Source organism: Streptomyces sp. NPDC037242 (assembly GCF_055604165.1).
In genome coordinates this window covers 176,438-234,108 of sequence record NZ_JBVJUY010000007.1, presented here as the reverse complement: position 1 = coordinate 234,108, position 57,671 = coordinate 176,438, and the positions used below count along the sequence as shown (strand labels likewise).

Here is a 57,671-nt window from a genome sequence, read left to right as displayed (position 1 = left end):
CGAGGTTGCGCACCCCGCCGACGTTCACCTTCGCCAGTTCCTCCGGCGGCGCCACCAGGCGTACGTCGGCGGCAGCGTTGACGACCGAGGTCAGCCCGTCCATGACGCCCCGGGCCGACAGCTCGCGCAGCAGGTCCCCGTCGGTCAGGTCGCCCTCGACGACCCGGACCCGGTCCGACGCCACGAGCCGCTCGCCCGCACTGCGCCCGGCTGCGCTGCGCACCAGGCACAGGACATGGGCGCCCTGCGCCACCAGCTGGTCCAGTACGTGCGCGCCGAGGAAGCCGGTCGCGCCGGTGAGCAGGACCCGCGGCGCCTCCGTGACGAGGGCGCGCGCCCGGTCCTCGGGCGGCAGACCGCCCGCGTAGGCGGGCAGGCCGGACGTGGTCCGGCGCAGCTCTTCGACTGGCGGCGCGCACTCCTCGGTCTCGGCAGCGCGCTGGACTTCGGCCACGAAGCGGTCGAAGGCCTGCCGGGCCGTTCCCCGGGCGTGCTCCCGCTCGGTGCACACGAGGTCCACCACGAACGCGTCGTCGACCAGCCGGGCCGTCAGCACCATGGGGTACATCGGGTCGTGCCGCTCGGCGCGTGCCGGGCCGCAGTACTCCGGCGCGAACGTCCAGGTGGCGTTCCTGCCCCGGGGCGGGCGGAATCGGCCCAGGTAGTTGACCGCGATCGCGGCCCCCGGCTCCGCCAGGTCCAAGCGCTCGACGGGGGCGTTCGCCACGTGTTCCTCGACCTCGGCGACGTTGCGAGCGACGTCGTCGCCGAGCGCGGTCACCAAGAGCGGCTTGACCGCGGTGAACCAACCGACGGTGTCCAGGTAGGCACTGGTGTGCTCGCCCTGGTCCCGGCCGTGGGTCTCGACGGTGACGCGGGTGCGGTCCGAGCCGGTGGCGCTCTGCAGCGCCCGCGCGATCGATGCGATGGTCAGGGCCTCCAGACGCAGGCCGTGGCCGAACCGCGCCAGCAGGGTCCGGGTCACCTCCGGTGCGGCGGTCCACGTGTACGTCGCACCGTGGGATTGCGACACGTCCTCGGCCGTCCCGCACGGTGCGCGCTCCTCGGCCTCCGGAACGGCGGCGGCCCAGTCGTAGTAGGACGGCGACGGTGCGAGGGCGGTGTCGGCGCCTTCGACGGCGGCCTCGTACGCCCTCAGCAGGTCGTCCATGACGATGCGCCAGGAGATGGTGTCGACCACCAGGTGGTGGCATACGAGCAGCAGCCGGTCCGGTACGCCCGGACCGCCGCGGAAGACGTGACAGCGCAGGAGACGGCCCGAGGCCAGGTCCAGGGAGCGGTTCAGCTCTGCGCTCGTACGCGCGATCGCTTCCGCCGCCAACGGCCCCTCCTGGACCGACGACCAGGTCACGGCGAGCGTACCGGTCACCGGGTAGAGGGCGTCGAGGGCGCCCGTCGCACTGACCGAGCCGCGCAGTGCCTCGTGGCGGTCGAGTACGGCCGCGAGGGCCGCGCTGAGCGAGGTGATGTCCAGGGCGGGCTCGCAAGCGAGCAGCATCGCCTGGTTCCAGTGCGCCGTGCCGCCCGGCACCGCGTCGAAGAACCAGCGCTGGGCGGGGCCCAGCGTGCCGCGCCTGCCGGGCGCCGCAGCCTCGGCCGGTGCACGGTCCGCCGCGCTCTCCCTCCGGGCGGCGGCCTCGGCGAGACGGGCCGCGCTGGGGTGGTCGTACACGTCGGTGACGACGACGTCGTGGCCGCGCTCCTTCAGGAAGACGACCGTGCGCATGGCGAGCAGGGAGTCCCCGCCCAGGGTGACGATGTCGGAGTCGGGCCCGACGTTCCTCAAGCCCAGGCTCGCACCCCAGAACTCTGCTATTTCGCAGGCCAGTTGACTGGCGCCTCCGCTCTCGTACGGTCGCGCCGACCCGGCCTCCAGCCACTCCTCGACCATCGCCTGGAGCCTGCGGTTGTCCCGCTTGCCGTTGGCGTCGACCGGGAACTGGGGGAAGGCGACGATGGGCGTGGGGATCGCGTACCGGGGCAGCTTGCGCGCCATGTGCTCCGGCAGTGCGGCGAGCGTCGCCTCGGCGAGCGCGCCGGCCTCGCCGGCTTCCAGGGTGACCACTGCGACCAGGCGCGTCTGACCGTCCACGATCCGGCCGATCACGGCGGCGCGGACGACACCGGGGCAGTCCGCGAGGACCTCCTCGACCTCCGCGAGATCCACGCGGTAGCCGTTCACCTTGGTCTGGCGGTCCGCCCTGCCGAGGAAGACGAGGTTGCCGTCGGGGAGCCTGCGGCAGCGGTCGCCGGTGCGGTAGACGGGGCCGTCCGGGGTGGAGCCGAAGCGGCTCGCGGCGTCCGGCCGGACGCCGACGTAGCCCAGGGTGACCCCGGGACCGCCCACGACCAGCTCGCCGACCGGGCGGTCCACCCGGTTGTCGGGTTCCGCACCGTGGTCCAGGCCGAGAGAGTTCTCGCCGATCGCAGTGCCGATGGGGACGGACGGCTCTCCCACGGGGAGGTCGGCGGCACGGGTCGCGACGAAGCAGGCCGTGCCGACCGTGGTCTCGGTCGGGCCGTAGTGGTTGACGATCCGGGATGCGACCCCGCCCTCCAGCAAGCCGGCCGCGAACTCCCGGGACAGCAGCTCACCGCCGATGATCACGGTGTCCAGCGCGGGCGATTGCTCCGGACGTCCGGGCAGCAGGGCCGCGAGGTGGGAGGGCGTGGTCTTCAGGCAGGTGACCCGGTGCTCCGTCAATTCACGCCACAGCGCGTACGGGTCGCGAGCCGCGGCGTCCGAGACGACATGGACGCGGCCCCCGGTCGCCAGAGCGAGCATCCACGACGTGTGACCGAGGTCGGCCGCAAGGGTCGTCATGTGCGCGAAGGAGGGCGGCGCGGCGGCAGCGAATCCCAGGCGCTCGGCCAGCGAGGCGGCGTAGTGGGCGGCGTTGCGCTGTGCCACCGCCACGGCCTTCGGCTCACCGGAAGACCCGGAGGTGAAGGAGAAGTACGCGACGTCGTCGGCCTCCGGCTGCCAGCCCCAGACGCTCGCGCCGTCCTCGGCGCGGTCCATGACGTCGTCCACGTCGACGAAGTGTGCGTCGGCGGCGGCCCGCGTCGACAGGACCACCCGCGCGCCGACCGTCCGCAGTCTGCGCTCACGGTCGCTCTCGCTCCAGTCCGGGCTGACGACGAGGACCGGGTTGCCGCAGCCGAGCACGCCGTACAGCAGAGCCATCAGCCGGGCGTCGCGCGGACCCGCGACCGCCACCGGCTCGCCGGGCGCGACGCCCATGTTCTTGAACTCCTCGACCAGGTGGCCGACAAAGGAACCGAGGGAGGAGTATTTCCACGATCTGTACGCGTCCGAAAGGGCGATCCGCCCGCCCGACTCGCGCACGTTCTCTTCGAGCATTTCCCCGAGAAATCGATACACGGGCTTCCTTTCCTTTCCAGCACATGACCAATGCCGAGAGGTCACCCGCGCGTTGTCGGCAGTTTCTGGATGAGTTCAGCCACCTTTGCTCCGTACGACTGGAGCCAGCCCGTCACCTCGGCCTCGTTGAACCGGCCGGGGTCGAAGGCGAAGTTGAGCGAGAGCGATCCGTCCAGCCGGTCGAAGGCGACCACCTCCAGCTCGCGCAGGACCCGGCTGCGCGGCATGGGCAGGCCGTGCGGACGCTCCAGGCCGGCGTCCTGGAAGTCGATCTGGTGGTAGCGCCTGCCGTGCGCGGCGCTCGGCTGCGGCTGGTTCTGGTAGATGAAGTGGATCGAGAAGACCTCGGCGAGCTGCTTGCCCGCGAACGGCTCCACCGATTCGATCAGGTCCGCAAAGGGGTACATCCGGTGCTTCGCGAGGTCCCGCATCCGCTCGCTGACCAGCGCGTGCAGCCCCTGCGCGGTACCGGCGTCGACGAGTGAGAGGCGCAGCGGCATCGGGCTGATGAAAACGCCCAGGCACTTGTCGTCCTCGCCGCCCTGACGGCCTGCGGTCGACGTGCCGATCAGCAGGTCGTCGCTCCCGGTGACCTCGGAAAGGAACTGGGCGAACGCGGTGAGCAGGACGTTGTAGACGGTGACGCGCTGGCCCTGCGCGTAAGTGCGCACCGCGTCGGCCTGCCCGGGGGCGAGCAGCAGGTTCACGTACCGGCTGGAGTCGCCGGTCCCGGCCGGCGAGCTCGGCGGCAGGGTCGCCGGGAGCCCCGTCGGGGCACCGGCGCCGCGGAAGACGGAGCGCCAGTGGTCCCGCGCTTCCTCGATCGCGCCGCCCGCGACGTACTCGCGCTGCTGGGTGGCGAACGCCTCGTACTGGGGAGCGGGCTCCAGTGTCGCGGGGTCCACGCCCTGCTCCAGCGCGTGGTAGACGCGCTCCAGGTCCTCGAACAGGAGCGAGATCGACCATCCGTCGGTGGCTATGTGGTGCAGGTGGCCGATGATCAGATGCTCGGTCGGCGACAGCGTGAGCAGTTCCAGCTCGAAGGGCACCTCGGACTCGAGGTCGAAGAACCGCATCGACCGCTCGACGGCGGCGTGGACCGCGGCGCGCACCTCGGCCTCGCTCAGGCCCTGCAGGTCCTGCGTACGCGTCGGGGGGCGCCAGTCGGTCAGGCTCCGCTGCAGGGGCGGGCTCCCCGGCTCGTACACGCTGCGGAGCACGGCGTGGCGGCGGCTCAGCTCCGTCAGCGCAGCCTCGAAGAGTCCGTGGTCGAGCTCGCCGGTCACCTCGAAGAACAGGTCTACGTTGCCCAATTGCTCCTTCGCCAGGCCGAACCAGCGCTCCTGGAGTCGGGAGGTGACGGTCACTCCGCTGCCGGTCCGCGCCGCGGGAGCGTGTTCGCGCTCCCGCTCCGGATCGCCGTGCTCGGCCTGGACCAGCTCCCGGAAGGCCCCGAAGTCCTCGGCCTCGAACAGCATGTGCGGAGCGAGCGAAATACCGAGCGCCGCATTGATCTGGGACACCAGGAGAATGGCCGAGATGGAATCCCCGCCCGCCTCGAAGAAGTTGGTGTCGTCGTCCACTTCGCAGCCGAGCATCGTGGCCCAGCCATCGCGTATGACCTTTTCGATCTGATCCACTGTTCCCACCCTAGGATTCGTTCGTGGTGTTGTGAACGGCGGCGCTTTCCTCACCGCACATGCGGGTCAGGGCCGCCAGGAATTCCCGGCCGAACCGGCGCATCGTGCTCTCCTCGAAGAGAGCCGTGGCGTATTCGATCCGGCAGTCGTAGCCGTCGTCCGACTCGTCCAGATAGAGCGTCAGGTCGAGCTTGGAGACCCGGCTCTCGACGTGCACGGGCGTGACGTCCGTGCCCCGCAGGGAGAACGCGGTGCCGTGCGCCTCGTCGTAGGCGAGCATCAGCTGCGGGGGCCGTCCGGCGACCTCGACGCGCGTGACGCTCGGCGCCGCGTACGCCCGCTCCAACGCCCCCCGGATCCCGTCGAGCAACTCCGGCACGGAAGCCCCCTGTGCCACCTCTACGTGCAGCGGGACCGTCCGCATGAAGCAGCCCATGACGTCGTCGGGCACTTCGTCGCCCCGGTTGGCGACGGGGATGGACACGGCGAACCTTCGCTGGCCCGTCCAGGAGGCGACGACGTCCGCGAAAGCGGCGCAGCACAGCGTGAACGGGGTCGTCCTCAGGCGCCGCGCCCGTCCCCTGGCACGTGCGGCCAGATCGTCCGGTACGGCGACCCGGAGCGTGGCACCGTGGCCGTCCGCCCGCTTGAGCCGCGGGCGGTCCGTGGGCAGTTGGGCGGGCGGGTACTGCTGTGAGGGAGTGGCGTGCGTAGCGGGCTCCGGCGCCGCCACCCGGGTCCGGCCCGCAGCGCCACGGGGCGCGGTAGCCTGCGAGCGGGTCGCGTACGCCGTGCTCAGCGAGGCAAGCAGGGGGCGCAGGGACTGCCCGTCGCAGACGGTGTGGTGGACCGTGAGGCTCAGTACGTGACCGGTGTCGCCGACGTCGAGGAGCAGGGCCCGCAGCAGCGGTCCGCTCGCCAGGTCGAAGGGCCGGGCGCCCTCGTCTCCGAGGTGGCGCTGGACGAGCTCCTCGCTCGTCCCGATGACATCGACCTTCACGGACCGGGCGGCGGGCCCGCTCTCGGTGAGCCGCAGCGCACCGCGCTTGTGCTCGAACCCGACCCGCAGGGCACGGTGTTCCCGGACCACTTCGTCGAGCGCGCGGGCCAGGCGTCCGATGTCCAGCGCGCCCCGGATCCGGAAGGCCAGCTGGATGTTGTAGAGCCCTGGGGCGGAGGTGCACTTCTCGTGCAGCCACATGGCCGCCTGAGTCTCGGATGCCAGGTCGATACCGACGCCGTCGGCAGCTGCCGGCCCCTGCTCCGCGGCCTCCGGCTCGGCCGCCGCCCGGCCCACCGCGCGCGCCAGCGACTCAATGGTGACGGCCCGTGCGAAGTCACCGCGCCGCAGCCGCACCCCGTATGCGGCGTTCACCCGGGCGATCACTCGCATCAACGCAAGGGAATGGCCGCCGAGTTCGTAGAAGTCGTCCAGAACGCCGAAGTCGCGCTCCCGCAGGACCTCGCGCCAGATCCCCTCGACCCGCTCCTCGACCCCGTCGCGCGGAGCCACCCCACCGGACCGCACGCCGTGCTCGCCGGGCTCGGGCAGCAGCCGGTGGTCGGTCTTCCCGCTGGCGGTGCGAGGGAACTCCGGCAGAACAGTGAACGTCGACGGCAAGGCGTGCGAGGGCAGGTCTCGCAGCATCCGGGTGCGCAGCTCACCGGCATGGGGCGGCGTGCCGGGCGCTTCGGGCACCACGTACGCGGCCAGCTCGCTCTCGCCTCCGCGCACCCACACCCGCACGGCGGCGTCCCGCACCCCGGCGCACTCCTTGAGCACGGCCTCCACGCCCTCGGGTTCGACGCGGAATCCCCGGATCTTGACCTGGCGGTCGCGTCGGCCCAGGTGGTGCAAGGTGCCGTCGGGGGCGACACGCACGAGGTCCCCGGTGCGGAAGACGGTGGTGCCCGTGGCCGGATGGCCGGGCAGGAAGCGGTCGGCCGTGAGCTCGGGCGCGTTCGCGTACCCATTGGCCAAGGACGGCCCGGCCAGCAGGAGTTCACCGCTCACCCCGTCGGGCACGGGCTTCAGGTCCTCGTCGACGACGAGGACTCGGGTGCCGCGAATGGGGCGCCCGATCGGAACGCGCGCCTCGCCCGCTGCGTTCTCGTCGTCGAGCAGCTCCCGGGTGTCGTACGTCGTCACGTCGGCGCAGGACTCGGTCAGCCCGTACTGGTTCAGCAGCGTCCGTCCGGGCAGGGCCGCGTGGAACAGGTGCGCGAGGTCACGGTCGAGGGTCTCCCCGCTGCACGTCCAGATCTCCAGGGCGGGCAGGCGGGCGCCCAGGTCCGCGAAGGTGGTCAGCAGCGCCCGCAGCAGCGACGGCACCAAGCAGATCCGGGTGACCCGGTGCTCGGCCAGAAGTTGGACGAGGAGGTCCAGGTCGAGCGAGGCGTGGGCGGGCGGCAGGACCACGGGTACGCCCTTCGCGAGCGAACCCCACACCTCCCAGAGGGAGTCGACGACCGACGGCGCCGTGTTCTGCACCGAGACGTCGCGATTGCCGAACGGCTGGGCCTCCCACATCCAGGTGCACCGGTTGAGGGTCGCGCCGTGCGAGCCGACCACGCCCTTCGGCCGCCCCGTCGACCCCGATGTGTACAGCACCCAGGCCGGGTCTTCGGGGGCCAGCGGCACCGAGACGAAGGCGTCGCCGTCCGCCGCTCCTTCCCCGGCGCCGTCCGCCCGCTGCCGCGCATCGCCGACGAGGCACCACGGCCGTCCCGTCGCACGCCCGGCCGCCTCGTCGGCGGTGACCACCGCTTTGACGTCGCTGTTGTCCAGGACGAAGGCCCGGTGGTGTTCCGGCGCGGTGGGGTCGACCGGGGTGTACGCGGCCCCGGCCTTCCACGCGGCGAAGGCAGCGACGACGAACTCGGCCGAGCGGGGCACCAGCAGCCCCACCACGTCGCCGGGTCCGACGCCCTGCGCGGCCAGTTCGCCGGCGAGCCGGCCCGCCGCCCGGTCCAACTGCCCGAGCGTCAGCCAGTGGGCGTCGTTCCGGCCCACCGCGAGCACGTCGGGGCTCGTGCGCGCGCGCTGTTCGACGAGATCCCGCAGCAGTGCGGCAGTCTCGCTCATGACTCAACCTCATTCCGGGCTACGTGTCGGTTCGTTGGACGGGCCGCGGGCCCGGTCAGTCGGTGTCGGCGACCTTGGCGACCAGGAGGGCGATCCGCCGTGCGTACACGTCGAGTTCGCTGACGGCCACGTACTCGCCGTCGGTGTGGGCGCCGTGGCTGTCCAAGCCGCCAGGGCCGCAGACGACCGTGTAGTCGGCCGCGTCCTGGCCCCAGATCGCGTCGCTGGTGAAGGCCTCGTCGAGCTGGTCGCCCGCGAGCCGATCCAGGCCGCACTCGGCGAGCAGTGCCTCGTGCTTCGGCGACCGGTTGCGCAGCGACGGCAGGCCCTGCTTCAGCCACCGCCAGTGCAGTACGTCACCGAGACCGCCCGCCCACTCACGTGCGAACCGGCTCGGTCCGTACTCCGCCTTCACCCGCTCCACGGATGCGGCGAGGATCGCCTGGACCCGTTCGTGGACCACCTCGGCGTAATGCGTGTCGCAGTAGGCGAAGTTGACGAGCAGGCGCCCGCTTCCGTACACGCGGTTGTGCTGAAGGCCGGTGTGCAGTCCGGCGACACAGCACTTGATGTCCCGGTTCTCCACCAGGTCCTTCAGACCTGAAGCGAGGTCCGTCGCAGCGGCGGCGAGGACGAGCGTGGCGTTGGCGTTCTCGTACGGGAAGTCGTCCGTGCTGTCCGGCGCGTCCATCGTGACTTCGAGCGTCATCGTCGCGAAAGACGTGTCGTGGACGAGCAGGCCGGTCGGCTCGGCGAACACCAGCAGCGTGGCCTTGTCCCGCTTCGCCAGCGCCGGCTTGGTGCCGTAGCACCCCATCGCTCCGCCCTCTTCGCCCGGTACGGAGAGAATGACCGTACGGACTTTTCGGGCGAGTTCCGGATTCTGTCGGTATGCGTACGCTACACCGCAGACCACGGCAATTCCAGGGCCTTTGTCGTCGACCGCGCCCCGCGCGTGAATGACGCCGTCCCGGTATTCGACGGGAAGGTGTGGGGACACCGTGTCCACGTGGAAATTGATGACGACCGTCTTCTCGGCGTCGGCGTCACCGATGCTCGCGGCGACGACCGGCTGGTCGCTCAGCCACCCCTCGGCCCCCGCATGCTCCCGCACCAGCACCGGGGTATGCGGGTCCGCGAGCAGCGCCGTCACGTCGGCGGTCTCCCAGGAAACATCGAATCCCCGGTCCCGGGTGAATTCCGCGAACATCTCCTGCGCGCGCCGCGTCTCGGCCGGGTCTCCACCCTCCAGAGGGCTCACGCTGGCGGTGTCGAGAAACCGCAGAAGGAACTCGATCGCGTCGTTGTCCATCATCACGTGGCCAGACTTTCTATGCATGCGGCGACGCTCTTGTACAGCGCTTCGCCGTCCTCGCACTGAATTCCCAGGTGCGGCTGCACCAAGAGGTGCGGTTCCAGGCTCAGCGTCATTTCGGGGTATTCGCTCAGGACGACCGCGAGCGTTTCCTCGACGCGGCCCCTTCCCTCGCCGGGCAGGCAGGGCACGGGCTCGCCCTCGCGCAGTCGCGCGTCCTTGATGTGCGCGTGCCTCACGTACGGGAGGACCGCCTCGGCCATCTCGACGGAGTCGTAGCCGTACCAGACGCCGTTGCCGGTATCCATGAGGAAGGCGAGGTGCTCGTCACCGGCTTCCCGCATGAGCAGTCCCGCCGAAGCCGCGTCCCGGCCGCCCCAGCCGACACAGTTCTCGTGCAGGAAGCGGCGGTCGTAGCTCTTGGCCAGGTCCCGCAGGGCGAGCAGCCGGTACACCGACTCGGCGTGCCACGCCTCCTCGGTCAGGTCCGCCTGCCCGTACGACATCACGCGCACCGACGGCGCACCGAGCAGGCAGGCCAGCTCCAGCCACCGCTCGGCCGTCGCCAGGTCCTCCTCCAGCGTGGTGGCGGCGATGCTCCCGGCGCCGACCGGGCTGTCCAGGGCGACGACCGAGAGCCCGGCGTCCTTCAGGGAGCGGGCCATGGCCTCGACCTCGGGCCACGCGTGCGCGCCCAGGGAGCGGCCTGCGACCGAGCGGAGCTCAATGCTCTTCAGGCCCAGGGCCTTGGTGTTGGCGATCTGCTGCTCCCAGGTGAAGCCGCACTCGTCGCCGATGACGGAGAGCCGGTCGCGCCAGCCTTCGTTCAGCACGCCGTGCCCTTCGCGCCTTCGTCGCCCTCGGCGGCGATCCGGCCGAGCAGCAGCCGGGCCTGTACCTCGTCCATCCGGTTGTTGAAGCCGACCTGGGCGTGCAGATAGGTACCCAGGCCGTCGCGCCCGTGGTTGCGCAGGACGCGCAACCTCTGGGCGGTCCGTTCCGAGCAGGCGACGATGCCGAAGTCACCGGCGCCGTATGCGTAGTCGTGCGCCGTGTGGACGACCACCGCGTCCGCCGCGGCGACCCGCTGGGCGGCCCACTCGAGACGTACGAGCGAGGTGAACTCCCGGATGTCCACGACCTCGACGGTGCCGGCCGTGCCGGGTCCCTGAGGAACCTCCGCGTTCACCGCCAAGTCCCGTACAAGAATTGCCTCTTGAGTCGGACTCTCCTCGGTCCACAGCGCGCTCGCCTGCTGGACCAGGCGGTCCTCGCCCTCGACGAGGGCCCGCACCGCGGCACCGGCGTCCGGGGTCACGGTCAGCGGCGCTCCCGCGAGCCCGGCACGGCGCACCAGCATCAGGCCCACCGGGCCGCTGCTCACACAGACCGCGCTCTTGCCCGTGACCCCGCTGACGTACTCCTCCAGCGCACGCACGTGCGGGCCGACGATGAACGACTCGTCGCGCACCGCGGCGTCCATGTACGCGACGACCGTTCGGGCCAGGTCACGCCCCGCGGTAGAAGTCGACGATGCTGTCGCAGACATGTGCTGCCTCCTCTTCCAAGAGATCCGAATACAGCGGGAGGGCCAGTACACGGGTGGACGCGGCCTCGGCGACCGGCACGGGCTGCGCGCAGTCCGCCACGTCCGCCAGGCAGCCCTGCCGGGACAGCGGCAGCGGGTAGAAGATCTCCGTCGTGATGCCACGGGCCTTCAGGTGGGCCTGAAGCCCGTCGCGGCGGTCGAACTCTCCGACGTAGACGTAGCCGACGTCCTCGGGCGACAGCCGCGGCAGTTGCCGTACGCCCTCGATGCCGCGCAGGCGCCCGTCGTAGTACGCGAACAGCTCCCGGCGCCTGTCCTTGAAGCCGTCGAGGAGCGGCAGGCAGGCCTGGACGACTGCCGCCTGGATCTCGTCGCACCCGTACACGCTCGCCGATCCGTCGCGGCGCCCCAGAATCGTGTCGAACTCGGCGAGTTGGTCCGGATCCGTGGCGATGACCGCCCCGGCGTCGCCGAGCGCGCCGATGGTCTTGCTGGGGAAGAACGAGAGCACTCCGCCGCGCGCGGCCGTGCCCGCCACGCGCCCGGCCCGGCTCATGCCGATGCCCTGCGCGCTGTCCTCGATGAGGAGCAGACCGCGGTCCTCGCAGAGGGCGGCGAGGCGCTCCATGTCCGCCATGGTCGTGAACAGGTGGACGGCGAGGACGGCCTTGGTACGCTCGGTGACCGCCTTCTCGACCGCCTCCGCGGACACCGTGTAGGAGTCCGGCCGGATGTCGACGATGACGGGGCGGGCGCCCACGTGGATCACCGCGGCGACCGAGGCGAAGAAGGTGTACGCCGGGACGATCACCTCGTCGCCGGGGCCGACGCCCTGCTGTCGGAGCAGTACGAGGAGCGCGTCCGAACCGCTGGCGGTCATACGGACCCCGGCGCAGCCGAGCCGCCGGGCCAGCTCCTGTTCGACCTCGCGCACCAGGACGCCGTCGACGGGGAGGCCCTTGTCGACGCTCCGGGCGATGTTGGTCTCGACGGTCTCGCGCACCTGCCGCCAGGTCGTCGAGTTCCTGAAGAACGGTACGTTCGTCACGGCGCACCCGCCCGGCGCCGTGCGGCTTCCAGTACGTCTATGCAATGCACGTGCATGTCCACGTTGAATCTGGCCTGACCTTCCGCCGGCCCCGCCGTGTAGGCGGAGACCAGGCACTCGGTGAGGGGGCGGTCCGGGATCTCGTGGATCCGCCCCGTGCTGTCCTGGTAAAAGCTCGACCTGTCTTCCTTGGAGCGCGGGAGGTCGACCCGCAGGTCGCCGCGGGAACAGGCGACGCGCAGGCGCCTGGTCCGCAGTTCCTTGTCGAGGTGGCCGACGAGGGTTCCCATCACGCCGCTGCGGTGTCTGACGACCACGTGCGCGCCGCCGGCATGGGGCAGTTCGCGGTCGCCGGCCCGCAACGGCCGTGACGAGGCGTGGACGACGTCCTCTATCTCGCCGAACATCCAGATCGCGGCGAGCACCTGGTGCGGCAGCTCCACTTCGAAGGCGCTGCTGTGGCTCGTGTTCGACAAGGTCCGCCCCACGCGGTCCTTGGACTGCTCGAACTCGTAGTGCAGGGGCTTCCCGGCCACGGTCAGGTCGTGGCGCAGACGGTCCACGCCCGACGAGAAGTTCCAGATACCCACCGGGTAGAGCGAGGCGCCCGCACCCGCGCACGCCTTCGCCATCCGGCGTGCGGTGTTGCCGTCCGTCGTCAGGGGCTTCTCGACGATGATCCGCTTGCCGCCCAGTTCGAGGATCTCCTCGACCACGGCCGCATGGTCGGCGGGCGGGACGGTCACGTGGAAGACGTCGGACGAGGTGGTCCTGGGGAGGTCCTGGAGGGTCGCGTAGACCGGCAGGTCAGGAGTCTCGGGGCCACGGGGGTCGACCGCTACGATCTCGTCTACCGCGTGCCTGAGGGCGGATTCCTCGATGGCCGTCCGGTGCAGGTTCCGCGCCGCGTGCCCGTAGCCGACGAGGACGGTCCTCATGGGCGCTCGCCGAGGGGCAGTGCGCAGAAGAAGCCCCCCACGTAGCGCTGACCGAGGTCGGCCGACAGGTCCCCGGAAGCCTTCGCCAGCATCTCCTCGGCGAACACCTCCGCGTCGTCCTGCGGTACGTATCCGATCTGCCTGCCCTCGTCGAGCGACCACCAGCGTCGGGTGTTGTCGGAGACGCCCCACACGACGTGGAAGCCCTCGGCCCGCAGCGACGCCTCGACCAGCCGCACGCAGTCCGCCGGGGAGAGCCAGGTGGACAGGGACCGGACGTCGAACGGTTTGTCATAGCAGGTCCCGACGCGCAGGCAGACCACGTTCATGCCGAACCGGTCGTGGTAGAGGGCGCCGAGCGACTCCAGAGCCGCCTTGCTGAACCCGTAGTAGGTGTCCGGCCGCGCGGCGATGTCGCCCGGCAGTTCACCCGCACCCCGCTCCTGGAACCCCGCGGCATGGTTGCTCGACGCCAGTACGACCTGCTGGACGCCCTCCAGGCGCGCGGCTTCCAGGACCGTACGCGTCCCGTCGATGTTGACGTCGACGATCCGCTCCCAGCTGTCCTCGTCGGTGATGCCCGCGAGGTGGACGACGGCGCTCGCGCCGCGCATCACGGCCCGCATCGCGTCCAGGTCGGTGACGGACGCCTGCTCGCAGCCCTCGTCCGGAGCGCTGTCCGTGAGCCGCAGCGGCTGCCGCAGGCCCTGTCGCAGCATCCGGCCCATGTTCCCGGCCGCCCCGGTGATGAGTACCGGTTGATCCATAGCTTTCCTCACCCGCTTGTCGGTCGGCTCAGCCCAGGACGACCTGGGAGCGGAACCACTCGTTGATCTCGTGAAGCCTCTTGACGACGTCGTCCTCTGTGGCGCCACGCACCACGACCTCGCCGATGTGCACGTCGGACGCGGCGGTCGGCGCATCGACCCGGTGGCCGGCGCCCACCATGGGGCGGCCCGAGACCACCCCGTCCTGCGCGAGGATCTCCGCGCGGTCGGGGATGGCGCGTACGGTGCCGGCGCCCGCGGCCATCAGCAGGGCGTAGCCGTGCACCTCGTCGGAGGGCGCGGCGGTGACGAGGCCCGAGCCTCCGAACATCGTCTTCGCCCACTCCAGGTGGAGGTCGACGCCGAAGTGTGCGGAGACCAACTGGTCGATGGGACCGCCGCCGACGCGTCCGGCGCACTCGCTGAAGGTCACTTCGTCGCCGTGTACGAAGACCTCCATGTGGAAGACCCCGTCCCGGTGGCCGAGAGCAGCCAGCGAGGCGCGCGCCAGCGAGCGGACCTTCTCGTACAGGGACGTGTACTGCGCGGGGCGCAGGGCGATGCTGCCGGACACGACGCCGGAGCGGAGCTCGATGACGTTCTGGAGGTACCGGCTGATGCCGAGGAAGAGCAGTTCGCCGTCGCGGACGATTCCGTCGACGTGGTGTTCGGCACCCCTGACGAACTCCTCCACCAAGAACGGCCCGCTGAATCCGGAGGTGCGGAACTCGTCGATCGCGTGGTCGAATTCCTGCTCGTCCCGTGCCACGTAGGTGTTCGCACACGAGGCGCCCAGAATGGGCTTGATGACCACCGGGCACTGGGCCCGCACGCTGTCCAGCGACACGAGGTCGGAATGAATGCGACAGCCCGCGACTGGAATACCTGCCTCCGCTATCCGATTCTTCTGCAGGTACTTGTCCCGCAGCAGAACAGCCGTCGACGGCTTTATCGGGCTCGATTCCGCACCGAGGAGCGCCGTGGCGACGAGGGAGAACTCCTGCTGGCTACAGACGGTGTCGAAATCGGAGGGGCTGAGGCCCTCTCGCTGAAGAGCGCACAGGATCTCTTCCACATCCGTGCAGTCGGAGACCAGAACGGCGCTCTCGACTTCGGCCTGGTCCCCGAACCGGGCATGGATGTCGGGGGTAGCCACACACCACACCCTGGCGCCGAGTTCGCGCAGCGCACTCAGGGTGGCGACCCTCCAGCCGATGAGGAGGACCTTCCGTGCTGGTACGGCTCGATGATCTTCACAGCCAACAGCTACCACGCTGAACTCCCAGAGAGTGGAAAACGACTACGGCCAGTCCGGGCCCGAATGGAGATTCCAGACGTACCGACGCACCTTCGAGCTCGCCCGGCCGGGCGGTGCGGAAATGCGGCGGACTGCGTCGAGGCGAGCGAACCGGCCGCCTCCATCAATCCTGGACTTCGCGAAGTGCGGCGTCACGCTTTCGGGCTGGCACCTCCCGGCCATGGCCTCCAGAGGCCATGGCCCACTGCCTGCCGGCTCCCCCGCGGCACCGGTGGCGCAGGGGATGGACTACCTCCCCGGCACCCCCGGCACCGGGGTTTGGCCTCTGGAGGCCATGACCTATAGGTGCCAGCCCGAAAGCGTGACGCGGCATCCCGCGGCAAACAGGATTGGGTCCACACAGCCCGATCATGCGAGGTCGAGAGTGAATCGATACATCAATAACGTCTTTCGAGTGACGTTCCTTTCCGCACTCTTCGCCATTCCGGCGGTCTACGTCACCCAGGCACCGGCCCAGGCGCCCGTCCAGGTCTCCGCCCAGACGCAGGCCGACGGCGCCACGGAGCCCGCTCCGCCTGGCAACTGGGCCTGGGACTGACGGTGTTCGCTGGGTCGTGTCGGAACGACCCAGCCTGCGCTCCCCGGGAACACGGCCCGGCGGCCTTCCCCGTCTCGATCCGAACCGCAGCAGCCCATCGCGGCTTCCGCGGTCACCGACCACTCCTTCTAGGACGCTTCGTGAGCAATGCCCTCGAACTCCAGCTCGCCCTGCGGGACTTCCCAGATCAAGCAGCGTTCTGGCAGCGACGCCGGACCACCTGGGCCGAGCCCACGGCACTGGTCCGCGACCACTTGCGCGAGCACGCCGGCGGCCGTCCCGCCGTCACCGCGGCGCTCCCGGACCACGCGGCCCTCGCCGCCCGGTCCCTGACCTCCGGCGATCCGCTGCTGCCCCGGGTGCTCGGCGGCTCGGTACTCGCCCTGCTCGCGGCGCGCGCCACCGACCGGGACGAGGTGACCGTATTCCTCCCGCTGCCCGACGCGGCGACGGGCGGCGACCTGGCGGTCCCCGTGACCGTTGCACTGATGGACAGCCTCACCGGGGAGGACCTGCTCGGCGCGGTCCACGGTGCCCTCGAGGAGGCGTCGGCTCACCTGGACATACCGCTGCACACGCTCCTGGACGCGGAAGAGACCCGCCCCACCGATCTGATGCTGGCTGTCGGCGGCGACCTCACCGAGGAGGACGCCGCCGCCCGCGGCTGCCCGCTCCTGCTCGACCTGCACCTTGAGCAGGAGGGCGGCTGCGCCGGGGTCGAACTGCGCTATGATGCGCGGCTGTTCTCGGGCGCCACCGCCCACCGCCTGGCCGAGTCCTTCGTCGAGCTCCTCGGCCTGCTGCTCAAGGACCCGACGCAACCCGTCGCCGCCCTCATCCCCGCAACTGACAACGAACGTGCCCTGATCAGCGGTGAGTTCAACGCGACGTCGGCGGCCTTTCCGGCGGACCGCACCCTGCACGGCTTCCTGGAGGAGCGGGCCGCCATCACGCCCGACGCCGTGGCCATCGCGGATGACGGCACGACCTACGCCCAGCTGAACGCGGCCGCCAACCGCCTCGCCCGCACCCTACGGTCCCAGGGGATCGGCGCGGGCGACGTGGTCGGCGTCTGCGTCCCGCGCTCGCCCCGCATGCTCGTGGCGGTGTACGCAGCACTCAAGGCGGGTGGCGCCTACCTGCCGGTGGACCCGACGCTGCCGGCGAACCGCATCGACTACATCCTCGACCACAGCGGCACCTCGGTGGTCGTGGTGACCGGCGAGACCGCGCACATCGCGACGGGCCGCACGGCGGTCCACGCGGACGACCCTGCACTGGACACCGCGGACCCCACCGACCTGGAGGCCGTGAGCGGCCCCGAGGACCTGGCGTACGTCATCTACACCTCGGGCTCCACCGGCCGACCCAAGGGCGTCATGGTGGAGCACCGGGCCATCGTCAACCGTCTGTGGTGGATGCAGCGCGCCTACCCGCTGAGCCCGGACGACGTCATCCTGCACAAGACGCCCTTCACCTTCGACGTCTCGGTGTGGGAGATCTTCTGGTGGTCGCTGGCGGGTGCCTCGGTCGCCACCCTGCCCGGCGGCGACGAGAGGGACCCGCAGCGGATCTCCCGGCGGATCGCCGATGCCGGGGTCACCACGATGCACTTCGTTCCCTCGATGCTGCACGCCTTCCTGCTGTACGCCACGGTCACGAGCGACATGCCCGACCTCTCCTCGCTGCGCAGGGTGTTCGCGAGCGGCGAGGCACTCGCGGTGAGCCACAGCGAGGCGTTCACGCGCCGGCTCGGCTCCTTCGCGCAACTGGTCAATCTGTACGGCCCGACGGAGGCCGCCGTGGACGTCACCTACCAGGCCTGCGCCGACATCGACACCACCCGCTCGGTCCCGATCGGCCGTCCGATCGACAACATCCGGCTCTACATCCGTACGAGAGCAGGCCGGTTGGCGCCCGTGGGCACCCCGGGCGAGCTCTGCATCGCCGGAACCGGCCTGGCCCGGGGATACCTCAACGCGCCCGAGCTGACCGAGGAGCGGTTCGTCCCGAACCCCTTCGAGGGCGCGGGCCGCCTGTACCGCACGGGCGACCTGGCGCGCTGGCTGGACGACGGCACGATCGAGTACCTCGGCCGGATCGACACGCAGGTGAAGGTCCGCGGCTACCGCATCGAGCTGGGCGAGATCGAGCACATCGCGGCAGCCTGCCCCGGAGTGGTCGACTGCGCGGTCACCACCTCGACGAACAAGGCCGGCGCCGTCTCCCTGGTCGCGTACGTGGTCCCGGGCCCGGACTACTCGCAAACCCGCCTGCGCGAGGCGCTGGCAGCGGACCTGCCCGCGTACATGGTTCCGCGCCAGGTGGTCGAGGTGGACGGGATCCCGACGAACCACAACGGCAAGCGAGACCTGAAGGCGCTGACGCGAGCCTGATCCGGAACATGGCTGTGTCCCGCACGTCGACGACGTGCGGGACACAGCCATGCCACGCCCCGGGAGCCCCGCAGGCCCACGGAGCCGTGACCCCGCCATCGGCGACGAACGGTTCCCAGCGCCTCAGAAACCCTCGGGGTCATCGACCTCGTCACCGGCGACGAACAGCTCGGCCACGGCAAGGACCCCGAGGTCGAGGTCCCCCGCGCAGGAGACGAGACGCCAGCCGTCCAGCCAGGACCGGCGGAGCCAGCGCTCCCAGGCCGCCAAGGCCACGCCCTCCGCGCCCAGCAGGTCCCTGGCCATCACGAAGGTCATGGCGACGACGTACGGCGGCGCCGGGACGAGCGTCACGTGCTCGACCCCGGGCTGCGCATCACACCGAAGCCACGAGGCCACCGCGTCACGGGGCCCCTGCCCAACGCGCGGTGCGCTCTCTTCCGGCTGCAGGACGACCTTGATGGCATACACACAGAGACCTTAGGTCTTCGCCCCCTCGACGGCGGTGAGCGGATCGGGGCCGCCTGGTGCCATGTCACGAGGCGGCCAGCGATCACCGCACGCATCCCGCACAGCAGGCGCCGCCGAGCAACGGGCAATCCCAACAACGGAATTGGCGGTGCCGAGGCAAATCGCCGCGCTTTGCCCGGCTCGTCCCCGTTCCGATTCTGCGGGCTTCCTCAGGGCACGTCCCGCCGCGTGGCAGCCCTCCACCTGAATGAAGGCCAGTTCCAGCTTCAGCGCATCCGGGCGATCGACAATGACATCGTTCAGTCGCAGCGTCGCGCGATCCTGCCACAAGATCAAATCGACCGGACCTGGGGATGGACCCCAGCCCTGCGGCCGCAGCGCGGGCAGCCGGATCAGGGCGCCGGGATCATCGGAGGGTTGAGGCGGGCGAAGGCCTCCTGCCGCTCGTAGGGGAAGTACGGGTACGGCGCCGGCCGGTGGCTCGCGGCGTCGAGGCGGGCCACCTGTTCGGGATCCAGGCTCCAGCCGATCGCGCCGATGTTCTGCCGCAGTTGTGCCTCGTCACGCGCGCCGATGATGACGGAGGACACCGTGGGCCGCTGCAGCAGCCAGTTGATGGCCACCTGCGGGATCGTCCTGCCGGTCTCCCGCGCGACCTCGTCGAGGGCGTCCACGACGTCGAAGAGGTGCGCTTCCTCCACCGGCGGGCCGTAGTCGGCGGTCTGGTGCAACCGGCTCTGCGCGGGCAGGGGTTGGCCGCGGCGCAGCTTGCCGGTGAGCCGGCCCCAGCCGAGGGGGCTCCAGACCATGGCGCCGACCCCTTGGTCGTGGCCGAGCGGCATCAGTTCCCACTCGTAGTCGCGGCCGACGAGCGAGTAGTAGACCTGGTGGGCCACGTAGCGGGGGAAGTCGTGGCGTTCGGATGCGGCAAGGGACTTCATCAGCTGCCAGCCCGCGAAGTTGGAGACGCCCACATGGCGGATCTTGCCGGCCCGCACCAGCTCGTCGAGCGTGGAGAGCACCTCTTCGACGGGGGTGGCGGCGTCGAAGGCGTGCATCTGGAAGAGGTCGATGCGGTCGGTGCCGAGCCGGCGCAGGGCATCCTCGGTCGCCCGGATCAGGCGCGCGCGGGAGGTGCCCGCGTCGTCGGGGCCGCCGCCCGTCGGCAGTCCGGTCTTGGTCGACAGGAGCACCTGGTCCCGGCGTCCCTTGATCGCCGCGCCGAGCACTTCCTCCGAGGCCCCGGCCGAGTAGACGTCGGCGGTGTCGAACATCGTGACGCCCGCCTCCAGGCAGATGTCCACGAGGCGGCGGGCCTCTTGGGCGTCCGTGGTGCCCCAGGCGCCGAACAGCGGGCCCTGGCCGCCGAAGGTGCCGGCACCGAAGCTCAGGGCGGGGACCTTGAGACCGGACGTGCCGAGCTGCCTGTATTCCATGACGAGACCCTCCAGAGAGCATTAATGGAACCGCAGAACCGTTAAGCTGGCCCCACCGTAGCAAGCGCGAGCCATTAATGGAACCGGAGTCCCGTTATGACTGTTGAGGGTGACGAGAGCACCTCGGAGCCGGGCACCGTCCGCCCCGGCGGCCGTACCGCCCGCGTGCGCGCGGCCGTCCTGGAAGCGGCCGGGGACCTGCTGGCCGACCACGGTTTCCACCAGCTGGACCTGGCCGAGGTGGCCCGGCGCTCCGGCGTGGGCAAGACCACGGTGTACCGGCGCTGGGGCACCGCCGCCGGCCTGGTCGCCGACCTCCTGGGCGACATGGCGGAACAGTCCCTGCCGCGGGTCGAGACGGGCTCGCTCCTGGAAGACCTGCGGGCCAATGCCGAACTGGTCCGGCGCACGCTGGCGGACCCGCGCCAGGGCGCGCTCTTCAAGGCGGTGCTGGCCGCTGCCACCACGGACGGGAGGACCGCCGAGGCCCTGCACCGCTTCTACGAGGTGCGCGTCGCGGAGTGGGCGCCCTGCGTCCACCAGGCCGTCGCGCGCGGCGAGCTCCCGGAGGGCACCGACGCCGCGGAGGTGATCCGCGCCGTCTCGGCTCCGCTGTACTACCGGCTCCTGACCACGGACGCCCCCCTCGACACCGCGGCCGCGCAGCGCGCCGCGGCCACCGCCGCGACCGCGGCCCGCGCAGGCGTGTTCGCCTGACGGCGCGAGCCGGTCGCCTCAGCGCATCTTGAGCGCCTGTCCGGGCGCGAGGGCCGCGGAGATCCGTTCGGCGATGACCTGGGCCGAGTTGCCCTCGGGACTCTTGGGGCCCTTCGTCACGGTGACGGAGATCGCGAGCTTCTCCGACGGCAGGTAGGCCTGTATGGCCGCGTAGCCCGAGAACGACGGGTTCGTCAGGATCCATCCGTTGACGACGATCACACCCAGCCCGAAGTGGTGGGCCGCCGTATTGGTCAGGAGGCACACACTGGCCGGGCAGGAGGACGTAGCGCGGCCCAGGCCGATGGTGCCCGGATCGAGCTGCGTCCGGAAGGACTTCGCGGACAGCAGCTCACCGGTCCCGATCGCACGCGCGGACCGGTCCAGGTCGCAGATGTTCTGTACGAGGACCGCTCCGGGAGCGGTGGTCCACGAGGGGTTCCAGAAGGTGGACTCCTCGTAGGTTCCGCGCTCGGAGCTGAAGGAGTGCAGGACCGGGTCCGGGATCTGCGGCGTGTACTGGTTGGTGGTCTGGCTGAGCCCGAGCGGTTTGATCACGCGCTCCGTGAGCAGCCGCTCCAGCGGGAGGCCGCTGATCTTCTCCAGCGCGGCGCCGAGGAGCGCGAAGTTGGCGTGCGAGTAGCTCCAGTTGGTCCCGGGCTCGTAGAGGAGCGGTTTGCCCGTCGCAATTCCGATGACCTCGGCCGGTGTCCATGGGCGGAACGGCGCCGCCTTGAGCTCGGCGAGGAAGGCGGGGTCCGTGACGTAATCGTGCAGACCCGACGTGGAGTTGCCGAGCATCCGCAGGGTGATCTCCGAGCCGTGCGGCAGGTCCGGAAGCCAGCGGGACACCGGGTCGTCGAGCGAGGCCCTGCCCTGCTCGACGAGTTGCAGCAGGACGACGCCCATGTAGACGATGGCCACGGATCCCGTGCGGAAATGCATCGACGGCTCGGCCGGGACGCCCGTCATCGATTGCCCGAGAGCCGTGGTGAGCACCTCGCGCTCGCCGGAGGAGACCCGCAGGATCACCGAGTTCAGACCGAACTCCCGCTGGGCCTGCTCGGCGATGGCGAGGACCTCCCGGGCCTCGCCCCGGGCGGGGCCGGGCGACCTGACGCAGTCCCCCGGCGCCGGCGCTGCCGATGCCGGGCCCGCAGCCGTTCCGGCCGGAAGGGCTGCGCCCATCAGGCCGGCGATGCACAGCAAGACCGTACGAGTACGCCTCACGCAGCCAGTATGGGCGGGCCCGGAGCGAAGCGCACTCGGTGGCCGACGCCGGCCGTACGTGGCGCATCGCGCATGCGGGAGGGGGTGTCCGTCCGGAGCGGACGAAAGGGCAACGAGGAATAACCACTCCTTGCCACTCTCAACTTATAGCGCACAGGGGGGCTTGCGGCAAGGCCCCGGTCGTGGCGCAGAATCGCGGTCCAAGGTCACAGCCTGCAGAAACGGGAGCTTCACCAAGTGCGTGTGTTGAACACCCTGTCCACCACCAGCGCGTTCGCCCTGCCCGACCACCTCGCCCCCAAGGCCGACCCGGCGTTGACCGGTGGCGACGAGCAGCACTTCGCGGCCATCTCGCAGAGCCTCCAGCAGTCGATCGCCGAACTGTCCGACCGCCTCGAAGCCGCGCGCAAGGCGCCCGGCGGCATCGGCCGGGAGGCGATGGAGCGGGACGCCGAGATCCACCGCCTGACCGGTCGCCTGCGCACGCTGCGCCGCTTCGGCCTGGACCTGTGTCTGGGGCACATCGTCGGTGCGGACAGCCCCGAGCCCGTGTACATCGGACGCCTCGGCCTCACCGACAGCACGGGGCGCCGGCTGCTGGTCGACTGGCGCTCCCCCGCGGCCGAGCCCTTCTTCGCGGCGACGCACGCCGACCCGATGGGGCTGGCGAGCCGCCGCAGGTACCGCTGGACCAGCGGCCGGATCAGCGACTACTGGGACGAGGTGTTCACCGCCGACGGGCTGGAGGGGCACGCCGCGCTCGACGACCAGTCCGCGTTCATCGCCAGCCTGGGCGGCAACCGGTCCGCGCGGATGCGCGACGTACTGGCCACCATCCAGTCCGACCAGGACGCCGTGATCCGGGCGGGCTCCCGCGGCGCCCTCGTCGTCGACGGCGGCCCGGGTACGGGCAAGACCGTCGTCGCCCTGCACCGCGCCGCCCACCTCCTCTACTCCGACCCGCGCCTCGGCCACCGCAAGGGCGGGGTCCTGTTCGTCGGTCCGAGCCGGCCCTACCTGGCCTACGTCGCCGATGTCCTGCCCAGCCTCGGCGAAGAGGGCGTACAGACCTGCATCCTGCGCGACCTGGTCGCCGAGGGGGCCGCGGCAGCGGTCGAGACCGACCCGGACGTGGCCCGGCTGAAGTCGTCCGCGGACCTGGTGAAGGCGATCGAGGCGGCCGTCGGCATCTATGAGGAACCGCCCACCGAGGGGATGACGGTCGAGACCCACTGGTCCGACATCTGGCTGAGCGCCGCCGATTGGGCGGCGGCGTTCAGAGCGGTGGAACCGGGTACTCCGCACAACGAGGCACGTGACCAGATCCGGGAGGAGCTGGTCACGATCCTGATGGACAAGGACGACAGCGATGTCGCGCCCGAGTTGCTCCGCAGGTCGCTGCTCCAGGACCGGGAGCTGATCAGGGCCCTCAACCGGGCGTGGCCGATGCTCGATGCGGCGGAACTCGTCGCAGACCTGTGGTCGGTGCCCGCTTACCTCCGCAAGTGCGCCCCCTGGCTCGGCCCCGATGACGTACGCCGGTTGCAGCGCGCGGACGCGCAGGCCTGGACGGTGTCCGACCTGCCACTCCTGGACGCGGCGCGCCAGCGGCTCGGCGACCCGGAGGCTTCGGTGCGCGAGCGTCGCCGCGACGCCGCCGTCGCCGCCGAACGTGCGCGCAGGGCCGACGTCATCGACGGCATCCTCGCGGCCGACGACGACGGTGAGGGCGCGGTGACGATGCTGCGCGGCCGGGACCTTCAGGACACGCTGATCGACGAGAGCGCGCTGCCCGGCAGCGAACCGGACCTGCTCGCCGGGCCGTTCGCCCACATCGTCGTGGACGAGGCGCAGGAACTGACCGAGGCCGAATGGCAGATGCTGCTGCTGCGCTGCCCGTCCCGGAGCTTCACCATCGTCGGTGACCGCGCCCAGGCCAGGCAGGGGTTCGCGGAGCCGTGGCAGGAGCGGCTGGAGCGGGCCGGGCTCGACCGGATCACGGTGGCCTCCCTGAGCGTCAACTACCGCACCCCGGAAGAGGTCATGGCGGAAGCCGAGCTGGTCATCCGCGCCGCGCTCCCGGACGCCAATGTGCCGACCTCGATCCGCAGCAGCGGCATTCCGGTCGTACGGGGATCCGTTGCGGACCTGGACTCGGTCCTCGACACCTGGCTCGCCGCGCACGCGGACGGAATCGCCTGCGTCATCGGCGACCCGGCCTTCCGGGCGACGTCGCGGGTCCGGTCGCTGACGCCGGAGCTGTCGAAGGGGCTCGAATTCGATCTGGTCGTGCTCGTCGACCCCGAGAAGTTCGGGCAGGGCGTCGAAGGAGCCGTCGACCGCTACGTCGCGATGACCCGCGCGACCCAGCAGCTCGTGGTCCTCACGAGCTGCTGACGTTCGGTCACCTGGGCCGGGCCGGCGGATACCAGTTGGGCCACACGATGGGCGGGGTGCGGCGTGCGCGGCGACTCTGGGCCTCGCGTACGAGGAAGATGACTCCCGTGCCGAGGGTCGCGGCGAACGACACCACCATGATGAACGGCCGCCACGAGTTGGCGGGGTCCACCAGGCCCAGCCACGCCACCGCGGAGCCCGTCGCCAGGACCGGCAGCATCAGGATCCTGGCGGCGAGCGGCAGCCTCCTGCTCACCGCGACGAAGCCGTAGCCCAGGGCGGCGCCCGGCGTGACGGACACGATCACACCAACGACAAGGAAGACGAAAAGGGCGATAATCACTGTGCGCTGACCTCCGGAGCTCATGGTGAACCCGCCACGAGGGCAAGCGGATTCACGCACTCCGCCGCTCCCGGGTTCCCCCGGAGGTAATACTGCCAGAGGGTTTGAACACGTTCAATGCCCTCGGGCACACAGCTGACCAGGGGTGGTGTCCAAGGCGGGAAACGCGCCCCGCATCATTCAGTGCATGACACATACTTCACGTCGCAATGTTCTGACAGCGTTCGCAGGCGCAGCCGTCTCCGTGCCACTCGGCACCATGACCGCCGCAGCCTCGCCCAGAACCTCCGCCCCGGCCAGCGCCTCCGCGCTCGCCGCGGCCCAGCCGGCCGCGGTCACGCTTCCCGCGGCGTCGCTCACGTCGCCCCGGTCCTCGGTCACCCTCGGCCCGCTGGACCCCGCGTACTACACCCAGGTCTCCCTCGGCCGCCTCACGGCGAGCGTGCTCCCGGGGACGCCCGAGCGCATGGAGGTGACCTCCGACGGCAAGCGGGTGGCGCTCCTGACCAAGGGCGCGCGCACCGTCGTCCTGACGGGCCCGGAGCGCACCTTCACGGAGAACAAGCAGCCCTTCGCCGACGCTTTCCAGCGCACGCTCCCCGACCTGACGCTGCCGGTCGCGGACCGGAAGTACTGGGGCACCTCGCCGGGTGGCGGCAGCTGGTCCACCCTCGGCCCCGTCGACAGCGACTATTCGGTTGTTCCGGGCAGCGCGACGATCGCGCTCACCACCGACTACGCGAGCCGTCACGCGAGCCTTCGGGACGACGAGATCACGGACGTCGACGTCCGCTCCGTGGCGAAGTTCGACAAGGTGCCCACCGGACAGGCCTGCTCGTACGCGCTGTCCTTCGGCTACCAGGACACGCACAACAACTACCGGGCACGGCTGTCCTTCCTGACCTCCGGCGCGGTCGAACTGCGCGTGGAGAAGGAGGTCGCGGACGCGGTCACCCAGCTGACCACGGCCATCACCCTCACCCCGGCAGCGCCGGCGGGCACGAACTGGACGATCCGGGTGCGCCGCGAGGGTTCCCGCATCCGGGTCAAGGCCTGGCGCACGGACTCCGCGGAGCCGTCGGCCTGGGCCGTGGACGTCACGGACTCCACCTTCACCAAGGGGCGCGTGGGCCTTCGCGCGCTGGCCAACCAGGGCTGCACCAACCTGCCGGTCAAGCTCGTGGTCAGCAGCTTCGAGGTGACCGAGGGGAACTGGCAGCAGCAGCCGACCGTCACCCACGACTCCTGGGTCCGCGTCCTGCCCGCCCCGTTCGACGGGACCTGGAACTCGGCCCTTGAGCAGACCGTGCGCGGCTGGGCCGGATCGCCGGCCCCCGACGTGCTGGCCTTCGCGGCCATGTTCCTCGCGGGGGCGCCGGCCGTGACGAGCGACGCCTCCCCCGTGACGGGCAAGCAGGTGCTGGGCGAAGCCGGCTACGGCTACATGGACCCGCAGGGCTACCTCTACGAGGGCGCGGACTTCCACGAGTACATGAACCTCGGCTGGACCTTCCCCGACGGCACCTACACCGGGCCCTCCACCAAGCAGGTGAAGAACCTCGACTGCTCGGGCTACACCCGCATGGTCTACGGCTACCACATGGGCATTCCGGTCGCCGCCGGCGAGGACACCTCGAAGACCCGGATCCCGCGCAAGTCCCGCCACATGGTGGATTACGCCCCCGGTGTGCGGATCGACCAGACGGACGGCACGAACCCGCCCGCCGCGCAGCAGCTCCAGCCCGGCGACCTGGTCCTGTTCAACGCCGACTCGGGCGACGACACGGTGACCGTCACCGTCGACCACGTGGGCATCTACCTCGGCCTGGACTCGGCCGGGCAGCGGCGCTTCCTGTCCAGCCGCAAGACCGGCAACGGGCCGACGATGTCGGACCTGGGCGGCGCCTCGCTGCTGGACGGCACCGGGACCTACGCGAAGAAGCTGCACACCGTCCACCGCATCTGACCGGCGGGCCCCCTGCACGGCCGCGCCGGCCCGCCGCCCCCGACCGGGTGGCGGGCCCGGCGCCGCCGCGCGACGGTATGCGGGGCACCCTCGACCCAGGCAGTTCAGGCGTCCAGGGGCCGCCAGGCCGGGGCGGCACCGTCGTACCGGACCTGCCCGAACACCACGTCGGCGAGGTGGACTCCGAAGCCGATCGTGTCGGGCTCCGCCAGCTCGGCGACCAGGCGGCGGCGGTGTTCGGCGGTCCGGACGCGGTCGTGGTCGAAGGCCGAGGACCACTCGGGGTGGTCGATCTGGATCGGCGCGTGCAGGGCGTCACCGAAGGCGATCAACCGCCGTCCGCCGCCGGTGATGACGTACTCGGCGTGCCCGACGGTGTGGCCGGGGGTGACCCGTACGCGCACCCCGGGGAAGATCTCCTGCCCGTCCGTGATCGTACGTACGCGCGGCGCGAGGGACGCGACCTGCTCGGCCATGCCCTGGGCCTCCAGGAGGTCGCGCCGCTCCCACTCGGGCTCCGGGACCAGGTACTCGGCACGGGTGAACACGGGCCGGTCACCGCCGGGGGCGGGATGGCAGGCCCAGCCCAGGTGGTCGGAGTGCAGGTGGGTGAAGGCCACCGCCTCGATGTCCTCGGGGCGGCGGCCGAGTTCGGCCAGACCCTGCGGGAGGGCGCCGCCCTGGATCGCCCGGACGGGGCCTTGCGGGCCCTCGTGCGCCTGCGGGCCGAAGCCCGCGTCGATCAGCAGCGCGCGGTCGCCGTGCTCCACCAGCAGACCGCCGACGCTCCCCACGAGGTGACCCGTGGCGTCCAGGTACTCCGGGTGCGCGGCCCAAACCTCGTCGGTTGTGTCCGCCAGCAGTTCCAGGGGCCGGAACCGCACGTCGCCGTCCGGCACGTACGACACCTTCGTGTCGCCCAGCCGTAGCGAACGGATCCCCGCCGGCCGGCGCAGTCGTCCGCCCTGATCCACCGTCAAGTCAGCCATGGGTTCTCTCCCGTGAGTCGTCGTCAGGCCATCACCGTGTTGCTCGCGGCGACGAGGCCCAACCATAAGCATCTAACTTGAATCATTCAAGCTAGAAATGTTTTGTCTTGACGGACTTGCTAAGGTGTCGGCATGACGACGTCCCCCGAGCAGCAGGCCATCGCCGAGCGACAGCTGTGCGGTCTGGTGAACGGACTGGCGCAGCGGATCGCCGAGCACGTACGGGAGCGTGCCGCCACCCTGGGCCTCACCGCGTCCCAGGCCACCGCCCTGCGGGAGATGAGCGGGCCGATGACCATGCGGGAGCTCGCCGAGCGCATGAGCTGCGAGCCCTCCAACACCACCTTCGTCGTCGACAAGTTGGAGAAGCAGAGCCTGATCGAGCGCCACCCGCACCCCACCGACCGCCGCGCCAAGCAGCTCGTCCTCACCGCCGAGGGCACCGCGCTGCGGGAGCGGCTCCTCGACCTGCTCCATGCGGACTCTCCCCTGGCCGCCCTCACGCAGCAGGATCAGCGCGTCCTCCACGGCCTGCTGGAGCGGGCCGTCACCTCTCCGTGAGCCCCCCAGCGGCGCTCACACGGCCAGGGCGCCGGGCACGGCCGCGAGAACGAACGCATGCCCTGCCGGATCGCTGAACCGACGCAGCGTCGTGCGGTTGTCCAGCCGGCTGCCGCCCTCTTCGGCCGCCAACGGGCGCGCGCCGAGTGCCACGGCCTCCCGCTCGGCTTCGTCCAGGTCCTCGGCCGCCACCAGGATCCGCAGATGGGCCTGCTGGGAGTCCTCCGGCGCCGGCCAGCTCGGCGGCACGTGGTTCGGATCGCGCCGGACCCCGAGGACCACCACGCCTGAGCCGCCGGTGACGAGGACCAGTTCCCCGTCCCCCGGCGCCGGACCGGCCGCGGCCCCGAGCAACTCCGCGTAGAACCTGGCCAGGGGTTCGGGCTCGGCGCAGTCCAGTACGAGAACGCCCGTCTTGAGTACGGTCATGACCCGCATGTGCCCTGGTTCTTCGGCCGTACGCGCACCGTACGGGCCCCGTCCGTCGGTGACAGCCGGTCGACGGCGCCGGCCGGTCCGCGGACCTCCGGGCACGCGGTCCGTGCATGGACCCGTCGAGCTCGGGTACCCGCCCCTCGAAACGTCCTGACGGACGACCCACACCTGCGGGTGCGGGCTGCGACGGGAAGGGGTGCGCATGTCGCACGTCCACCGGGTGACGAGCGCGGTCGCCGACAAGCTCGGCTCCGTCGAGCGCGGCGAGATCTGACCGCGATGGCAATCCGGGCGGCGCACGAGGGAGCCGGCGCAGCGTCCCACGGGGCCGGTACCGCCTCGCAGGGCGGCCGGGGCCGCGAGATCACCGCGCGCTGCGGGCTGTTGGCACGCGGAGTGCTGTACGTGCTGACCGGGGTGCTGGCCGTACGCATCGCCCTGGGACGCGGTGGCGAGGAGGCCGACCGGCAGGGGGCCCTCCAGGAGCTCTCGGGCACGCCCTTCGGCGGTGTCCTCGTATGGGCCGTGGGCCTCGGACTCGTGAGCATGGCACTGTGGCGTCTGGCGGAGGCTCTGTTCGGGGCCGCCGGACCGGACGGCGACAAGCCCGTGAAACGGCTGGCCTCGGCAGGCCGGTTCGTGTTCTACACCGCGGTGGCCTACTCCGTACTGACCTTCCCCGCGGGCGGCGGGCGATCCGGGGACGAACAGTCGCGCGACGCGACGGCGAAAGTCCTTGAACTGCCCGCCGGCCAGTGGCTGGTGGGCGCCGCCGGGATGGGGATCGGCATCGCGGGCGTGGTCATCGCGGTGCGGGCCGCACGCTGCTCCTTCCGCAAACACCTGGCGATGGAAGGCGCCTCCGCCCGGTGGCGCAAAGCCGTCGACTTCCTCGGGGTGACCGGCGGCGTAGCCCGGGGAACGGTGGGCATCGCGGCCGGCGGCTTCCTCGTGTACGCGGCGCTGCGCTACGACCCTGCGCAGGCGAAGGGGGTGGACGACACACTGCGGTCGTTCACCACCACCCCGGCGGGTCCGTGGCTGCTGGTGGCGGTCGCCGTGGGGCTGCTGCTCTTCGGACTGTTCTCCTGGGCGATGGCCCGGTGGCGCAAAGTCTGATCCCGGGTCGGGAGCCGGGGGGCGGGCCTACGAACGGCGCTCAGCTGTCCGAGTGTGAATCAGAGGGGTTCCAGGTCGAGGAAGGCCGCGAGGGACGGTTCGCCGGCGCCCGGGGTGTCGGGGAGGGCCAGTTCCGCCCAGATGACTTTGCCGTCGGGCGTGTAGCGGGTGCCCCAGTGATCGCTGAGCTGCGCCACCAGGAACAGGCCGCGCCCTCCCTCGTCCGTGGTGGCCGAGTACCGCGCGTGCGGGGCGGTGCTGCTACCGTCCCACACCTCGCAGGTCAGAGTGCGGGCGTGCAGCAGCCGGACCCGGACCGGCGCGCTACCGTGCCGCAAGGCGTTGGTGATCAGTTCGCTGAGGATCAGTTCGGTGGCGAAGCCGAGTTCTGACAGGCCCCATTCGTCGAGTTGCTTCACCGCGGCGCTCCGCATGGCGGCAACCGCACTCGGCTGGAACGGCATGTCCCACTCCCTGACCCGGTCCGCGCCGAGGGTCCGCGTCCGCGCGATGAGCAGCGCCACGTCGTCGGTCGGGCGGGCCGGCAGGAGGAGGTCGAGTACGGCCCGGCAGCTCTCCGCCGGGTCCCGGTCCGGGTGGCTCAGCGCCGCGCGGAGCAGTTCCAGCCCCTCGCCGATGTCCCGGGTCCGCTCCTCGATCAGTCCGTCCGTGTACAGGACGACCTGGCTGCCTTCCGCCAGGTACAGCTCCGCGGTTTCGAACGGCATGCCACCCAGCCCCAGCGGAGGCCCGGCCGGCAGGTCCACGATGTCCGTCGTGCCGTCGGGGGCGACCACGAGGGGCGGCAGATGCCCCGCCCGCGCCATGGTGCAGCGCCGGGACACCGGGTCGTAGACGGCGTACAGGCAGGTCGCGCCCAGTACTCCGCCGTCCAGGTCGTCGGCGGCCCCGTCGCGGTCGATGCGCTGCACGAGGTCGTCCAGGCGGGCGAGGATCTCGTCAGGCGGCAGGTCGAGGGTGGAGAAGTTGTGCACCGCCGTGCGCAGCCGCCCCATGGTGGCCGCGGCGTGCAGTCCGTGCCCGACGACGTCTCCGACGACCAGCGCGACCCTGCTGCCCGGCAGGGGGATCACGTCGAACCAGTCGCCGCCCACCCCGGACTGGGCGGGCAGGTAGAAGTGAGCCACGTCCACAGCGCCCTGCTCCGGCAGGGCGCGCGGCAGCAGGCTGCGTTGGAGGGTCTCGGCGAGGGCATGCTCACGGGTGTAGCGGCGGGCGTTGTCCATGCTGACCGCCGCACGGGCGACGAGTTCCTCGGCCAGTGACAGCTCGTCCTCGTCGAAAGGCTCCGGCTTCTGCGACCGCCAGAAGTTGACCACGCCGAGTACGACGCCCCGTGCCCTGAGCGGGGCCACGATGAGCGAGTGGATCCCGTAATCGACGATTTCCCGGGCTCGCGGGGGGTCCTGGGCGTGCCAGCCCGGCGCGTCGGCCAGGTCGGGCACCAGCTCCGCCTTTCCGGTGCCGTAGCCGCGCGCCTGAGGGGTGGACGGAAGGAAGTCGATCAGCCACCCGCACGGGTAGAGGGGATGGTCGGAGCGGATGCCGCTGACCGCCGTACGCCGCATGCCGGCGCCGGCACCGGGTTCGTCGCCTTCGAGCACCGAGTCGGCCAGGTCCACCGTGACGTAGTCCGCGAACCGGGGCACGACGACGGCGGCGAGTTCCTCGGCCGTCCGCACCACGTCGAGGCTCGTTCCGACGTCGCCCCCCGCGTCGTACAGCAGCTTGAGCCGTCGGCGGGCCGTCTCCGCCCGGCTCGTCAGGACCTGCATCTCGGTGGAGTCCCGAATGGTGACCACCGCACCCTCCTGCCGGCCCCCGGGGTGTGTGGGCCGCTGGTTGACCACGAGCAGCCGGTCGCCCGTTTCGAGCACCTCGTCGGTGGCCACACGTCCCGACAGCAGGAGGTCCGCCATCCGGCGGTCCAGGCCGGGCACGTCCCCGACGCTGCATCCCTCGGCGCCCTCCGGCAGGCCGAGCAGCCGTTTGGCCTCGTCGTTGGCCAGCCGTAGCCGGCCGTCGCCGTCGGTGATCAGAACCCCTTCGCGGACGGCGTGGAGCACCGCGTCATGGTGCTCGTACATCCGGGTCATCTCCTGCGTACCGAGCCCGTGGGTCTGCCGCCGCAGCCTCCGGCTGATCAGGGCCGTGCCGCCGGTGGCCAGGGCCAGGCCGGTCGCGATGACCAGGAGGATGACTGGGAGCTGCCGGTCGACGACACCGGTCACGTTCTTCACCGTGAGGCCCGCCGAGACCAGTGCGACGACTCGGCCGTCGGCCGCGGTAACCGGCACCACCGCCTGGATCTCCTTGCCGAGGGGACCCTGCACGCTCTCGGTGTGGACCTGTCCGGCGAGCGAGGGCTCGATCGTGCCGACGAACCGTTTTCCGATGCGGTCCGGCTGGGGGTGGCTGTACCGGATGCCGTTGGTGTCCATCACCACGAGGAAGTCCACGCCGGCGGCTTTACGCGTCGCCTCGGCCAGGGGTTGCAGGACGGCGGACGGGTCGGACGTCTTGAGTGCGTCCTGCAGGCCCAGGGAGTGGGCGAAGGTCTGCGCGACGGAAACCGACCGGTTGCGTGCCTCCCGGTCGCTGTCGTGCCGCGACTGGAGCAGCAGGGACAGCAGGGCGCCGACGGCGAGCAACACCACGATCGCCACCTGGAGGACGAACACCTGTCCGGCGACGCTTCGGAGTCTGTTGCCTAGGAGTGACCGCACGGATACGCCTGGCACGGGTGGCAAGGAAGGGTCACGCACCCAGTTGTAGCACCTCTGCGCCTTCGTGGCCCCCGGGCGCGAGTCTGTTGCGTCCCATCGCTCAGCGGACCTCGGGAACTCGCTCAGCAGCGCTGACCTGTACCGGGTGCGCGGCTGGGTTCCAGTGGTGGAAGTCCCCGCCGAGCCGGCCAGGACCGGCTGGACGGCCCCGACCCGCCGCGTCCGCTGTGCGGGGACCCGCGACTCACCCCGCGCCGGGCAACCATGCGCCTCGCGCCCAGAGCCGCGTCGGCGAGACCGGCGTCGATGTGGGCGACGCCATGAGGTCATCGGCGGGCTCCTCGCCGACGAGCCCGGCCTGGAGGCGGACGTCGCGTTCGGCTGCGCCTCGACGGGCGGTAGCGGACGGGCACCGCGGAGCAGGACGGGGTCCCGTGAGACGGTCACGCGGGACCGGATCCGTCCCGAGGGCTCACGCGGTGCGCGCGGCGGCGTCATCGGGAATCCTGGCCGTGGGGGCCTCGGGCACATCGTTCACGGAGTCCGCATGAGCAGCGATCCCGCTGGGGCATCCGCCCCGCCGCCGGCCGGTCCCGGCCATGGGCCCGCCGTGTCCCGTCAGGATTTCGACGCGCTCTTCGAGGCGGTCCGTACGTGGGGCCGATGGACCGCGGCCGAGCGCGGGGCCTGGAACCGGGTGACGCCGGGCCACGTGCAGCGGGCCGCCGCCGCGATCCGGTCCGGCACGGTCGTGCCGATGGGCCGGCCCTGGAACACCCGCCCGGGACCGGACAACGGAAAGCCCGCGTTGCACTACATGTCCGACCTCGGTGACGTGGAGGCCCCGGAGCCCTCCGCGTACAAGGATTTCCTCGCCGTGGACTACCACGGCAAGGGCGTGAGCCACCTCGACGCGCTGTCGCACATCGCCTACCGCGGGCAACTCTATGACGGCCGCATCGCCAGCGACGTGGTCGATGCCGCCGGTGCCCGCTTCGGTGCGGTGTCGGCCCTCGGGCCCCTGGTCACCCGGGGCGTGCTGCTCGACCTGCCCGCCGCCCGCGGGATCGCATGGCTGGAGCCCGGCACCGCCGTGCACGCGCGGGACGTCATCGCCGCGGAGGAAGCGCTGGACGTGACGATCGGGGACGGCGATGCGGTGCTGCTGCGCTCCGGCCACTTCCGCCGCCGCCGGGAGATCGGCCCCTGGAACCCGGACACGGCGAGCGCGGGCTGGCACGTGAACGCCATGGCGCTGCTGGCGGAGCGGGCCGTCGCCCTGCTCGGCGCCGACGGGGACAGCGACGTACGGCCTTCGCCGGTCGAGGGCCTGCACTCCCCCGTCCACGCGCTCGCCATCACCGCGATGGGGGTGCCGCTGCTGGACAACCTCGACCTCGAAGCGCTCTCCGCGGCCTGCGCCCAGGCGGGGCGCTACGAGTTCATGCTCGTCGTGACGCCGCTGAACGTCCCGGGCGGGACGGGCTCGCCCGTCAACCCGGTCGCGATCTTGTGATGCCCGGTCGCCGGGCGGATCCGCTGCCCGGCACACACCCCACACCTGTCCTTAAAATGTGAGGAATATACTCAAATCGGGCGATCGAGAGTGTTCCCGTGAGGGAAGTGGTGCAGATGGTGGTCGTGGGAGACCGCATCGGCCCCGTGCGTCCCCGTGACCGATTTCTGCACGGCGGGCCGGCCGAGTCGGTCGAGGGGAGCGTGAGAGGTCCGATCCTCAGCTCATGGCAGCGCTGTCAGCTGCTGGGGCTGTCGCCGGACCAGTCCGAGCTGCCCTTCACCCAGGACTTCGACCCGCAGGGCCCCCTCGTCCGCGCCGCCGGGCCCGTAATGGACCGGCTGGAGTCCATCTTCGCGGGCAGTCAGATGAACATCTGCCTCGCCGACGGACACGGCACGGTGCTCGAACGCCGCTTCGGGGAGAGGGCCATGGTCAGCCGTCTCGCCGCGATCCAGACCGTCCCCGGGTTCGTGTTCGCCGAGCAGGTCGCGGGGACGAACGGCATCGGTCTCACGCTCGCGGAGCGGCGACTCGTGCAGGTCTTCGGCGCCGAGCACTTCGCCGAGCGGTCGCAGTCGAGCGCCTGCACCGCCATACCCGTCCGCGACCAGCTCAGCGGGCGGATCGAGGGCGTGCTGTGCCTCGGCTATCCCTACACCGACGCGGACCCGGCGCTGGTTCCCGTGGTGCGCAGGGCGGCCGAAGCCATCGAGCGACGGCTCATGGAGCAGAGCTCGGCGCGGGAGCGCGGCCTGCTGCGGGCGTACCTCGACGCGGGGAGCCATGCCCGCGCCGGCGAGGGCGCCGTGAACGGCCATCCGCTCAGGATGGACGAACTGCTGCAGAGCGAGCTGGACCAGAGCGATCAGATGCTCCTCAAGCAGAAGGCTACCGAGCTGATGGCCTCGGCCCAACGGGCCGCCTCCGAGGTGCCCCTGTCCCACGGCCGGCGGATCACGCTCGTGAGCCGTCCCGTGACGAGCCCCTCCGGGGTGGAGGGCGTCGTCATCGAGGCCCTCCTCCCCGACGAGCAGGAACGGCACGCCCCCGCCCCCGCGCATACTCCCGCCCCCACGCACGCGAACGCCGCTCCGCCGCCCGCGGTCAGGGGACTGGTGCTGGTGGGCGAGCCGGAGGTGGGGAAGTACGCCGTCGCGGCACGGCGCCGCCTGGAGCTGCTGGCCGAGGCCAGCGCCCGTATCGGCACCACATTGGACGTGACCCGCACGGCCTGGGAACTGGCCGAGATGGCGGTCCCGCGCCTGGCCGACTTCGTCACCATCGACCTGCCCGAGGCCGTACTGCGCGGCGAGGAGGCCGCCAACCCCACCACCGAGCTGCACCGTACGGTCGTCCACGGCATCCGCGAGGACTGCCCGTTCTACCCGGTGGGCGAACGGGTCAGTCTCAGCCCGACCACGCCCCACATGCGCTGCCTGACGACCGGGGAGCCGGTGCTGGAACCCGACCTGAGGGCCGCCTTCGGCTGGATCGCCCAGGACCCGGAGCACACCGAGCTGCTCCTCGCCCACAGCGTCCACTCCCTCATCACCGTCCCACTGCTCGCCCGCGGCATCGTCCTGGGCGTGGCCAGCTTCTACCGTTCGCAGGACCCCGCGCCCTACGGCGACGACGACCGCTCGCTGGCCCAGGAACTCGCCACCCGCGCCGCCCTCTGCATCGACAACGCCCGCCGCTACACCCGCGAGCACACCCTGGCCCTGTCCCTCCAGCACAGCCTGCTCCCGCGCGGCCTCCCCGAGCAGGACGCCGTGGACGTCGCCCACCGCTACCTGCCCGCCGAGACCGGGGTGGGCGGCGACTGGTTCGACGTCATCCCGCTGTCCGGCACCCGCGTCGCCCTCCTCGTCGGCGACGTCGTCGGCCACGGACTGCACGCCGCCGCCACCATGGGCCGGCTGCGCACCGCCGCCCGCAACTTCGCGGAACTGGAACTCGCCCCCGACGAACTCCTCACGCACCTGGACAACCTGATGGTGCGCCTCGACCGGGAGGAAGGCGGGGAGGACCCCGCGCTCGGCAACGCCGGCATCGTCGGCGCCACCTGCCTGTACGCCGTCTACGACCCCACCTCCCAGCAGTGCACCCTGGCCCGCGCCGGCCACCCGCCGCCCGCGGTGGTCCTGCCCGACGGCACCGTGTCCTTCCCCGAGGTCCCCGTCGGCCCCCCTCTGGGCCTGGGCGGCCTGCCCTTCGAGTCGGCCGAGATCCACCTTCCCGAGCACAGCCAGCTGGTCCTCTACACAGACGGACTCATCGAGGACCGCCACCGCGACATCGACGTGGCCCTCGCGGAGCTGCGCCGCGCCCTGACCCACCCGGACCGCACCCCCGAGGACACCTGCCGGGCGGTCATCGACGCCCTGGCGCCCGAACACCCCGGCGACGACATCGCGCTGCTCGTCGCACGCACCAACGCCGTGTCCCCCGACAACATCGCCACCTGGGACCTGCCCGCCGACCCGGCCCGCGTCTGCGACCTCCGCGCCACCGCAATGGACCAGCTGAGCCGCTGGGGGCTGGAGGAGTCGGCCTTCGCCGCGGAACTGCTGCTCAGCGAGCTGGTCACGAACGCCATCCGCTACGGCAGCGAGCCCATCCAGGTACGCCTCATCCACGACCGCAACCTGATCTGCGAGGTGCACGACACCAGCAGCAGCGCCCCCCGCATGCGCATTGCGGCCAGCACCGATGAGGGCGGCCGCGGCCTGTTCCTCGTCGCGCAGCTCGCCCAGGCCTGGGGCACCCGCTACACCACCAGCGGCAAGGTCATCTGGGCGGAGTGCGCGTGAACGCGGCCCGACCGGTGACCGGCGCGTCCCGATGGACGAAATGCCGGATTTGGCAGACATCGTCCGCATAGAATCGCCCATGCAGTCGGGAAGATCTCGGAGGCCGACCCCCGGAGAAGTCTGTGCATGACGCTCCCGACACCCCAACGAGCCCGCCCTCCCGCCCCTGCGCGGAGCCGCTGGTCCGCATCCGCGGTCTCGGCAAGCGGTTCGGCGGCACCGTCGCGTTGTCCGCAGTCGACCTCGACATCCACAGGGGCCGGATCCTCGCCCTGCTCGGCCCCAACGGGGCCGGGAAGTCCACCCTCATCAAGGTGCTGGCCGGGGTCCACCACGCCGACGAGGGCGAGGTGACGGTGGCGGGGCACCCGCTCGGCTCCCACTCCGCAGCCCGGAACATGTCCTTCATCCACCAGGACCTCGGTCTCGTCGAGTGGATGACGATCGCCGAGAACATCGCCCTGGGCACCGGCTACCCGCGCCGCCGCGGACTGGTCTCCTGGCGGCGGATGCGGGAACGCTGCGCGCAGGCCCTGCGGCTCGTCGCCGGGCACCTGGACGCCGACGCCCGGGTCGCCGACCTCGCCCCCGCGGAGCGCTCGCTGGTCGCCATCGCCCGCGCCCTGGCGACCCGGGCCGAGCTGATCGTCCTCGACGAGCCGACCGCCACCCTCCCGGCCGCGGACTGCGCCCGGCTGTTCGACGTACTGCACGCCCTGCGCGACCGGGGCCACGGCATCCTCTACGTCAGCCACCGGCTCGACGAGGTCTACAAGGTCGCCGACACCTTCGCCGTCCTGCGCGACGGCCGCCTGGTCAGCCGGGGGCCGCTCGCCGGCCACAGCCCCGCCCGGCTGGTGCACGCCATCGTGGGCCGGGAGCATGCCGTCCATCGGCCCGCCACCACCCCCGCCGCGGGCCCGCCCGTGCTGAGCCTCGACCGGGTGACGACCGAGTACGCAGGGCCGGTCAGCCTCGACCTGCACGCCGGAGAGGTCCTCGCGATGGTGGGCCTGACGGGCGCCGGCCACATGGATCTGGGCCGCGCCCTCGCCGGCGCCCGACCCCTGCTCGGCGGGCGTGCGCTGCTCGACGGCCTGGCGTACCACCCGCGTACGGTCCGCGCCGCTCTCGACTCCGGTGTCGGCTTCGTGGCGGCCAACCGCCAGGAGGAGGGCTGCGCAGCCGAACTGACCGTGCGGGAGAACTTCCTGGCGAACCCCCGGGCGGTCGGCGGGTCGGCGCGGCACTGGATCAGCCCCGGGCGGGAGCGCGCCGAGGCCGCGGCCCTGATCGACCGGTTCTCCGTACACCCCCGCGACAGCGAGGTGCCCATCGCCACCCTGTCCGGGGGCAACCAGCAGAAGGTCGTGGTCGGCCGGTCGCTCCGGGCGGGCCTGCGCGTGCTCGTCCTCGAAGAGCCGACCGCCAGCGTGGACGTCGGCGCCAAGGCCACGGTCTACCGACTGCTCGACGATGCGCTGGCCTCCGGCCTGGCCGTTGTGCTCATCTCCACCGATTTCGAAGAGGTCGCAGGCATGTCGCACCGCGCTCTGGTGTTCGTCCGCGGGACCGTGAGCGCCGAGCTGACCGGCAGGGCCCTCACCGTCACCGAACTGACCCGGACCGCCTCGGCCATGCCGCCCGTCACCGCGACCACGACCACGACGAACCGGTGACCCGCTCCCCCGCGCCCCGGTCCGTGCCGAGCCGCCTCCACGGACACCTCGTCGGCGGCTACGGCCTCCTGGCCCTGGCCGCCCTGCTCTTCCTGGTCTTCTCCCTCGCCCTGCCGGACACCTTTCCCACGCGGGACAACATCTCCTCGATCCTGTCCAACCAGTCGATCCCCGCCATCCTGGCGCTCGGCGCCACGCTCCCCATCGCCACCGGCAAGTTCGACCTGTCCATCGGCTACGGGCTCGGCCTGGCGCACGTCATGGCGATGCAGCTCATCGTCAACGAGGGCTGGCCCTGGCCCCTCGCCTGCCTCGTGGTGGTATGCGGAGGTGCGGCGATCGGCGCCCTCAACGGTGTCGTCGTCGAGTTCGGGCAGATCGACTCCTTCATCGCCACGCTCGGCACCGGCAGCATGATGTACGCCGCCACCGGCTGGATCACCGACGGCGCCCGGATCGTTCCCGGGCCGAACGGCCTGCCCGCCGCCTTCACCGACCTCTACGACTCCCGGTTCCTCGGGCTGCCGGTACCCGCCTTCTACGTCCTGGCCGTCGCGGTGGCCCTCTGGCTGGTGCTGGAGCGGCTGCCGCTCGGCCGGTACCTGTACGTCATCGGCTCCAACCCGCGCACCGCCGCCATCATCGGCATCCCCACCCACCGGTACTCCGTCTACGCCTTCGCCGGTTCGGGTCTGGTCGTCGGCCTCGCCGGCGTCCTGCTCGCCGCCCAGCAGCAGACCGGCAATCCGAGTGTCGGGCTCGACTACCTGCTGCCCGCCTTCGTGGGCGCCCTGCTCGGGGCCACCACGATCAGACCCGGCCGCGCCAACGCCCTCGGCACGCTCGTAGCCGTCGCCGTCCTCGCCATCGGCCTCGCCGGCATCGGCCAGTTCGGTGCCCGGTTCTGGGCCACGCCGCTGTTCAACGGCGGCACCCTGCTCATCGCCGTCGGCCTGGCCGGCTACTCCGCCCGCCGCAGGCTGCGCACCGGGGCCACCGCTGCCGGCCACCCCTAGAACTGGAACCAGAACACCTCGTACGCGCACCCGCTTCAGGAGCACCGTGCACTCGAACCACAAGACCACCCTCACGGCCGCGGCCCTGGTGGCAGCGGCCGCCCTCCTCGCCGGCTGCGAACGCGGCCCGTCCGCCGCCGGCGGGCCGTCGCCGTCCGGCTGTCCCGCCGCCCTCGCGAAGGCCGGGGCAGCCGTCCGGGCGGCCGAGAACGCCGACACCTCCTGGAACGGCCCCGTCGCGGGCCCGGCCGCGGTCTCCGACCGGACGATCGTCTACGTCGCGCAGACCATGACCAACCCCGGCGTCGCAGGCGTCGCGAAGGGGGCCGAGGAAGCCGCGAAGGCCATCGGCTGGCAGCTCCGGGTGATCGACGGCGAGGGCACGCCCGCCGGCATCCAGGCGGCGCTCAGCCAGGCCATCACCCTCAAGCCCTCGGGCATCGTCATCGGCGGCTTCGATCCCCGGCTGACCTCGCAGCAGGTGGCGCGGGCCCGGGAGGCGCGGATCCCGGTCATCGGCTGGCACGCAGTGGACTCCCCGGGCCCGAGCGAGGACACCGGACTCTTCACCAACATCACCACGAAGGTGGAGGACGTGGCGAAGGCGAGCGCGGACTGGATCATCGCCCGGTCCCAGGGCGCTGCCGGGGTCGTCGTCTTCACCGACGACTCGATCCCGTTCGCCAGGAACAAGTCGGAGCTCATCAAGAGGGAGCTCGCCACCTGCTCCGGCGTGCGGGTCCTGGCGTACGAGAACATCCCCATCCCGGACGCGAGCAGCCGGACCCCTCAGGAGGTGTCCTCCCTCCTCGCCCGCTTCGGGGACAAGTGGACCCACTCCGTCGCCATCAACGACCTGTATTTCGCCGACGCCGCCCCGGCCCTGCGCGCGGCCGGCGAACCGGGTTCCGGGCCGCCCTTCAACATCGGCGCGGGCGACGGCGACCCCTCGGCCTTCCAACGCATCAACAGCAAGCAGTTCCAGGCCGCCACCGTCCCCGAGCCGCTGTCCCAGCAGGGCTGGCAGATCATCGACGAGTTCAACCGCGCCTTGGCCGGCCGGCCCGCCAGTGGCTACGTGGCCCCCGTCCACATCGCCACGGCGGAGAACAGCGGTGGCGCCACGTCATGGGACCCGTCCGGATACCGGGAGGCGTACCGGAAGATCTGGCACCGCTGAGCGCCTCTTGCACGGAGACGGATCACTCGGTTTAATAAATGAACAGTCATTCATTAACCACGGGAGGAACGGTGGGTCGTCCCCGAGGGATCGAGGATGCGGCGATCTTGCGCGCGGCAGCCCAGGTCATGGGCCGGGTGGGCCCCACGGGACTGACGCTGGCCGCGGTGGCGCGCGAGGTGGGGCTGGTGCCCGCCACGCTCGTACAGCGGTTCGGATCCAAGCGCGGCCTGCTCCTGGCACTCGCCGAGCAGTCCGCGCGGGCCGCGGGCGAGCTGGCGGGGCGGGTGCGCGGGGCGCACGGATCCGCACTCGGAGCCCTGGTGGAGCTGACGGTGGAATCGGTGGCCGAGGTGGACACGCCGGAGACCTTCGCCAACCATCTGGCGTTCCTGTGCCTGGACCTCACCGATCCGCAGCTCCACGAGCACGCCCTGGCCGTTCACCGCGCCCGGGCGGCGGCGATCGGGGAATTGCTGGCGGAGGCGGCCGGTGCGGGCGAACTGCGCGCCGGGACCGATCCGGCCGCACTGTCCCGCACCGTTCAGGCGCTCATCGCCGGCGTGGGCCTGACCTGGGCCCTCGAACGCCGGGGCACCCTCGCGGAGCGGCTCCGGCAGGAACTCGCCCTCGTACTGTCCCCGCACCTCCCACACCCGTACGACGAGAACGACGAACTGGAGGGATCATGACGATCGACGCACGGCCGCTGGCCGGAAAGGTGGCCCTGGTCAGCGGCGGCACCCGGGGCGGTGGCCGGGGCATAGCCGTCGAGCTCGGCGCCGCCGGCGCGACGGTGTACGTCACCGGCCGCAGCACCGCCGCGGGTCGCTCCGACCTGGACCGCCCGGAGACCATCGAAGAGACCGCCGAGAAGGTCACCGCCGCCGGCGGCCTCGGCATCGCCGCCCGTACCGACCACAGCAACCCCGACGAGGTCCGTGCGCTGGTCGACCGGATCGCCGCCGAGCAGGACGGACGGCTCGACGTCCTGGTCAATTCCGTATGGGGCGGGGACGCGCTGACCGACTGGGAGAGCCCCCTGTGGGAGCAGGACCTGGAGACCGGTCTTCGGCTGCTGCGGCGCGCGGTGGAGACGCATGTGATCACCAGCCGGTTCGCACTGCCGCTGATGGTCGCCCGCGGGAGCGGGCTGGTGGTGGAGGTCACCGACGGCAACACCGCGCGCTACCGCGGCTCGTTCTTCTACGACCTGGCCAAGTCCGCGGTGATCCGGCTCGCCGTCGGCCAGGCGGCCGAGCTCAAGCCCCACGGCGTCGCGGCCGTGTCGATCACACCCGGCTTCCTGCGTTCGGAGGCCATGCTGGAGCACTTCGGCGTCACCGAGGCCACCTGGCGCGAGGGCGCGGCCCACGACGCCGACTTCGCCCAGTCCGAAACCCCCGCCTACCTGGGACGGGCCGTCGCCGCGCTGGCCGCCGACCCGAACATCATGGCCAAGACGGGACGGGCACTGGCCACCTGGGGCCTGTACCGGGAGTACGGGTTCACCGACGCCGACGGCACACAGCCGGACTTCGCCGCCCACTGGGCCGAGCATCTGGAAGAGAAGCACGGGCCCCTCGGAGACCCGCTGTGACAAGCCCCACCCCTGAGCAGGAGTCTCATCCCGTGACCGATACCGCTGTCCTCGCCGAACAGATCCGGACCCGTCTCGCCGGGTACGAGCGCCATTTCCAGGCACTGTTCGAGGAGTACTTCGATCAGCTCGGCGCAACCTTCGACGCACCGTCCTTCAGCAGGTTCACGCCCGAATGCCTCGGCCTGCTGCGCGACCAGTCCCTGCGCGGGGGCAAGCGGATGCGGGTGGCCCTGCTCCACGAGGCGGCCCGGCTGGTGACCACCGAGCCCGTGGCGGGGCTGGACGAGGCGGCCCTGAGCATCGAACTCTTCCAGACCCACGCCCTGGTCCACGACGACATCATTGACGACAGCGCCACCCGCCGCGGCGGCCCCACCACCTACTACGCCTACCGCGACAAGCTCCCCGACCACCCGCAGGCCGCGCTCGGGCTCGCCGTACTCGCCGGCGACCTCGCGCTGGCGCTGTCCCTCCAGGTCCTCCTCGACTCGAAGGCCCCCCTGCCGGTGCGCCACGGCATGGTCGAGATACAGACCCGGGCGGCGACCGCCACCTTCGTCGGCCAGATCATCGACATGGAACGCGACTTCACCGCGCTGCCGGACGAGGAGGTGCTGCACACCGTCGCCGACTACAAGTCCGCCCGCTACTCGGCGCTCGCGCCGCTTCAGCTGGGGCTCCTGGCCGCCGGCGAGCAGCCCGCCCTCTTCGACGCGGAGCTGCGCCGCTACGCACGACTGGTGGGAATCTCCGAACAGATGCGCGACGACTACCAGGACCTCTTCGGTGACGCGGCGGCCATGGGCAAGCCCACGGGTACGGACATCCGCGACGGCCGGCGCAGCTACACCGTCCGGGCCCTCCTGGCGGCCGCGCTGACCGACTCCGAGCGGGCCGTGGTCGAGTCCGCGCTGGGGAACCGCGCGTGCACCCAGGAGACGGTCGCCGCCATCGGCGAGATCGCCCGCGAGCGCGGCGTCCGGGAGAAGCTGCTCGCGGACATGCGGCGCCATGCGGAGCTGGCGTCCGCCGAGGCCGCCCGCTGGCGCCCCCGGTGGCGGGAGGAGGCGGTCACCTTCTTCGAGCTCCTGCCGCTGTGGAGTCTCGAACGGCTCCGGTAGGCCGGCGGTCGCGCCCCCGGATCAGGGGTTGCCCCACCAGACGAAGTTCAGGTTGCCGCCGAAGAGGGCGGAGGCGAGGGTGGCGCCGCCCATGATCCACAGCACGGTGCTCTTCTTCGCGCGGGCCAGGGCCAGCGCGAGGGGGAAGAGCAGCGGGAAGGCCGGCAGGATGAAGCGCATCTTCGAGAAGTAGAAGCCGGCTCCCCCGAGCGCCGTGAGGAGGATCATCGCGGTGTAGATCCACACGACGGCGGGGGGCCGGCGGCGGCGCGTCATGATCACGAACAGGGTCACCGCCGCGACCACCGTCAGGGACACCACCACGTGGTTGAGGGTGGTGTGCACCTCGGTGAAGGTCTTCTTCAGGTTGACCAGGGTGTCCCAGCCGCCGTCGTACACCGATCCCCAGCGCTGCTGGAGCTCGAAGTACCCGTCCCAGCGGCCGAAGTGGTAGCCGACGTAGCCGACGTACCCGAACCAGCCCAGCGGGGCGATCGCGACGGCCGTCAGCATCCGGCCCACCGGCGGCCGCTTCTTGCGCTTCTTGCGGCGCCACTGGATGTACTCGAACAGCGCCGTCAGCACCACCGCCGCGACGATCGCCGAGCCCGACGGCCGCGTGGCACCCGCCAGGAACGCCAGGACCCCGGCCGTCAGCCAGGCACGCGACAGGACCGCGTACATCGCCCACACGGACAGCGCGAGGAAGATGGGTTCGGTGTACGCCATCGATTCGACGAGCGCGGCCGGCACGATCGCGAACAGGGCGCAGGTGAACAGCGCGACCCGCTTGCCGTATATCCGGTCGGTCACCGCGAAGATGCCCCACGCGGCGATGACCGAGGCCAGGAGCGCGAGCCCCATGGCCACCCAGTTCATGGGCAGCCCGGTGACGTAGGAGGTGTACCTGATCATCATCGGGTACACCGGGAAGAACGCCATCTGGCAGCTCGGTCCGGCGTACGCGCAGGGCGAGGGGTACGCCATCGGCGTGGTGAGCCCGCTCTCGGCGATGTGCAGGTAGTACACGGCGTCCCAGCGGCCGCCGAGGATCTCCAGCGGACGGACGTCCTTGCGCTCCGCCCAGACCGCCATCACGCCGAGGCCGACGGCCCGCAGCGCGATGTGGATCAGCAGCGCCTGCCGGGCCCGCTCCAGGTTGGCGAGCACGCGGCGGCCCGTGACGCGAAGGACCGAATCCTTCGCGGCCGTCCCCGGCTCGGCAACGGACTGGGCATCCGGGACACCGGAGCGTATGGAGTTATGGGGCACATTCCATCCTGATCATCGTTTTAAAGATCAACTGCTATCTGCGGCAGCGTACAACGGTACACAGGTGTCGGACTCCGCCAATACCCACCCAATGACGGCCACAGCTGACAAGCCGGTGGCCCCCGGCCCGCGGACCCCGCTACTCCACGGTGAGGTCGTCGAGGTAGACGGCGCTGGTGCCGGTGGCGCCGGCGGCCGGGACGAAGTCGACGCCGATCTCGCGTACGTCGTGCAGTCCGGCGACCTTGGACAGGTCCAGCGTGAGCGTCACCCCGTCCGGTCCGACCAGCCGCGCGCCGTCGTCGTACCACGCCATCCCCGCGCCCGTGCGGACGTACAGCTTGGCCCGGGTGCCGGTGGCGTGATCACCCCAGGGCGCCGTGCGGGCGCGGACGGTGAGCCGGGTGCGGTCCGTCACATCCCAGGCGCCCTTGCGGTGCAGGAACGCCTCGCCCTTGGCCAGGTCGACATCCGCCTTGAGGGAGCGGGTGCCCCGCGCCGCCCACTCGGTGACCGACCAGGGGCCCCCCGTGGTGGTCCAACCGCTCCAGCCCTCGGTGCCGGTCTCGAACCCGGCGAGCCGGAGCGGTCCCTCCACCCGCAGGTCGTCGACGTAGACGGCGCTCCTGCCCGTGGCGCCGGCGGCCGGGACGAAGTCGACGCCGATCTCGCGTACGTCGTCCAGGCCCGGAACCCTGGTGAGGTCGAGGGTGAGCGTGGTGCCGTTGGGGCCGGTGGGCTGGGCGCCGTCGTCGTACCACGCCATCCCCGCGCCCGTGCGCACGTACAGCTTGGCCCGGGTGCCGGAGGCGTGGTCGCCCCAGGGGGCGGTACGGGCCCGTACGGTCAGCCGGGTGCGGTCGGTGAGGTTCTGCGGGGTGGCGTACTTCAGGAGCGGTTCGCGACCGGCGCCCAGGTCGATGTCGGCCTTGAGGGATCCGGCACCGCGGGCGACCCACTCGTCGACCGCCCAGGGGCCCGCGGTCGTGTTGCCGGAACCCCAGCCCTGGGTGCCGGACTCGAAACCGGCGAGTTCCACACCGGACCGCTCCGTGCGCCGACCGAGGTCGATCTCCCCGCGGTTGACCACCCACGGGTCGTTCATGAGCTCATTGCCGTGGAGGTTGCCGTTGCGGACCGGACTCCAGGGGCTGTTCCACGTCAGGAAGTACGCGGTCTCCGGAAAGCGGGTGTGCAGGGCCTCGGTCCACTTCGCGTAGTCGAAGCCGGGGTCCGGATAGTCCTTGCCCGGCGCGTTGGGCGGGCCGATCTCGGTGAAGGCGAACGGCTTGCCCAGCCGGACCAGCTCGTCGTAGCCCTGCGCCGCCGACGGGTCCGACAGGTAGCAGTCCAGTCCCACGACGTCCACGTAGGAGGACCCCGGGTAGAAGCCCGGGGCGCCGTAGTTCCCCTGCCCGCAGTTCGGTGCGTACACCCAGATCACATTGCGCGCCCCGGCGCCGAGCTTCTTGCCGACGTAGTCGAACATGTCCTGCCACACCGCGCGGAACGCGGCCGGGTTCTGGCCGCCCCACCAGAACCATGCGCCGTTCATCTCGTGGAGCGGACGGAACAGCACGGGGACCCCCGCGTCGCTGAGCTCCTTGAGCCCGGCGGCGACCTGGTCCAGGGTCGAGTGCCATGCCTTGCCGGCAGGGGTGGCGGGGTCGGTGAGAGCGGCGAAGTCGGCGAGCGGCACGTTCATCGAGCCGCCGCCGGGATTCGGGGCGTGCACGCTCACCGAGGGCAGGCTGCCCCTGCTCCAGGATTCCTTGAGGTAGCCGTTGCAGTAGGTGCTGACCGCCGTCGAGCCCCTGCCGTCCACCCAGCCGTCCGCGTAGTCGCAGGCGATGACCGCCGGGTGCTGCCCCGTGTTCGCGTACACCTCCTCGATCTGCTGCTTCGTCGCGTCGAAGTCGTCACGGTGACCGTCGGTGCGGCTGTATCCGGCGAAGTGGCCGGACATGACCCGTTCGCCGTCACCGCGGTTGGGCAGGTGCGCCAGCCAGTTCAGTACGTCGCGCCCCGGGGCGGACATACCGGGGTCGGCGGGCACGACCGCGTGCGCTGCCGCGGGGGTTGCCAGTCCTGGCGTGACGGCCAGGATGCCGGCACCCAGCGCGGCGGCGACAGCGGTTGTCCAACGGCGTATGTGCACAGGGGTCCTTCGAGGAGCACGCGGGGCTGCGGAGACCACAGGTTCGGTACGGCTGCGGTCAGCGTAGTTGACGGCGATCAAGGAGCGCCCTGTTCCGCCAGGTCCGCCAGGTCCGTCAGGTCCGTCAGGTCCGCCATCAGGTCGTCCCGCCAGCGCGCGGACAACCTCCGGTGCAGGATCGACGCCGCGGCGGTCGGTGTCGGCAGAGCCACGAAGTCGCGGAGCGCCCTCGCCGCCCCCTCGCGCAGCGCCCACGCGCTGAAGTCCGCCTGGCTGACGGGCGACTCCTCGCACCTGTACCGGGCGGCTTCCAGCATCTTGCGGGCCGCGAGGGTCTCGGCGGCCAGGGTCCTCATCCTCAGCTCCAGCGGTCCGTCGGCCGGGAGGTCCACCGGCTCGTCGCGGCCGATGTGTTCCAGCGCCCGCGACACCTCGGGGTAGGTGTCGATGCCGGTCTCGGCCGCCAACCGGACGAGCTGCCTCGCGATCACCGCCCGCAACTGCTCCGGGGTCGTCCGCGCGACCAGCTCACCGAGGTCGAAGTCCCGGACCCAGGAGGGCTCGGGCCGGGCCGATGCGTCGCAGTCGTCGAGTACCGGCAGCAACAGCGCGCTCGCCAGCGGCTCCTCATGATCCCCGTCGGGGCGCCAGGTGATGCCGTACGCCTCCTCCAGTCCGGCGAGCAGGCGCGCGTACGCGGCCGTCGAACCGGGCCAGGGATCGACGCCCAGGACCTGGTACTCCTGCCCGTCGGGCCCGGTCCGGTAGTCCACGCGCGGCGAATCGACCGCCTGGCCCGCATCCGGCCGCGGCGTTCCGTCCTCGACGAGGGCGACGCGCACCTGCGCGGCCCACTTGGTCAGGACCACGGCCCGGGTGCCCCTGGACAGCCGGCGCAGCAGCTCGGGCCGGCCGAACTGGGGATCGCCGCCCTCCTGCGTGGCGTACGACCAGCTGCCGGCCGTACCGATCCGCACCATCGGGCGGTAGCCCGCCCACGGCGCCTCGGCGGACAGCCGGGCCTGCTCGCGGCTCCGCGGTCGGGCGGTGTCCGGTATGGCGCCCAGCCGCCGCGCAAGCTCCGCGGGGGTGATCCCGTCCACGAACACCACGTCCGGCTGCACGGGCTCGGGTTCCGCATCGGCCTGCATGAAGGTGATGACGGCGTACGCGCCGTCAGGACGGGGCAGGGACGGCTCTTCCCCGGCCGGCCGCTCCGGTTCCGGCTCGACGGCCTCGGCGGCGAGCGCGAGCGGCGAGACGGGCTCGGGGACGGTGTCCCTCTCGTCCTCCCAGATCAGCACGCCCTGGTAGGCCAGCGGGGTCCGTCCGTTGAACGGCGTGCCCGTCTCCAGCGCCGTCGCGTAGTCGGCCAGGACGTGGCGCAGTCCCTGCCAGGGAGTGAAGGACGGCGAGTCCTCGTCGAAGTACCGGCCGACGCGCCCGTGGTTGGGCCCGGGGCGGCAGGCGAGGAACAGGCCGTCGGAGGACTGCCACCCGATGCCCAGGGTGACGAGCAGCCGCTCGTGCGGCCAGTAGGCGAGCTCGTCGTTCTCGTCCTCGTCGTACCCGTACTCCGCCTCGTCCTCGGCGAGGTCCTCGCCTATGTCCCTCAGGAACTCCGTGCTGCTGACGATGTCCGCCACGCCGGACAGCGGCCCGTAGTACCCCAGCTGGGGCGTCCCGTCCTGGAGCTCCACTCCGTCGTGACGGAGCAACGACTCCTTCAGGTCGGGCGGGAACGCCAGGTCGAGGCGGCGCTCGGCCTCCGCTATGTCCTGCGGGACGGCGGGCGGCCTGAGCCCCGCGTGGCTGGCGGGCGCGTGCTGGGCGAGCCAGGCCTCGATGCGGCCCCAGGACTCGTCAACCGACGGTGTGATCATGCCGGTACCTTACGTACCGGCACTGACAACGCCCGAGGTCAGCTCCTAGAGCTCCATGAAGCGGAACTCGTCCAGCACGGCGAAGCCGGTGCTGTCGTACAGGCCCATCGCGACCTCGTTGCCGCCGAAGACGTTGAACATCATCACCTCGTCGCCGCCCTGCCGGGTGGCCCACTCGCCGACGGCCATCGCGGCCCGGCCGTAGCCCTTGCCGCGGTGCTCCTCGTACACCTCCAGCGAGAAGCCGAAGGTCACGCCCGGCAGGAAGCCGTGGTTCACCCAGCCGGTGCCGATCACCTGGCCGTCGGCCTCCATCGCGTAGAAGGCGTGCCCCGGGGTCAGGTATCCCTGCGGGAGGTGGAGGGCGAAGTCGTGGTCGGACTTCTCCTTGGCCTGCTCCGGGGTCAGGGCTCCGGCCCGGACGATGTCCGCGATGTACGCGGCCTCCTCACCGGCGTACCAGGCCGGGTACTCCTCCTCGGTGAGCCGACGCACCGTCAGGCCCGGCGGCAGCTCGGGCCGCTCGGCCGCGGCGCGCATCCGGTTCTGTCCCCGCACGGGATAGTCGGCGAAGGCGGCGAAGTCCCTCGCTCCGCCGGTGAGCCGGACCTCCACCCGCTGCGCGCCCTGCTCGGCGCACCACCGCTCGGCCCATGCGCGGCCCTGCGGCGCCGTCAGGTCGTGGATCCGGCCCACGGCCGCCCCGTTCTCCTGCGTCACCCCGACCGCTATCCACCCGGTGCCGTCCGTGGCCACCGTCCAGTCGTCCATGCCCTTCGCCGCCCGTTCCAGCAGGGCCCGGGCCAGCGGCTCCGAGCACCCCGCGGCCCGGTACCCGGCCAGCACCCGTTCCTCGAACCCGGCTCGCCACACACCCCGGTCGGTCACTATCTCCATCTCGTCCATCCGGCCACCCTAGGGTCGCCGGCAGAACCTGGCCTTCGAATTAGCCGGTCAGGCTCCGGGGACGGGGCCGTCGTCCAACAGCTCGGGGCCGTTGTTGCGCACGTTGTTGACCGCGGTCGACACGGCGCGCACGTCCAGCCGGCCACCGCCCGGGGTGGCGAGGAGCGCACGCAGTTCGTGCGGGTCCTCGTGCGTGGGGTCGAGCCAGGCGTCGTAGTCGTCGGGGGTGAGGGCGAGCGGCATGCGGGGGTGGATGCGGCCGGCGGCATCGGTGGCCTCGGTGGTGATGATGGTGCAGGTCGCCCACCACGCCGCCGGATCGTCCGCGTCGGCCACCGCGGGGTCGCGCCAGAACTCGTACAGCCCCGCCATCGCCATGACCGCGCCGTCCTCGGGCTGGATGAAGTACGGCTGCTTGTACGCCTTCGCGGTGTCGGCGGCGGGCACGGGAACCCACTCGTAGAAGCCGTCCGCAGGCAGCAGACAGCGGCGTTTGGCGAAGGCCCTGCGGTAGGCCGGCTTCTCGTGCACCGTCTCCACCCTCGCGTTGATCATCTTCACCCCCGAGGCCGGGCTCTTCGACCACGAGGGCACCAGGCCCCACCGCAGCGCGCGCAGCTGCCGCTCCAGCACGCCGGTCTCCCGGTCGGCCCGCTCCAGCACGGCCCAGACCCCGTCGGTGGGGGCGACGTTCCAGCTCGGCTCCAGTGCCTGGCCCGGATCCCTTTGGGTGGCCCCGAACAAGCTGGACAGGTCCTCGGGACCGCGGGTGGAGACATATCGACCGCACATGGGCCACAGCCTGCCACCGCACCCGGCTCCGGCGTCCGAGGCCCGCCCACGGGCCGGGCACGGCAATCGGGGCATCGCGCCCCCGCCCCCCGGACGGTCGTGGAGGCAGCCGCCGGTATATGCCGTTGGGTGACCTACCATGCAGGACATGAGTGATCGTGCGATGCAGGAACCGACCCTGCTCCTCCTGACCGCGCTCGCGGACGAACCCCGCCACGGGTACGCCATCGCGCGCGAGGTGGAGCTGATCTCCGGCGGGCGCGTCAAGATGCGGACCGGCACCCTGTACGGGGCCCTGGAGCGCCTCCTGAGCCAGGGGCTGATCGAGGTCCACGAGGAGCAGATCGTCGACAGCCGGCTGCGCCGCACCTACAGCCTCACCGCCGTCGGCCGCCAGAGCCTGGCCGCCGAGGCACAGAGGATCGCCGCGACCGCGCGCGAAGCCGCCCGCCGCCTGGGCGTCTCCGGAGGGACGGCCACGGCATGAGCCTTCCCCTGCTGCGCCTGTACCCTGCGGATTTCCGCCGGGCCTTCGGCGACGAGATGTCCGAGGCCTATCGGGAGGCGACCGAGGACGCCGGCCCGCTCACCCGCCTGCGGGAGGCCGGCGACATCGTGGCGCACGCGCTGCGCCTGCGCCTGCGGGTGGGGTCCGCGCACCGCGGCGGGCGCCTGTTCGCGGCCGCCACGCCCTTCGCGCTGGCCGCGACGGGCGCGTACTCCGCCTCTCTGCTCGCCTCCAGCCTCAACTACCTCTACGTCACCGGCCAGCCCGACTCCGTAGGCCCCCTCGGCTACGCGATGAACGGCTTCCACCTGCTGACCTTCATCGGCACCGTGATCGCGCTGGGCGGCCGCTTCGCCGCCGGTACGCGGGTCGCGTTCGCCGGCTCGGCGGGCACCGCGGCCTGCCTCCTCGCCGCGGTACTGCCCGGCGCGCTCTACATGCCCCTGATGCACGCGGCCTATCTGGTACCGCCGCTGGCCATCGCGGCCGTCCCGCTGCTCTGCCCGCCGGACCTGCGTCCGTACGGCCGGATCAGGAGCGGTGCGGGCCGGCTGGCGCTCATGGTCTGGGCCCTGCTGGCCGTGGTGATCCTCGCCCTGCCCGATGCGCAGGGGTCCGCCACCGTCCCGCTGTGGCGGTTCGCCCTGCCGCTGGCCGCCGCGCTGGTCCTGCTCGGGCGGGAGGCGCTGTCCGGCATACGCACTGCCGGCCAATTCACTCTGGCCGTCATGCCCTTGCTCGTCACGGGCTACTTCGCGGGGTCGTTCGGCAGGGACACCGCGCTGCCGTTCCTCGGGATGCTCGCCTTCGCCACCCTGGCCGTACGGATGTGGCGCCGCAGGCGTTCCGGGGCGCTCAGCCGTCGTACCGGCCGGCGCTGACACGGATCTTGGACTGGCCGTGGCCGAGCTCCTCCCAGTCCTCCATGAACCGTGCCGTCAGGCCGTGCCCGGCGGCGAGGTCGACGAGGGTCTGGGTGCGGTAGTAGAAGTCCTCGCGCAGGACGTGGTGTTCGGTGCCGGTGGTGCGGTCGAAGGTGAAGTCGAAGTGGCCGCCGGGCGCCAGGACGCGGCCCACGTGGGCGAGGCACTCGTCGATCACCTCGATCGGTGAGTGCGAGAACACGCTGTGGGCGTGGACGACGTCGAAGTAGCCGTCGGGGAGGAAGTCCAGCGTCAGGTTCCCGGTGATGGTCAGGTGCGGGACCTTGGACTGCAGCCCTCGGTCGGTGAGGGTGCGCTTCGCCTCGATGAGGATGTCGGGCGAGATGTCGACGCCGTAGTAGTGGCCCGCTTCGAGGAAGTCGATGAAGCGCCAGCCGGCGCGGAGGTTGCCGCAGCCTATGTCCAGCATGCGCGCCCCGGGCGTCAGCCCGTGCCCGAGAAGGTAGTCGAACTGCATCTGCCCCAGCGCGAGCCAGCGTTCGTGGGTCTGGCTGCCGACGGCGGCCTCGGGGTTGCGGCGCGTGTCCGAGGCCATCACGGCCCGGTAGTAGCTGACGTGGTCGGGGTGCTTGAAGGCCAGCCACCGGTCGCGGGCGGCGCGCTTCAGGTACGGGGCGATCCGGTCCGGCCGGCTCGCGGCGTGGCGGACCTTGTGGGCGAGGGACTCCCGGTTGGCAGTGAGGTTCTTCTTGGTGGCCATGGGCACTCCATCTCCGTCGCACGGCGAAATTCCCGACGACGGGGCAGGAGCGACCGCCGACGGGGAGGATCTTCTTCAGACCTCACCATACGTCGGTGACCGACATATACAAACCGCGGGACTATCTCGGAGGGGACCTCGGGCTCCGCTCCCGCCGGGGCCCTGACGGCGACAAAGGCGTTGTACGGGCAGCGGGGGCGGCCGCATGATCTCCGGATGGACGAGACGCCGAACCGCATCCCGGATTGCCTGCCGACCCTGCGCGACGCGGCGCGCGAAGCGGGCTTCACCATGTCCTGCGACGAACGCACCGGCAGCCTGCTGGCTCTCCTCGCGGCCGCCCGGCCCGGCGGCCGGGTCCTCGAACTCGGCACGGGGGTGGGCGAGGGCACCGCTTGGCTCCTCAGCGGGATGGACAGCGCCTCAGGTCTGGTCACGGTCGAACTGGACGGGGCCGTTCAGAGGGTCGCCCGCGAGCACTTGGGGTCCGACCCCCGGGTGACCTTCGTGACCGAGGACGGCGGCGAGTGGCTGGAGAGGCATGGCAGGGGGCCGTTCGACCTGGTGTTCGCGGACACCTGGCCCGGCAAGTTCACCCACCTGGAACGGACTTTGGACCTCGTGGCGGTCGGCGGGACGTACGTGATCGACGACCTCCTCCCGCAGCCCGGCTGGCCGGACGGCCACGCCGCCGCGGTCGAGCGCCTGCTGACCGTACTGGAGGAGCGCAAGGATTTCCTCAAGCTCCGCATGGCCTGGTCGAGCGGTCTCCTCCTGGCGGTGCGGTCGTCGGCCTAGGCGGCCGACGAAGAAGGTTCGCCCCCGGGGGCGAGGGTGACTTGGGCGGTCCATGACCAGGGCTCCCGGGGTGGATCCCAGTGCACCTGGACGTCGGTGTCGTGGAAGTCGCGCGCGAGTTCCGTCAGCGCAGGCCGGACGTTGGAACGGCAAGTCAAGGCTGAGGACAGTTGTACTGCTCCGGCATCGGTACCGTGACGCAGTACGAGTCCTGGCCGGCGGCCTCTCTGACGACGGCTTCGGGGACGGGGAAGACGACGGTTCGGGAGCGCGGCATTACGACCGTGCCGATCTGGCGGACGAGTGAGGCACGGCCTCCGGCTGAGGTCGGGGAGTCGGTCTTGTAGAGGCCGACCGGGATCCGCGCCCCGGGCTCGAAGCCGTAGATGAGGATCCGGTGGCTGCCGCTGTCCACCACCAAGCGGTCGGGTCTGTCCGGAAGTTCGACCGGGTGGCTGTGGCGGGCCGTCAGTGTGCCCTGGCTCGCCTGGATCGTGAGCGTGCCGGCCGCCGCGAGGTCCTCCCGGGCCTCGTCCGGCGGCACGAACCACCAGCGCTCGCTCTGCAGCACGCCGTCGCCCTGGGGGTGCACGGCCAGCGGCTGCCCGGTGAAGAGCGACTCGGAGGGCTCGTCGTGCTCGTACGTGAGCTCGGAGGCGGCGGGCTGGACCGTGGTCGCGTACTGCCGGCTGCCGGCGGTGACGACGACGTTGACGGGTGCGTCGGGTGAGAAGCCGCTCAGGCAGAGGGCCACCTCGTCGGGGGTGATGACCCGGTCCAGTGCGCGGATGTTGCCGATCCAGACCGCGGGCGAGCCGCCGCCGATGCCGGGGATCTTCCCGAGGTCCGCGGTGCAGTCGGGGGCGGCCCCGTCGCCGGCCGCGAGGATGGTGATCTGCTGGGCCAGGAGGACGTCCGTGGCCGGGTTGGTGGTCGGGGGGATGCTGGGGGGCGGCGTCTGCGTCTGCGTCTGCGTCTGCGTCTGCGTCTGCGTACGGGAAGGGCTCGGGGAGTCGGGGCTGCCGCAACCTGCGACGACCCCGCCCAGCAGGGCGATGCTCAGAATCAGTCGTCTCGGTGTCACGCGCACCACGGTCCTTTCGGGATCAGCCGGCCGGAGAGGCCTCGGGGCACCGGGCGCCGGCGGTCCTGGCCTCTTCCTGGACGGAGTTCTTGATTTCCTCGTACCGCTGCGACGTGATCTCCCCCTTGGTCCGGGCGGCGCCGAGCTGGTCGAGCGCGGCCCGCATGTCGCGGCAGCCCGAGTCCGTGTCGCCGCGCTGGAACTCCCAGGAGGCCGCGAGCGCCTGCCAGAGCCCGCGCCGGGCGAAGCCGCGTTCCCCGGCGATCGCTTCCTTGATGAAGGAGATGGCAGCGGCCAGATCGCCGCGCCCGAAGGCATGCACCGCCGCGACGGAGGCCGCCAGTGTTTGCAGGTCCTTGACCGTGCGGCCCCCCTCGGCGGAGCGGACCCGCTGCAAGGCCCGCTCGATGGTCCCGTCATCGGGAACGATCCGCGCCGTCACCCTGCACTGCTCCACCTGGGCGAGGTTCACCGACGCCCGCAGCCTGCCGACTTCGGAGAAGAGGCCTTCGGCCGCGAGGCGCCGCAGCTCGGCGGACGAGGCGGTCAGCGCCTCGGCGTCCACCGTCCCCGGGCGACAGCTCGGTGAGGGGCCGAGCGCCAGCTGGTACTGCGCGCCCGCCAGGCTGAGGCGCGCGCGCAGTCCGATCCGTCCGTTCGGGTCGATGGCCCGGTAGTCGGCACGAGCCGCTTCGAGGTAGGGCTTGCGTTGAGCCGCGGGGAGGCCGAAGGCCACTTGTTCGAGGGCGTGGCCGCGGAAGAGCCGGACCAGGTCGGTCGTGACGAACTCGGCGCCGTCTTCCCGCCGGGCGGCGCCCGTGTCCGTATCCGTGCCCGTGCCCGCGGGCAGCAGTCGGTCCAGCTCCCGCTTCGCCTCTTCGACCTCGCCGTTGCGCCAGAGGTCGAGAGCGTGGGTGAACCCGGCCAGTCCGCGCGTGCGGCGTACCAGCTCGGTGATCACGTGTCTGCGGCCGGTGTCGGAGGTCCAGTCCTGGTCGAGCCGGATCGGTCCGCTGAGGTACCACCCGGCGAGCTCGGGTGCGTCGGCCACCTGAGCGGCCCGTACGTAGACAGCCGGACGGAGTTCGGTCTGCCCGGCGGAGTCGGTGGTGACGAGACCGCCGATGACGATCCCGGCGTTCGTCCGCTCGACGAAGCCGTTCGTCCAGTCGTCCAGCTCCTGGTGGTCCTGCCCCGCCTTGCCGAGTACCTCCAGGGGTGGCGAGATCAGCCTGGCGTAGTCCTGTGCCCTGCTGCCCTCGGGCAGCTGGTCCTTCATCAGATCCGCCGTGAAGACCTCCGACACGTCGTCCAGCACCTGTTGGTCGTGACCGGCGCCGACGCCCTCGAATCCGACCACGGCCACGTCCTGACCCCCGGGCAGGCGGGGCAGCTCCGGCGGCGGTGGACTGGGCTGGAAGACGATCACCAGAGTGATGCAGACGGCGAAGAAGCCCACCAGGCCGGCGACGGACAGCCAGCGCCTGCGGCGGGACATCTTGGGCCGGTCGGCAAAGGCCTTCCTGACGACGACGATCCCGCCGATCAGGGCCGCGAGGAGCAGGAGAGCGGCGGGTACGGGGCCGGACTCGATGCCGAAGAGCTGGAGCAGCGGACCGAGGCTCGCCGTGAGCAGCGTGCCCGCCATCGCCGCCAGAGTCCAACCCGACAGCGGTGAACCGGAACCGTTGCCCGGCTCCTCGGGTTCTTGCGGAGGCTCGGCGGCGGGGCCTTCGTCCGGGGCGTCCGACTCAGAGCCGTCCAGCGTGGTCTCCCTTCGGAACACGGTTCGCGGTCGCACCTTTGCATACATTCCGGACAAAGGGGTGGTGCCGCTCCGTGGACGGCGCGGAAGTCCTACGGGCCCTCGGTCCTCAGGCCGAGTCGATGTCGATGGTCCGGCCGTCGGGGTCCGTGAGCAGATGGCGGCCGGGCGCGAGCGGTGGCACCGCGGCGGCGCCGACCAGGATGAGACCCAGGCGCAGGGCGCCGGTCTCGCGGCCGGGACGGGCGGGGTAGAGCTCGAAGACCGTGCCGTCCGCCAGGACGGCCGCGTAATGGCGGGTACCCTGTCCGTGCCGCTCGGCCGCGAAGGGCCAGGGGGCCGCTGCCCGGGACCCCCTCAGTGGTCCAGCAGCCGCCATGCGGTCAGGGCGAGCCTGGCGCGGGTCAGTCCGGTGGGCGCGGTGAGTTCGATGCCCAGGGCCTTGCCGATCTGGTCCAGGCGGCGGGCGACGCTGCTGTGGTGCAGGTGGAGGAGGTCGGCGGCCTGGCGCAGGGATCCGGTGGCGCAGTATGCGTCCAGGGTCTCCAGGTCTTCCGGTGTCCCCGCCATGCGGCTGATCGCGGCCACGTCGGAGTTGTCCCGTACGGCGTCCTGCGGTATCCCGGCGAGGAGCGCCAGCGCTCCCAGGTCTTCGTGGCGGACGACGGGTTCGCGCGAGGTGGTGAAACGCAGGGCGGTACGGGCCTGCGCCCAGGCCCGGCCCGGGTGCTCGGCGGCGCCGATGCCCGCGCGGACGCCGGCCGGAAACCGGCCCGGGTCGACGGTGGTGGCGAGGAGGACGCCCACGTCGGCGACCGATGCCGCCTTCACCGGACGGGCCGGGCAGACCAGGCTGCCGATCCGGTCGAGCGGGAGCCGCGACCGTACGGCGACGACACGGACCGGCAGGTCGACGGCGAAGCCCAGGAGCCGCAGCGCCCGGGCCCGGGCCGCCTCGTCGCTGTCGGAGCTGATCACCAGTTCCACGAGGGCGGGGTCGGCCATGGTGGTCCGGGCGGGACCGTAGCGCTCGACGGCCGCCGCGGTGGCGATGGAGAGCCGGTCGAGCAGCACCTCGTCGAGCGGGCTCGGCGGGCCGGGGCGTTCCAGCCACACCGTGCCGATCTCCTCCTCGTCGAGGGTGATCGGCGCCGTGGTGGACTCGGGCGACGCCGGGGCGGGTGCTTCCCTGCCGTCGGGCGAGAAGCGGATCACCTGCCCCGTGGCGTGGAGCCGAAGCCCGGCCACGCACTCGGCGAGACCCGCCGAGGCCCGGGTGAGCGCGGGGAGGTCCACCCGGCGGCGCATCAGCGTGTCGTAGAACGCGACGACGCGGATGGCGCCTTCGACGTGCGAGTCCAGTCCCGACAGCCTTACCGCCAGTGCCTCCATGTCAGGAGGATAGGTCCCGACGCGGGCAGCGGCAGCGCCGATCGGCGCGCGATCCGGGGGCGATGCCCGACGGATGTCGGATGAACGCGCCGGTGGCGGCCGTGAGGATGGTCGACATGAACCCCGA

47 protein-coding genes (2 of these 47 running past the window's edge) are annotated in these 57,671 nt (G+C 71.5%); 19 read left to right on the top strand and 28 right to left on the bottom strand.

Annotated features, from left to right (window positions below):
• The 10 genes from ACZ7GJ_RS11585 to ACZ7GJ_RS11540 form a co-directional block, all read right to left on the bottom strand.
• Positions 1 to 3,385 carry the 5' portion of an AMP-binding protein gene (locus ACZ7GJ_RS11585; protein WP_470751027.1) on the bottom strand. The gene continues 761 nt to the left of window position 1, outside the view, so the window shows 3,385 of its 4,146 coding nt (coding positions 1-3,385); the start codon lies at positions 3,383 to 3,385; the stop codon falls past the left edge of the window.
• A 62-nt stretch (positions 3,386 to 3,447) separates the two neighbouring features.
• Entirely contained in the window at positions 3,448 to 5,046 is a 1,599-nt protein-coding gene (locus ACZ7GJ_RS11580; protein ID WP_470751026.1) for a condensation domain-containing protein, read from the bottom strand.
• Positions 5,047 to 5,056: 10 nt separating this feature from the next.
• Positions 5,057 to 8,131 (bottom strand): amino acid adenylation domain-containing protein, encoded by a 3,075-nt coding sequence (locus ACZ7GJ_RS11575; protein WP_470751024.1) that lies wholly within the window; start codon positions 8,129 to 8,131, stop codon positions 5,057 to 5,059.
• A 55-nt stretch (positions 8,132 to 8,186) separates the two neighbouring features.
• A complete protein-coding gene (locus ACZ7GJ_RS11570; protein WP_470751023.1) occupies positions 8,187 to 9,470 on the bottom strand; it encodes a M20/M25/M40 family metallo-hydrolase in 1,284 nt (427 codons plus the stop codon).
• Complete coding sequence (locus ACZ7GJ_RS11565) at positions 9,446 to 10,279, bottom strand: sugar phosphate isomerase/epimerase family protein (protein ID WP_470751021.1); 834 nt, start codon at positions 10,277 to 10,279, stop codon at positions 9,446 to 9,448. The genes ACZ7GJ_RS11570 and ACZ7GJ_RS11565 overlap by 25 nt, the downstream gene beginning before the upstream one ends.
• Entirely contained in the window at positions 10,273 to 10,929 is a 657-nt protein-coding gene (locus tag ACZ7GJ_RS11560; protein ID WP_470751020.1) for a DegT/DnrJ/EryC1/StrS family aminotransferase, read from the bottom strand. Before ACZ7GJ_RS11560 ends, ACZ7GJ_RS11565 begins: the two co-directional genes overlap by 7 nt.
• Positions 10,930 to 10,954: 25 nt before the next feature.
• A complete protein-coding gene (locus ACZ7GJ_RS11555; protein ID WP_470751019.1) occupies positions 10,955 to 12,043 on the bottom strand; it encodes a DegT/DnrJ/EryC1/StrS family aminotransferase in 1,089 nt (362 codons plus the stop codon).
• The gene (locus tag ACZ7GJ_RS11550) at positions 12,040 to 12,981 is read right to left on the bottom strand and encodes a Gfo/Idh/MocA family protein (RefSeq protein ID WP_470751018.1); all 942 of its coding nucleotides are present in this window, start codon (positions 12,979 to 12,981) and stop codon (positions 12,040 to 12,042) included. Before ACZ7GJ_RS11550 ends, ACZ7GJ_RS11555 begins: the two co-directional genes overlap by 4 nt.
• A complete protein-coding gene (locus tag ACZ7GJ_RS11545) occupies positions 12,978 to 13,748 on the bottom strand; it encodes an NAD-dependent epimerase/dehydratase family protein (RefSeq protein ID WP_470751016.1) in 771 nt (256 codons plus the stop codon). The genes ACZ7GJ_RS11550 and ACZ7GJ_RS11545 overlap by 4 nt, the downstream gene beginning before the upstream one ends.
• Before the next feature lie 28 nt (positions 13,749 to 13,776).
• Positions 13,777 to 14,904, bottom strand: coding sequence for an ATP-grasp domain-containing protein (locus ACZ7GJ_RS11540; RefSeq protein ID WP_470751015.1), 1,128 nt, complete (start codon positions 14,902 to 14,904; stop codon positions 13,777 to 13,779).
• Between the two features lie 556 nt (positions 14,905 to 15,460).
• On the opposite strand from ACZ7GJ_RS11540, the gene ACZ7GJ_RS11535 reads away from it, so the two are divergent.
• The gene (locus tag ACZ7GJ_RS11535) at positions 15,461 to 15,604 is read left to right on the top strand and encodes a hypothetical protein (protein WP_470751014.1); all 144 of its coding nucleotides are present in this window, start codon (positions 15,461 to 15,463) and stop codon (positions 15,602 to 15,604) included.
• Between the two features lie 140 nt (positions 15,605 to 15,744).
• Positions 15,745 to 18,000 carry a non-ribosomal peptide synthetase gene (locus ACZ7GJ_RS11530; RefSeq protein ID WP_470751013.1) on the top strand — a complete coding sequence of 752 codons (2,256 nt, stop codon included), beginning with the start codon at positions 15,745 to 15,747 and terminating at the stop codon, positions 17,998 to 18,000.
• A gap of 123 nt (positions 18,001 to 18,123) precedes the next feature.
• Here the strand turns inward: ACZ7GJ_RS11530 and ACZ7GJ_RS11525 are convergent, their stop codons facing one another.
• From ACZ7GJ_RS11525 to ACZ7GJ_RS11515, 3 genes are all read right to left on the bottom strand, one after another.
• A complete protein-coding gene (locus ACZ7GJ_RS11525; protein WP_470751011.1) occupies positions 18,124 to 18,354 on the bottom strand; it encodes a hypothetical protein in 231 nt (76 codons plus the stop codon).
• A 126-nt stretch (positions 18,355 to 18,480) separates the two neighbouring features.
• Complete coding sequence (locus ACZ7GJ_RS11520; RefSeq protein ID WP_470751010.1) at positions 18,481 to 18,807, bottom strand: hypothetical protein; 327 nt, start codon at positions 18,805 to 18,807, stop codon at positions 18,481 to 18,483.
• Between the two features lie 56 nt (positions 18,808 to 18,863).
• A complete protein-coding gene (locus ACZ7GJ_RS11515) occupies positions 18,864 to 19,907 on the bottom strand; it encodes an aldo/keto reductase (protein ID WP_470751008.1) in 1,044 nt (347 codons plus the stop codon).
• Between the two features lie 96 nt (positions 19,908 to 20,003).
• Here ACZ7GJ_RS11515 and ACZ7GJ_RS11510 point away from each other — a divergent pair, with 96 nt between their 5' ends.
• Positions 20,004 to 20,624 carry a TetR/AcrR family transcriptional regulator gene (locus tag ACZ7GJ_RS11510; RefSeq protein ID WP_470751007.1) on the top strand — a complete coding sequence of 207 codons (621 nt, stop codon included), beginning with the start codon at positions 20,004 to 20,006 and terminating at the stop codon, positions 20,622 to 20,624.
• An 18-nt stretch (positions 20,625 to 20,642) separates the two neighbouring features.
• Here ACZ7GJ_RS11510 and ACZ7GJ_RS11505 read toward each other — a convergent pair whose 3' ends face one another.
• Positions 20,643 to 21,854 (bottom strand): serine hydrolase domain-containing protein, encoded by a 1,212-nt coding sequence (locus tag ACZ7GJ_RS11505; protein WP_470751006.1) that lies wholly within the window; start codon positions 21,852 to 21,854, stop codon positions 20,643 to 20,645.
• 246 nt (positions 21,855 to 22,100) lie between these two features.
• On the opposite strand from ACZ7GJ_RS11505, the gene helR reads away from it, so the two are divergent.
• Positions 22,101 to 24,251: an RNA polymerase recycling motor ATPase HelR gene (gene helR / locus ACZ7GJ_RS11500; protein ID WP_470751069.1), complete on the top strand. Its 2,151-nt coding sequence runs from the start codon at positions 22,101 to 22,103 to the stop codon at positions 24,249 to 24,251.
• A gap of 7 nt (positions 24,252 to 24,258) precedes the next feature.
• On the opposite strand, the gene ACZ7GJ_RS11495 is transcribed toward helR, so the two are convergent.
• The gene (locus tag ACZ7GJ_RS11495) at positions 24,259 to 24,552 is read right to left on the bottom strand and encodes a hypothetical protein (protein WP_470751005.1); all 294 of its coding nucleotides are present in this window, start codon (positions 24,550 to 24,552) and stop codon (positions 24,259 to 24,261) included.
• Positions 24,553 to 24,853: 301 nt separating this feature from the next.
• On the opposite strand from ACZ7GJ_RS11495, the gene ACZ7GJ_RS11490 reads away from it, so the two are divergent.
• Positions 24,854 to 26,560 carry an NlpC/P60 family protein gene (locus tag ACZ7GJ_RS11490; protein WP_470751004.1) on the top strand — a complete coding sequence of 569 codons (1,707 nt, stop codon included), beginning with the start codon at positions 24,854 to 24,856 and terminating at the stop codon, positions 26,558 to 26,560.
• A 104-nt stretch (positions 26,561 to 26,664) separates the two neighbouring features.
• On the opposite strand, the gene ACZ7GJ_RS11485 is transcribed toward ACZ7GJ_RS11490, so the two are convergent.
• Positions 26,665 to 27,549, bottom strand: coding sequence for an MBL fold metallo-hydrolase (locus tag ACZ7GJ_RS11485; RefSeq protein ID WP_470751003.1), 885 nt, complete (start codon positions 27,547 to 27,549; stop codon positions 26,665 to 26,667).
• Between the two features lie 132 nt (positions 27,550 to 27,681).
• Between ACZ7GJ_RS11485 and ACZ7GJ_RS11480 the strand changes: the two genes are divergently transcribed.
• Positions 27,682 to 28,110 (top strand): MarR family winged helix-turn-helix transcriptional regulator, encoded by a 429-nt coding sequence (locus ACZ7GJ_RS11480; protein WP_470751002.1) that lies wholly within the window; start codon positions 27,682 to 27,684, stop codon positions 28,108 to 28,110.
• Positions 28,111 to 28,125: 15 nt separating this feature from the next.
• Here ACZ7GJ_RS11480 and ACZ7GJ_RS11475 read toward each other — a convergent pair whose 3' ends face one another.
• Positions 28,126 to 28,539, bottom strand: a complete 414-nt coding sequence (locus ACZ7GJ_RS11475; RefSeq protein WP_470751001.1) for a VOC family protein — start codon at positions 28,537 to 28,539, stop codon at positions 28,126 to 28,128.
• 285 nt (positions 28,540 to 28,824) lie between these two features.
• On the opposite strand from ACZ7GJ_RS11475, the gene ACZ7GJ_RS11470 reads away from it, so the two are divergent.
• The gene (locus tag ACZ7GJ_RS11470) at positions 28,825 to 29,664 is read left to right on the top strand and encodes a DUF1206 domain-containing protein (protein ID WP_470750999.1); all 840 of its coding nucleotides are present in this window, start codon (positions 28,825 to 28,827) and stop codon (positions 29,662 to 29,664) included.
• Between the two features lie 59 nt (positions 29,665 to 29,723).
• Here ACZ7GJ_RS11470 and ACZ7GJ_RS11465 read toward each other — a convergent pair whose 3' ends face one another.
• Positions 29,724 to 32,351 carry a SpoIIE family protein phosphatase gene (locus ACZ7GJ_RS11465; protein ID WP_470751068.1) on the bottom strand — a complete coding sequence of 876 codons (2,628 nt, stop codon included), beginning with the start codon at positions 32,349 to 32,351 and terminating at the stop codon, positions 29,724 to 29,726.
• 607 nt (positions 32,352 to 32,958) lie between these two features.
• Between ACZ7GJ_RS11465 and ACZ7GJ_RS11460 the strand changes: the two genes are divergently transcribed.
• The 8 genes from ACZ7GJ_RS11460 (at position 32,959) to ACZ7GJ_RS11425 (ending at position 43,342) form a co-directional block, all read left to right on the top strand.
• Positions 32,959 to 33,927, top strand: a complete 969-nt coding sequence (locus ACZ7GJ_RS11460) for a cyclase family protein (RefSeq protein ID WP_470750997.1) — start codon at positions 32,959 to 32,961, stop codon at positions 33,925 to 33,927.
• A 116-nt stretch (positions 33,928 to 34,043) separates the two neighbouring features.
• On the top strand, positions 34,044 to 36,743 hold the full coding sequence (locus ACZ7GJ_RS11455; protein ID WP_470751067.1) for a SpoIIE family protein phosphatase: 2,700 nt from the start codon (positions 34,044 to 34,046) through the stop codon (positions 36,741 to 36,743).
• 122 nt (positions 36,744 to 36,865) lie between these two features.
• Positions 36,866 to 38,422, top strand: coding sequence for a sugar ABC transporter ATP-binding protein (locus tag ACZ7GJ_RS11450; protein WP_470750995.1), 1,557 nt, complete (start codon positions 36,866 to 36,868; stop codon positions 38,420 to 38,422).
• On the top strand, positions 38,419 to 39,438 hold the full coding sequence (locus ACZ7GJ_RS11445; protein ID WP_470750994.1) for an ABC transporter permease: 1,020 nt from the start codon (positions 38,419 to 38,421) through the stop codon (positions 39,436 to 39,438). The genes ACZ7GJ_RS11450 and ACZ7GJ_RS11445 overlap by 4 nt, the downstream gene beginning before the upstream one ends.
• Positions 39,439 to 39,484: 46 nt before the next feature.
• Entirely contained in the window at positions 39,485 to 40,618 is a 1,134-nt protein-coding gene (locus tag ACZ7GJ_RS11440; protein WP_470750993.1) for a substrate-binding domain-containing protein, read from the top strand.
• Positions 40,619 to 40,725: 107 nt separating this feature from the next.
• A complete protein-coding gene (locus tag ACZ7GJ_RS11435; protein ID WP_470750991.1) occupies positions 40,726 to 41,310 on the top strand; it encodes a TetR/AcrR family transcriptional regulator in 585 nt (194 codons plus the stop codon).
• On the top strand, positions 41,307 to 42,218 hold the full coding sequence (locus ACZ7GJ_RS11430; protein ID WP_470750990.1) for an SDR family oxidoreductase: 912 nt from the start codon (positions 41,307 to 41,309) through the stop codon (positions 42,216 to 42,218). Before ACZ7GJ_RS11435 ends, ACZ7GJ_RS11430 begins: the two co-directional genes overlap by 4 nt.
• Before the next feature lie 32 nt (positions 42,219 to 42,250).
• Complete coding sequence (locus tag ACZ7GJ_RS11425; protein ID WP_470750989.1) at positions 42,251 to 43,342, top strand: polyprenyl synthetase family protein; 1,092 nt, start codon at positions 42,251 to 42,253, stop codon at positions 43,340 to 43,342.
• A 21-nt stretch (positions 43,343 to 43,363) separates the two neighbouring features.
• On the opposite strand, the gene ACZ7GJ_RS11420 is transcribed toward ACZ7GJ_RS11425, so the two are convergent.
• From ACZ7GJ_RS11420 to ACZ7GJ_RS11400, 5 genes are all read right to left on the bottom strand, one after another.
• The gene (locus tag ACZ7GJ_RS11420; protein ID WP_470750988.1) at positions 43,364 to 44,512 is read right to left on the bottom strand and encodes a glycosyltransferase family 39 protein; all 1,149 of its coding nucleotides are present in this window, start codon (positions 44,510 to 44,512) and stop codon (positions 43,364 to 43,366) included.
• 241 nt (positions 44,513 to 44,753) lie between these two features.
• Positions 44,754 to 46,772, bottom strand: a complete 2,019-nt coding sequence (locus ACZ7GJ_RS11415; protein ID WP_470750986.1) for a glycosyl hydrolase — start codon at positions 46,770 to 46,772, stop codon at positions 44,754 to 44,756.
• A gap of 77 nt (positions 46,773 to 46,849) precedes the next feature.
• Positions 46,850 to 48,655, bottom strand: a complete 1,806-nt coding sequence (locus ACZ7GJ_RS11410) for an SMI1/KNR4 family protein (protein WP_470750985.1) — start codon at positions 48,653 to 48,655, stop codon at positions 46,850 to 46,852.
• 45 nt (positions 48,656 to 48,700) lie between these two features.
• The gene (locus ACZ7GJ_RS11405) at positions 48,701 to 49,561 is read right to left on the bottom strand and encodes a GNAT family N-acetyltransferase (RefSeq protein WP_470750984.1); all 861 of its coding nucleotides are present in this window, start codon (positions 49,559 to 49,561) and stop codon (positions 48,701 to 48,703) included.
• A 48-nt stretch (positions 49,562 to 49,609) separates the two neighbouring features.
• A complete protein-coding gene (locus ACZ7GJ_RS11400) occupies positions 49,610 to 50,353 on the bottom strand; it encodes an SOS response-associated peptidase (protein WP_470750983.1) in 744 nt (247 codons plus the stop codon).
• Positions 50,354 to 50,501: 148 nt separating this feature from the next.
• Between ACZ7GJ_RS11400 and ACZ7GJ_RS11395 the strand changes: the two genes are divergently transcribed.
• Together ACZ7GJ_RS11395 and ACZ7GJ_RS11390 are read left to right on the top strand one after the other, a co-directional pair.
• Positions 50,502 to 50,840, top strand: a complete 339-nt coding sequence (locus tag ACZ7GJ_RS11395) for a PadR family transcriptional regulator (protein WP_470750981.1) — start codon at positions 50,502 to 50,504, stop codon at positions 50,838 to 50,840.
• On the top strand, positions 50,837 to 51,742 hold the full coding sequence (locus tag ACZ7GJ_RS11390; RefSeq protein WP_470750980.1) for a hypothetical protein: 906 nt from the start codon (positions 50,837 to 50,839) through the stop codon (positions 51,740 to 51,742). The genes ACZ7GJ_RS11395 and ACZ7GJ_RS11390 overlap by 4 nt, the downstream gene beginning before the upstream one ends.
• Here the strand turns inward: ACZ7GJ_RS11390 and ACZ7GJ_RS11385 are convergent.
• Entirely contained in the window at positions 51,717 to 52,505 is a 789-nt protein-coding gene (locus ACZ7GJ_RS11385; RefSeq protein WP_470750979.1) for a class I SAM-dependent DNA methyltransferase, read from the bottom strand. The two genes, ACZ7GJ_RS11390 and ACZ7GJ_RS11385, sit on opposite strands and share 26 nt — an antisense overlap.
• A gap of 216 nt (positions 52,506 to 52,721) precedes the next feature.
• On the opposite strand from ACZ7GJ_RS11385, the gene ACZ7GJ_RS11380 reads away from it, so the two are divergent.
• Positions 52,722 to 53,303 carry an O-methyltransferase gene (locus tag ACZ7GJ_RS11380; RefSeq protein WP_470750978.1) on the top strand — a complete coding sequence of 194 codons (582 nt, stop codon included), beginning with the start codon at positions 52,722 to 52,724 and terminating at the stop codon, positions 53,301 to 53,303.
• A gap of 154 nt (positions 53,304 to 53,457) precedes the next feature.
• Here the strand turns inward: ACZ7GJ_RS11380 and ACZ7GJ_RS11375 are convergent, their stop codons facing one another.
• The 4 genes from ACZ7GJ_RS11375 to ACZ7GJ_RS11360 all read right to left on the bottom strand — a co-directional run bounded on the left by ACZ7GJ_RS11375 (position 53,458) and on the right by ACZ7GJ_RS11360 (position 57,544).
• Positions 53,458 to 54,387, bottom strand: coding sequence for a hypothetical protein (locus ACZ7GJ_RS11375; RefSeq protein WP_470750977.1), 930 nt, complete (start codon positions 54,385 to 54,387; stop codon positions 53,458 to 53,460).
• Positions 54,388 to 54,409: 22 nt separating this feature from the next.
• A complete protein-coding gene (locus ACZ7GJ_RS11370; RefSeq protein WP_470750975.1) occupies positions 54,410 to 56,173 on the bottom strand; it encodes a hypothetical protein in 1,764 nt (587 codons plus the stop codon).
• A gap of 88 nt (positions 56,174 to 56,261) precedes the next feature.
• On the bottom strand, positions 56,262 to 56,531 hold the full coding sequence (locus ACZ7GJ_RS11365; protein ID WP_470750973.1) for a hypothetical protein: 270 nt from the start codon (positions 56,529 to 56,531) through the stop codon (positions 56,262 to 56,264).
• On the bottom strand, positions 56,510 to 57,544 hold the full coding sequence (locus tag ACZ7GJ_RS11360) for a helix-turn-helix domain-containing protein (protein WP_470750972.1): 1,035 nt from the start codon (positions 57,542 to 57,544) through the stop codon (positions 56,510 to 56,512). The genes ACZ7GJ_RS11365 and ACZ7GJ_RS11360 overlap by 22 nt, the downstream gene beginning before the upstream one ends.
• 116 nt (positions 57,545 to 57,660) lie before the next feature.
• Between ACZ7GJ_RS11360 and ACZ7GJ_RS11355 the strand changes: the two genes are divergently transcribed.
• Positions 57,661 to 57,671, top strand: the start of a protein-coding gene (locus ACZ7GJ_RS11355; protein WP_470751066.1) for an alpha/beta hydrolase. Its footprint extends 886 nt past the window's final position; only the first 11 of its 897 coding nucleotides appear in the window; the start codon lies at positions 57,661 to 57,663; its stop codon lies off the right edge, out of view.

What these genes read in the sequence shown, in the direction of transcription:
- ACZ7GJ_RS11550 (WP_470751018.1), bottom strand. Translation starts at nt 12,981, where the DNA reads ATGAGGACCGTCCTCGTCGGCTACGGGCACGCGGCGCGGAACCTGCAC.
- ACZ7GJ_RS11455 (WP_470751067.1), top strand. Translation starts at nt 34,044, where the DNA reads ATGGTGGTCGTGGGAGACCGCATCGGCCCCGTGCGTCCCCGTGACCGA.
- ACZ7GJ_RS11400 (WP_470750983.1), bottom strand. Translation starts at nt 50,353, where the DNA reads ATGTGCGGTCGATATGTCTCCACCCGCGGTCCCGAGGACCTGTCCAGC.
- ACZ7GJ_RS11410 (WP_470750985.1), bottom strand. Translation starts at nt 48,655, where the DNA reads ATGATCACACCGTCGGTTGACGAGTCCTGGGGCCGCATCGAGGCCTGG.
- ACZ7GJ_RS11485 (WP_470751003.1), bottom strand. Translation starts at nt 27,549, where the DNA reads ATGGCTGACTTGACGGTGGATCAGGGCGGACGACTGCGCCGGCCGGCG.
- ACZ7GJ_RS11475 (WP_470751001.1), bottom strand. Translation starts at nt 28,539, where the DNA reads ATGACCGTACTCAAGACGGGCGTTCTCGTACTGGACTGCGCCGAGCCC.
- ACZ7GJ_RS11470 (WP_470750999.1), top strand. Translation starts at nt 28,825, where the DNA reads ATGGCAATCCGGGCGGCGCACGAGGGAGCCGGCGCAGCGTCCCACGGG.
- ACZ7GJ_RS11560 (WP_470751020.1), bottom strand. Translation starts at nt 10,929, where the DNA reads ATGGACGCCGCGGTGCGCGACGAGTCGTTCATCGTCGGCCCGCACGTG.
- ACZ7GJ_RS11490 (WP_470751004.1), top strand. Translation starts at nt 24,854, where the DNA reads ATGACCGCCGCAGCCTCGCCCAGAACCTCCGCCCCGGCCAGCGCCTCC.
- ACZ7GJ_RS11510 (WP_470751007.1), top strand. Translation starts at nt 20,004, where the DNA reads ATGACTGTTGAGGGTGACGAGAGCACCTCGGAGCCGGGCACCGTCCGC.
- ACZ7GJ_RS11545 (WP_470751016.1), bottom strand. Translation starts at nt 13,748, where the DNA reads ATGGATCAACCGGTACTCATCACCGGGGCGGCCGGGAACATGGGCCGG.
- ACZ7GJ_RS11385 (WP_470750979.1), bottom strand. Translation starts at nt 52,505, where the DNA reads ATGGCCACCAAGAAGAACCTCACTGCCAACCGGGAGTCCCTCGCCCAC.
- ACZ7GJ_RS11395 (WP_470750981.1), top strand. Translation starts at nt 50,502, where the DNA reads ATGAGTGATCGTGCGATGCAGGAACCGACCCTGCTCCTCCTGACCGCG.
- ACZ7GJ_RS11390 (WP_470750980.1), top strand. Translation starts at nt 50,837, where the DNA reads ATGAGCCTTCCCCTGCTGCGCCTGTACCCTGCGGATTTCCGCCGGGCC.
- ACZ7GJ_RS11460 (WP_470750997.1), top strand. Translation starts at nt 32,959, where the DNA reads ATGAGCAGCGATCCCGCTGGGGCATCCGCCCCGCCGCCGGCCGGTCCC.
- ACZ7GJ_RS11480 (WP_470751002.1), top strand. Translation starts at nt 27,682, where the DNA reads ATGACGACGTCCCCCGAGCAGCAGGCCATCGCCGAGCGACAGCTGTGC.
- ACZ7GJ_RS11575 (WP_470751024.1), bottom strand. Translation starts at nt 8,131, where the DNA reads ATGAGCGAGACTGCCGCACTGCTGCGGGATCTCGTCGAACAGCGCGCG.
- ACZ7GJ_RS11430 (WP_470750990.1), top strand. Translation starts at nt 41,307, where the DNA reads ATGACGATCGACGCACGGCCGCTGGCCGGAAAGGTGGCCCTGGTCAGC.
- ACZ7GJ_RS11360 (WP_470750972.1), bottom strand. Translation starts at nt 57,544, where the DNA reads ATGGAGGCACTGGCGGTAAGGCTGTCGGGACTGGACTCGCACGTCGAA.
- ACZ7GJ_RS11365 (WP_470750973.1), bottom strand. Translation starts at nt 56,531, where the DNA reads ATGGCGGCTGCTGGACCACTGAGGGGGTCCCGGGCAGCGGCCCCCTGG.
- ACZ7GJ_RS11570 (WP_470751023.1), bottom strand. Translation starts at nt 9,470, where the DNA reads ATGCATAGAAAGTCTGGCCACGTGATGATGGACAACGACGCGATCGAG.
- ACZ7GJ_RS11380 (WP_470750978.1), top strand. Translation starts at nt 52,722, where the DNA reads ATGGACGAGACGCCGAACCGCATCCCGGATTGCCTGCCGACCCTGCGC.
- ACZ7GJ_RS11515 (WP_470751008.1), bottom strand. Translation starts at nt 19,907, where the DNA reads ATGGAATACAGGCAGCTCGGCACGTCCGGTCTCAAGGTCCCCGCCCTG.
- ACZ7GJ_RS11405 (WP_470750984.1), bottom strand. Translation starts at nt 49,561, where the DNA reads ATGGACGAGATGGAGATAGTGACCGACCGGGGTGTGTGGCGAGCCGGG.